This window comes from Arthrobacter sp. Hb9-2 (assembly GCF_059091165.1).
The window spans coordinates 55,212-108,016 of sequence record NZ_JBNHGJ010000010.1 but is presented as its reverse complement, the minus strand read 5'-3'; the positions used below and the strand labels follow the sequence as shown (position 1 = coordinate 108,016).

The window sequence follows — 52,805 nt, the reverse complement described above, 5'->3', positions numbered from 1 at the left end:
CCACTGAGGAGAAGCTGCGCTCCTGCGAGCGGTCTTTGTACGGTATGGCGTCTGCCACCACCACGTAGGGATTCATGGCCAGCAACCACGCCACCCGTTCGCTCCGCATAACCATCTGCTCCTGCAACGGCCCTGAGCAGGTGTACTCCGGTTCCACCGGCCCGCTATTTAGCGGCTCGTACGCGCGGTGCTGGGCCTGGTTCGCCAGGACCGTGCCCTGGGTAAGCCCCGCGCCCAGCCCAAAGGCAATCAGCGTGCCAACCGCCAGCCCGGCCACTGCCAGGTACGTGACCACGATGGAGAACAGCGGCCTGCCTGCGAGCGCCGAGATGCCCACACCGATGGCACACACAACCCCCACCTCAACAGCGAGCATGAGCAACGCCACCAGCACATGGCCGGGAGTCATTCCGCCCAGCGCCACTCCGATCACCAGGAACGGGGTGCTGGCCACCAGGAACGCGAGTGCTGCCGCCCATGCTGCGAAAAACTTGCCCCACAGGATTTGGCCGGGCTGAAGCAACGTCACCTGGAGGATGGCCAGCGTGCCGCCTGCGCGGTCACCGTTCACTGCGTTGGCGGAGAGCGCCGGGGCAACGAGCAACGCAAACAGCAGGACAAAGGCCAGGACCACCTCGAAGATCATGGACCCGGGCCCCGACTCGGGCGGCGGGACATAACCGGGGATTTCGCGCTGTGCGGCTTGGGATGCGTTCCAGCTGGCCCACGTCAGCCAGGTCACGAGCCCGGTGAGGACAAACCAGATGGCCAGCATGATGTACCAGCCCCGGGACCGCAGCCGCTGCTTGAGCTCCAGGACCACCACGTCCCTGACACCGGGCAGGTAGCCGCCCGTGGTTCCGTGGCTGGCCGTATGTTGCCGGTCTTCTGTCGCGTGGCTCATTGCCGTTCCCCCTCAAGGCTCATGTAAGTCTCTTCAAGGGCCCCGGAAGCGGGGGCGAAGGAACTTACCCCGACGCCGGCCAGCACCAGGTCGCGCAGCAGCCGTTCGGCGTCGTCGTCGGTTGCCAGCATCAAACTCACGGACGGACGCCGCCCGTCTTCGCGGCGGAACGCCAGCCCCAGTCCGGTGAGCCTGGCAGCAAGTGCGGCGATATCAGAGGCGGTGACTGCGTAACGGCGCCCGGCTGCGGCAGCCTCTTCGATGGTTTGACGCCGGACCGTACGGCCCTTGTTCACGAAAACCGCGCCATCGGCAATTTCGTCCAGTTCGCTCAGCACGTGGGAGGAGACCACCACGGCTTTGCCCTCTGCCGCGAGTTGCCGGAGCATGATTCGGAGCTCCACACGGGAACCCGGATCCAGCCCCGATGCGGGCTCATCGAGGAGCAGGACGGAGGGGTCATGGATCAGTGCCCGGGCAAGGCTGAGACGCTGCTGCTGCCCACGGGACAGCACCCGCGCCGGCTGGTCCGCAAGGTCGTCCAGCCGCACCCGTTCGAGCATCTCCGCGACCCTCTTCCCGATGCCTTGGGCCGGGAGCCGGTAGAAGCGGGCCATCTGGGTGAGAATTTCCCGCGCCGTCAGGGACTCCCATACGCCCAGGGTGTCCGGCATCCACCCCAATCGCCTGCGCACTTCCGCCCGGTCCCGGCGCGGATCGAGTCCGTCCACGCTGATGCTGCCGGCATCCGGTGCCAGCAACGACGCCAGCATCAGCAGCAGCGTTGTTTTCCCCGCCCCGTTCGGGCCGATCAGGGCGGTCACCTTCCCGGCCGGCGCATGGAAGTCCATGTGTTCGACGGCGCGCACCGCGCCGAAGCTGCGGCTCACAGCCCGTGCCGTTATGCCGTCGTCCGGTTCCGGCCCGTCCGCAGCCTCCGGTAATTCAGAAATCATTGCCATGTATCACGCACCTGTCCCCCACAGTCTTCTTATGCATTTTGACAGTCTGAGCGTACGCCTGCGGGGCTCCCCGGCCGGTCCTTCCCCGGGCTGAGATTCGGTCACAATTCAACGCCCGGCCTTGCACGGCGATAAACTGGAACCAGAAGTCGCGCCAACGATGGCGCTAGTTCCCAGCGTCAGGGCCAGCACAGCGTTACGGCTGTCTGGCCGGACTCCAATTGATCCAATGAAGGTACGCGCATGAGTACGCCCACTACCGAAGTGCACAACGCAACGCAGCCACAGGAGCTGCCCGTCGGCCGTGCCGTCACCAAACAGCTCATCGTGCAGAAGTTCGGTGGTTCCTCCGTGGCGGACGCAGACGGCATTAAGCGCGTGGCCAAGCGCGTGGTGGACGCCCAGGTGGCGGGCAATGAGGTGGTTGTTGTGGTCTCGGCCATGGGTGACACCACCGATGAACTCCTGGATCTCGCAGGCCAGGTAACGGACTCTGCCCCGGCCCGCGAGATGGACATGCTGCTCTCTGCCGGTGAGCGCATCTCGATGGCGCTCCTGGCCATGGCAATCAACAAACTGGGCGCCTCCGCCCAATCCTTCACGGGCTCCCAGGCCGGTATGATTACGGACGGCATCCACGGCAAAGCCAGGATCATCGACGTCGATCCCCACCGTATCCGCACTGCACTGGATAAGGGCAATATCGCCATCGTGGCGGGTTTCCAAGGCATGAGCCGGGCCACCAACGAGATCACCACCCTGGGCCGGGGCGGTTCGGACACCACGGCCGTAGCGCTGGCAGCAGCCCTCGAAGCCGACGTCTGCGAGATCTACACGGACGTGGACGGCATCTACACCGCCGATCCGCGCGTTGTCCCTTCAGCCCAGAAGATCGACACGATCTCCAGCGAGGAGATGCTGGAGCTCGCAGCCTCCGGCGCCAAGATCCTGCACCTTCGCTGCGTGGAGTACGCGCGCAGGTTCGGTGTGCCGCTGCACGTCCGCTCGTCATTCAGCCAGCACGAAGGCACCTGGGTCATTCCCAGCGCCGAAGACAAGATCACCACACAAGAGGGAGTTGCCTTGGAGCAGCCAATCATCTCCGGCGTCGCACACGACCGTTCCGAAGCCAAGGTCACCGTTGTTGGCGTTCCGGATATCCCCGGCAAAGCGGCCGCCATCTTCCAGGTCATCGCCGATGCCCATTCGAACATCGACATGATCGTGCAGAACGTTTCCACGCATGGCACCGGCCGGACGGATATCTCCTTCACACTGCCCATCGTGGAAGGTGCCGACGCCCTGACGGCCCTCCACGCAGCCCAGGACCAGATCGGCTTCGAAAGCATCGAGTACAACGAGCAGATCGGCAAGCTCTCCCTGATCGGCGCCGGCATGCGTTCCCACCCCGGGGTCTCCGCCACGTTCTTCAAGGCACTCTCGGATGCCGGGATCAACATCAACATGATCTCCACGTCAGAAATCCGCATCTCGGTTGTTACCCATGCGGACCTCCTGGATGAGGCCGTACGCGTCATCCACCGGGCCTTTGAATTGGACAGCGACAACGAAGCCACCGTCTACGGAGGCACCGGCCGCTGACCGGCGGTTCCGAAAACATAAAAATGCACTGGCCGGGGATTTCTTCCCTGACCAGTGCATTTTGTGTTTTCCGGGGGTGACCACGGCATTGCTTCCCGGCAAGGCCGACGTCAGGCCTCCTTCTCGAGGTCTTCGCGGCGTACGGCGTAGTGGTGGCCGGAGGTATCGGTCTCCACCACAAAGTGTGTGAGTTCCTCCTCCGAAGCCTGCTCGAACTCGTCATGCTTGTGCACCACCGGAAGGCTGGAGTCCAGGCGGGTGGCCGGCCCAAAGAAGAAGCGGAGCTTGTCGGTCGCGTTCATGAACCCGCTGAGTACATGCGGCACTGTTTTCCACCCCCTTTCTGCATACAGGGGAACGAAGAGCCAATCCCAAGAACGGCAGCTGCTCCTCGCGGAGTCAGTGCCCTTATTTTACGCCCGGGCGCCATAAAAGGCTCCGGGTTCCAATCTCAGCGGAGGGACTTGTCGCCGGGGTTCCTGGGCACCACATAGGTGCTGCCGTCCGGCCGGGTGACCGTTTCCCACTGCTGGGTTTCAGCCTCGCGCTGGGCCAGGAGCCTGCGGTTTTCCGCTGTCATGTCGTGCATGAGGGAGGACCGGTTTGCAGGACCGAAGATGGCACGCAGCTTGCCGGTTGCCCGCATGAAGCGCTGCGAGGCGTTTTCCTTGCCCTCTGAGCTGGCCTTACCCATGAACTGGCTCCTTCCAGTGATCCCTTTTTCTTATCCACAGTGTACGCTAATAATTAGTGCCCTAACAATTGGAGGCCCCGATGACCACTGCATCCAGCACTTCCACCCCAGCGAGGACTGCAACCGCCGGCGTAGACGTCCCGGAGGACAACGATCTGCTGCTTGAGCACCAGCTCTGCTTCGCCCTGACCGTCGCGTCACGCAGCGTGGTGGGTGCGTACAAACCCGTGCTTGAGAAGCTGAACCTCACCCACCCGCAATACCTGGTTATGCTGTGCCTCTGGGAATCCAGCCCGCGCACCGTCCGCAACATCAGCGATGCCTTGGCACAGGAACCGGCCACCATCTCGCCCTTGCTGCGGCGGCTTGAAGCGTCAGGGCTCATTTCACGACGGCGGGTGGACGGCAACGAGCGCGCCCTCGCCGTCGGTCTCACTCCCGAAGGAGCGTCCCTTCGACAGGAGGCCCTCAATGTACCCGGAACCATGATGGAACGCCTGGGCCTGACCCGAAACCAGGTCAGTGAACTGCACGCGTCCATGATGGGACTCATTGCAGCCACCTCCCAAGGCCGGCACTCTTAGCCAGCCCTCAGGACCGCGGCAGTAGAATGGCATCATGACGGACTTGCCACAGCGCCGGCTCAATATGCATTCACGGGACACAGTGCATGTGATGCGCCCAGCGGGTTGTCCCCGCCCAAGGCGTCCTAAAGCCACCATGCACTTCCGCATCGCGGCGCTGTTGTTCGTGGCGGCACTGCTGCCCGCCTGCACCCCGGACGGGGGCGGGGAAAGTCCTACCGGTGACGCCTCAGCCTCGCCCTCGGCCTCCGTTTCCTCGACGGCATCGCCAGGTTCGCCTGCCCCTTCGGGCAGCGCCGACCCTGAGGCTGAGACTTCCGTGCCCGCGCCGGCCCCCGAGCCTGCTGCGCCGTCATCAGGCCCCGGGCAGGGCAACGCCGAACTGGCCATCGCCTTCAAGCCGTCCGCCGGCGAGTCCGAGGTCCACTACACCCTGGTCTGCGTCGACGGTAGGCCTGACGCAGAAAGCAACCATCCCGCTGCAGACGCTGCCTGCTCCGCCCTGAAGGAAAACGCGGCGCTGCTGAGCCCCTCTCCGAAACGGGCTGACCAGGTCTGCACGGAGCAGTACGGCGGGCCGCAGGAAGCTACCGTTACCGGCGTAGTGGACGGGATTTCTGTTGATGCTGCCTTTACCCGCACCAACGGTTGCGAAATCAGCGCCTGGGATGCTGCGAAGGATGTACTTGGTGCTACTGGTGGAGCGGCTTAACGTCCTGGCGGCCGACGAGTGGCGGGCCAGGGAAGAAGCCCACCAGCAGCGGATTAGCCGCTACGCGGACCCGTACCTTGCCCGCCGGTCAGCCGGAGAAAAGCATCCGGTGGAGGATTTCCTCTTTACCTACTACACCCAGAAACCGGGCCAGCTCCGCCGCTGGCACCCGGGCGCCGGCGTCGTTCTTCTGGGCCGGGAAGCAGCGGACCGCCGCGGGTGGAAACACTATCGGACGCTCGACGACGGCGAACTTGCCTTCCTCGGGCTGCCGCCGGGAAGCCCCGCGGTCACCATGGACCGGGACGCGTTTCTCGCCGACCGCAAGGATGCCGTCGCCTTCGCCGCGATCATCCTGCGCGGCACTGCCACCCGCCCTGCGCAGTTTGGCTGCTTCGGGCTCCATGAATGGGCAATGGTCTACCACCAGGACCGGTTCGACCTGCGCCACGAGTATCTGCAGCTGCGCCTCGGGTCGGCCGGGACGGACAAGGTGGTGGAGGACAACCGGATCCGCTGCAGCCACTTTGATGCCTTCCGTTTCTACACCCCTGACGCGATTCCGCTGAACGAACTGGCACCCAGCCGGGAAACCCAGCGGCACCTTGAACAGCCTGGCTGCCTGCACGCCAACATGGACCTGTATAAATGGGCGTACAAGCTGCTGCCCGCCCTGCCCAGTGAGCTGGTGATGGACTGCTTTGAGCTGTCGTGGCGGATCCGGGCCATGGACATGCAGGCTTCCCCCTACGACCTGGTGGAGTGGGGCTACCCCGCCATCCCCATCGAAACCCCGCAGGGCAAGGCTGCCTATGTGGAGCACCAGCGGTCCTTTGCAGCCGAGGCAGCAGGACTCCGGGAAAAGCTGGCCCTGGAACTGGCCGCCTTGTCCGGGGGCGGACAGCCATGATCGACCTGACCATCCGGCTGCGGGAAAGCCCCGACGCCGGCGAGCACGAATTCCACTTGGTGGCCGACGGCGGGCGTCCTTCCACTGAAAGCACAGTGCCGGACCCTGAGGCTGCGCTGGCCGCGGTGGAACGCTACGGCGAGGATATCTTCTTTCCCAAACCGGGCCCTCCGAAGCTGTGCACGCAGCAATATGGTGGACCGCAGGTCGCCGTGGTGACAGGGACGTTTCACGGCCGCTCAGTTGAAGCGGTCTTCACGCGGACGGACGGATGCGAAATCTCGCGCTGGAAGACAATGGCTTCTTTGCTGGGTAACGTCAGTGGAGCTTCCGGCGCCATCTAAGGCAACGCCGTCTGCCCGAGGAAAAAGCCGGAAAAGCAGGATCCCCGGTCGGTACAACCGCCGGGGATCCTGTTCGGTAAGCGTCAGGCTGCTAGACCCCGGGAACCGCGTCCGCGAGAGCTACCTGCGGAGCTCCGGAAGGAGCAGCGGAGGCGCCGCCCACCTGGACGTTGATCCAGGTCCTGATGCCGTTGTCGCCCAGGCTGAGGCGCGAAGCGTAAGTCCCTTCGGACAGGCCTGTCCAAGCCAGCGTGGCCGAGGTGGCCGTGCCGTTCGGAGCCACAATCGGGTTCGGTTCGACCGTGAGGTTGCCGGCGTCCCCCGCAAACGTGACCGCCTGAACGGACGCGCTGGCTGCTCCATTGTCAGGAGTGGAGTACAGGTTGGCCACGATGTAGTACGTGCCCGCTCGCGGCGACTCCACATCCAGGAACTCGCTGGCCGAAGCCGTCGCCACCTGTGTTGCCGTCACCCCGCCCGAAGCATTAGGTGCGTAGACCACCATGTCCCAGTCGACGTCGTTCGATTGCGCCTGGACACCCAAGCGGGCGAATGAAGCCCCGGCGGGCACCGTTACCTCAAGCAGCGCGTTGTGCGCATCATTTGTCCGGGCGTACGCCCCGGGAGTTTTCGTGATGGCTGTCTGGCTTACCGGCGCCAGGCCTTCCACCCCAACCTTGATGGGGTTGTCCGAACCGGACACCAGTTCCATGGTGCCGCTGCCGCTGCCCGTGGCTGAGCTGAAGGAGAACGACGGGGCAATCTGGGCATCAACAGGGCGAATGGCGATGGGAGAGCTCACAGTGCGCGGGCCCTTCCAGGTCAGGGTGCCGGTGCTGAACTTGCCCACCGGAGCGCTCACGTTCCTGATGGTCAGGGTAACCTCGCGGGTCTGGCCTGCCTTCGCGAAGTTCAGCGCCTTCGGCTCCACTTGGACGCTGAAGCCCGGCATGTTGACTTCCGGCCGGTACATCCCGGGAACCAGGGCAGTGAGTTGGCGCTTGACCTGCACTTCCCCCACCAGGCTGCCGAGCGCGATGGACGGCAGGTTCAGGTCACGGGCGGCAATGGTGCCGGCCTGTGGAACCCCCGTCTCTACACCTTGACCGTTGAGGAAGCCGAGCCAGTCCTTGACGCCCGAGTTGTAGACCAGGCCTGGATCCAGGAAGCGGGTTGAGTCGATATGGCCCGCGCCGCCCTGGAAGGGATCTGTGTTGGGTGAACCGTCAGCGTTGACCAGCGGGTAGGCAGTGGTCATCATTGCCGACTTGACCATGGCAGGCGTCCACTTGGGCTGTTTGCTGAGCACCAGCGCCCCAAAACCGGCGATGTGCGGTGCGGCCATGGACGTGCCGGACATAAAGCCGAACTGCTCGCCGTCGTTGCCGATGGTGGAAACGCCCGCGAGGACGTTCACACCGGGTGCAGCGATATCCGGCTTCAGCAGGTCGCCACCGGAAGCAAGACTTGGCCCGCGGGAGGAGAAGCCGGCGATCTGGGGCGTCGGGGAAGCGGGTTCTCCGGTCAAGTCCCCCTTGACCAGGCTGACTGTCAAAGCGGGGTTGGCTTCAATCTTGGACTTCAGTTCCAAGCTCTTCGGAGCGTTGACGTGCACCGTGGGGAGCACGTGATTGTCCGCATCTTCGGAGCTGCTGGTGAGGTTCACCAGGATCATCCCGACGCCGCCCTTGTCCTGGACCTCCTGGCTCTTGGCCGTCCTGTCCACAACGCCGCGGTCGCAGACCACCACCTTGCCAGCCACCTTGGCAGCATCGAGGGAACCGGGGCCGCAGAGGTTCGGATTGGCAGCACCTGCTGCTGCCGCAGCTGAGGCGACGACCACCGGTTTGTCTGCAACTTCCGATTTCATGATCGAAGCTCCGCGGTACAGCGAGCCGTCGGAGACCTTGACGGTGCCAAGCAGGTCACTCGGGAAGGTGGACGCTGCAACCGTGGTCAGCCAGGGTGAGGCGTGGTTGACCGTTGAGACGGTGGGGCCGGAGTTGCCGGCGGACGCGGAAACAAAAACCCCTGCGGCGGCAGCGTTGAGGAACGCCAGTGCCACCGGATCAGTAGTGCTGTTGTTGTTGCCCGAAATCGAGTAGTTCAGGACGTCCACGCCGTCCTTGATGGCGGCATCCACTGCTTCGACCGAAGCGGAGGAGTAGCAGCCTCCGGTATCGGGGTTGGTGTCCTCCCAGCAGATCTTGTAGACGGAGACCTTTGCGGCGGGAGCAACGCCGGAGCTTTTGCCGAACCCCAAGCCGTCAATCACCTGCTCTACGTTCGCGTTGCCTGCGGCGGTAGTGGCAGTGTGGGTGCCGTGGCTTCCGACATCGACCGGTGAGATGAGTTCTTCCGGGGCCCGGTTTCCGGGCGGTACGGACTGCAGGAAGGCATCGGCAAAGTACCTGGCGCCAATGACCTTGGAGTTGCACTGGGAGCCGTCGAATGAGGCGCCCGTCCCCTGCCCCTTTTGGCATTCGCCTTCGAAGGTGGTGCCGTCGGCCTTGAGCATGGCGATCCGGTCCTCGGCGGTCCGGTACGGCACGCCCACCTGCGCGGGACCACTCAGCGGCTGGACTGGCTCGCCCTGCAGGAATGGGTTGTCCGGGGCGTACCCGGAATCGATGACCCCTACGACAACGCCTTTGCCGGCGTTGGCTTCCCCGCCGAACTGCTTTGCCCAGACTCCGTCGGGGCCAGTCAGCTTGAGGAAGTCAGTGGTGGTGTAGTCCGGGGCATTCTCCACATCCGGCGCCACGGCCAGAACCCGGTTGTCCCTGGACAACTCCATGGCCTGATCTGCGTTCAGCTCGGCACTGAAACCGTTGAGGGCAGCCGTGAACTGCTTTACCGGAGTAACCCCCTTGCTGGCAGCGACCTCACGCTGCTGCTTGCGCAGATGGGCGTCGTAGGCCTTGTAGTTGGCACTTCCGGGTTCCAGCTTCCGGCCGCTCTGCGGCTTGGTGGCCCCAAGTCCCGGCGTTTCACCCTCGTAGGCCGCAGCTGCCGCACCCGCGAGGACAACGATGTAGCGTCCGTCCTTGAACTCCGCGGGCGTGGTCTTCTTTGCAGCTATTGCCATATCCTGTCCGGCCGGCACCGCGGTAGCGGGACTTACGGCCATCGAGGTGAGGAGTAGAGGCAGACCCACGGCCAGCGCCGCAGCCTTCCGGAATCCCCCGCCCCGTAAGGGACTCTTTCCAGTAGATCTCACGTGCAACCCTTTCACGAGGTACCGGCCCCGCCACGACTGCGGGCCGAAAATGACTGGCCGTCAGCGAAATTACAGATCTTGTCATTTCGTGAGACCAGTCGATTCAAAGAGTACAGACTGATAGCTCAATATGACATAGGACACAATGAGAATCTTTCGCCAGTTCCACGCCTGCGCCGGGCAGGGCACGGTGGCATGGAAAAGGGCACCCCGCAGGGCGCCCTGGCAAGTTCAGAGTGAGTGCGGGCAGACGCTGCTACCGGGGTGTGCGCACCACGTCGCTGATCCACTGCCGGGTCTTTTCATCCAAGGGCCCCGCGACCCGGTTTTCCCGCGCGAACCGGTCGGCTTTGATCTTCTGGAGCACCATTCGCCCCAGTCCGGCAAACACTGCCGCAGCAACCATGGGCAACAGCACGGATCTCGATTTCGCAGCCATTCAGCAATCCTAGTGACACCTTTGGCTCAACTCCAGATCCCGCGGCGAACCGCCCGCCGCTGCTCCTCAAATCCAGGGTTCCGGCCGCCGCCGGTGACTGGAATTTGCCGAATACAGGCTGGGGCGCTCCGGCCGGTAGAATGGAGTGGCAAGCTCGCGGAGCGCCCGTCCACAAGGTTTAACAAGGTGTATCAACACCTCGGTACGGCGTGAGACGGCACCACTCCGCTGCGCCCTTACCCAAGCTCACGCACAGGAGTTACCGGATGCCCCGGATCGTTGTTGACGTTATGCCCAAGCCCGAGATTCTGGACCCGCAGGGGAAGGCTATCGTCGGCGCTCTCCCCCGGCTGGGCTTTACCAGCTTCAGTTCTGTCCGCCAGGGCAAGCGCTTCGAACTGACCGTCGACGGCGAGGTGACCGAGGAGATCCTGGCCCAGGCGCGCGACGCCGCAGAGACCCTGCTGTCCAATCCCGTGATCGAGGACGTCGTCAACGTCGAGGTCGTCGAGGCCTGAAATGACTGAACTTCCCCTGATCGGCGAGGCCGTCGCCGCCAACGCTTCCGGTGCCGCCAGGCTCGCCGGCGCCCGGATCGGCGTCGTCACGTTCCCAGGCACTTTGGATGACCGCGACGCCGCCCGTGCGGTCCGCCTGGCCGGCGGCACCGCCGTCGAGCTTTGGCATGCCGATAAAGAGCTTGGCGACGTCGACGCCGTCGTGATTCCCGGCGGCTTCTCTTACGGCGACTACCTCCGTGCGGGCGCCATCGCCCGCTTCGCGCCGCTGATGTCCAAGATCATCGATGCCGCCAACAGCGACGCCAAGCTTCCCGTACTCGGCATCTGCAATGGCTTCCAGATCCTCACCGAGTCGCACCTGCTGCCCGGTTCGATGATCAAGAACGACCACCTGAAGTTCATGTGCCGTGACCAGGTCCTGCGTGTCGAAAACAGCAACACCGCATGGACGCTGGACTACGAAGCCGGCCAGGAAATCACTGTGCCGCTCAAGAACCAGGACGGCCAGTACCTCGCGGATGACAAAACCCTTGACGCGCTCGAGGCAGAGGGCCGCGTGGTGTTCCGCTACGTGGGCTTCAACCCGAATGGCTCCCGCCGCGACATCGCCGGCATCTCCAACGCCGCCGGCAACGTAGTGGGCCTTATGCCGCACCCCGAGCACGCAGTGGAGCCCGGATTCGGTCCCGAGTCGCTCGACGGCGTCGGCGGGTCCGACACCGACGGGTTGGGCTTCTTCACCTCCGTTTTGACCAAGATTGTGGGAGGCGACAAGTGAGCATCGAAACCACCAAGAAGTTCAACATCGACACCGTTGAGCATGCCGCGAAGACTCCGGATACCGAACTCCCCTGGGCCGAACTGGGCCTCAAGCAGAACGAGTTCGACGAGATCGTGAAGGTCCTGGGCCGCCGACCCACGGGCGCCGAACTCGCCATGTACTCCGTTATGTGGAGCGAGCACTGCTCCTACAAGTCCTCCAAGAACCACCTGCGCCAGTTCGGCGAAAAGGTGACCCCGGAGATGAAGAAGGACATGCTGGTGGGCATCGGCGAAAACGCCGGCGTGACCAACCTGGGGGACGGCTGGGCCGTGACCTTCAAGATCGAGTCGCACAACTCGCCGTCGTTCGTTGAGCCCTACCAGGGCGCTGCGACCGGAATCGGCGGCATTGTCCGCGACATCATCTCCATGGGTGCCCGCCCCGTCGCTGTGATGGATCCGCTGCGCTTTGGCGCCATCGACCATCCTGACACGGCCCGCGTAATGCACGGTGCCGTTGCCGGCATCGGCGGCTACGGCAACTCCCTGGGCCTGCCGAACATCGGTGGCGAGATGGTCTTCGACTCCGTCTACCAGGGCAATCCGCTGGTCAACGCCCTGGCCGTGGGCGTGATGCGGCACGAGGACATCCGCCTCGCCAATGCCTCGGGCAAGGGCAACAAGGTGGTCCTGTTCGGCGCGCGCACCGGCGGCGACGGCATTGGCGGCGCCTCCGTGCTGGCCTCCGAGTCCTTCGACGACACCAAGCCGTCCAAGCGCCCCGCAGTCCAGGTAGGCGACCCCTTCGCCGAGAAGGTCCTGATCGAGTGCTGCCTGGAACTGTTCAAGGGTTCGCTGGTTGAGGGCATCCAGGACCTCGGCGCAGCCGGAATCTCCTGCGCCACCTCCGAACTCGCTTCCAACGGCGACGGCGGGATGGCCGTTGAGCTGACCTCCGTACTGCTCCGCGACCCCACGCTGACCCCGGGCGAGATCCTCATGTCCGAGTCGCAGGAACGCATGATGGCCGTTGTCACCCCGGAAAACGTGGAAGCGTTCGAAGCGGTCATGGACAAGTGGGCTGTGGAGTACGCCTGGCTGGGCGAGGTGACGGACAGCGGCCGCCTCATCATCACATGGGAAGGCGAGGTGATTGTCGACGTCGATCCCCGCACCGTGGCACACGACGGCCCGGTCTATGACCGTCCGTTCGCCCGTCCGGAGTGGCAGGACGCCGTGCAGGCAGACACCTTCACCGGTTCCGTCCAGGACGCCAGCCGGCCCTCCGCTCCGGCAGAACTGGCCAAGGCCGTCACCGAGCTGGTGGCATCGCCGAACATGTGCTCCAAGTCCTGGATCACCAACCAGTACGACCGCTACGTGGGCGGCAACACCTCCATGGCGTTCCCCGATGATGCCGGCGTTGTCCGCGTGGACGAGGAAACCGGACTGGGCGTGGCTCTGGCCACCGACGCCAACGGCCGCTACACCTACCTGGATCCGTACCACGGCGCACAGCTGGCGCTGGCTGAGGCGTACCGGAACGTTGCCACGTCCGGCGCCGTCCCCATGGCTGTCAGCGACTGCCTGAACTTCGGCTCCCCCGAGGACCCGGACGTTATGTGGCAGCTCGCCGAAGCGATCCGTGGCCTGTCCGACGCCTGCATGGTGCTGGGCATCCCGGTCACCGGCGGCAACGTCTCGCTGTACAACCAGACGGGCACCACGCCTATCCACCCCTCCCCTGTGGTGGCAGTGCTGGGCAAGCTCGACGACGTTGCCCGCCGCACACCGTCGGGCTGGCGCGAGGATGGCCAGGCAATCTACCTGCTGGGCACCACCGCGGCAGAGCTGGACGGCTCCGAGTGGGCCAACATGCGCGGCCACCTGGGCGGCCAGCCGCCCAAGGTTGACCTCGACGCCGAACGTGCCCTGGGTGAGATCCTGATCAACGCTTCGCGCGATGGCATGATCGATTCCGCGCACGACCTCTCTGAAGGTGGCCTCGCGGCGGCCCTCGTGGAATCCTCGCTGCGATATGGCGTCGGTGCCCGGATCGCGCTGCAGGATGTCCTGGACCGGGACGGCGTGGACCTCTTCACTGCGCTCTTCTCCGAATCCCAGGGCCGTGCCGTCGTTGGCGTCCCGCGCTCCGAGGAAGTGCGGTTCACGGACATGTGCACCGCCCGCGGCTTCGCCCACACCCGTATTGGCGTGGTGGACGCGGCCAGCGGCACCCTGGAGATCAACGGGGTGGAGAGCCTGTCCCTGGACGCCCTCCGGGAAGCCCATGAGGGAACCCTGCCGAAGTACTTCGGCTGACCCCAGCGCTGCCAAACACGAAAATCCGCGCCCCCTTCGGAAGGTGGCGCGGATTTCCGCTTTAATCGAGCTATGGCCAAGGTGGCAAGGTTCCTCAGCTTCCTGCTGCTGCCGATCCTGATCCTGGTTGCGGCGGCGCCTACACCACGATCGGCGCCGAACGCTGCCTACCCCCACAGCATGGCGGCCCTCGGGGACTCCATCACCCAGGCCTACGGCGCCTGCTGCGCGCATGGCGATGATCCGGCACGGTCCTGGTCCACCGGTGACGGCCCGAGCGATGGGGTTACTAGCCACTACGAACGCCTGCTCCAGCTGACGCCCGGAATCAGGGAGAAAAACTTCAACAACGCCGTGAGCGGGGCGAAAGCAGCAGATCTGCCCCGCCAAGCCGAGGCCGCAGCCGGACAAGGCGCCGCGTATGTCACCGTGCTGGTGGGCGCGAACGATCTTTGCACGCCGTCGTTGGACACGATGACCCCGGTTGACGACTTCCGGGCCTCCGTGACCCGCGCGCTTGCCACGCTGGACCAGATGCGTCCGCGGCCCCAGGTTTTTGTCAGCAGCATCCCTGACATGTACCAGTTGTGGAATGTCCTGCGCCTCGACCCGTCAGCACAATCAGCCTGGTCCGCCGGCCGCATTTGCCAATCCATGCTTGCTGCTCGGAACTCCGAGGACATGCGCCGGCAGGTGGTCCAGCGGGAGCAAGCATTCAACGAGGTCCTCGCAGACACCTGTGCCCGGTACGAAAGCTGCCGTACTGATGGCGGAGCCGTCTACGCCCACGGATTCAGCGCAGGCGACGTAAGTGTCCTGGACTACTTCCACCCGAGCCTCCAGGGCCAGGCAACGCTGGCGGACATCACGTGGCAGGCCGCCTGGCAACGGAACTAGCAGTCAGTCCTCGCTGTGGTGGTCCCGCTGCCGTGCGCTCAGCAGTTCGATTTCCGGCCGTCCGGCCACAAGGCGTTCGACGGCGTCGAGCACCTCCACGAGGTGGGCCCGGTCAGCTGCCACCAGGCCGGCGCCCACTTGCGAGCGCCGGTATTGGTCGTGATACCCCACCTCAGCCACAGACACGTCATACTTGCGCTTGATGTCAGCCAGCAGCGGCCTGATAACCGAGCGCTTCTCCTTCAGGCTCTGGACGTCGCCCAGGAGGATGTCGAATTCGATCCAGCCGATCCACATGGCATCAGCCTAACGAAATACGGCTGCGGGGCTAGATGGAAAGTTCGCCCATCCGGTCCCAGCCTTCGCCGTCGAGCTGGCGGCTGATGATGCGGGGTGTCTCGGCGAGGGCCTGGTGCATGTCAGCTATGGCCTGCTTGAAGTGCGGGCTGTTGACGTGCTCTCCGGCGGCGTCGTCCTTGAACGCTTCAACCAGGACGTATTCGTTCGGGTCCTCCAGGCTGCGGGACCAGTCGAACCAGAGGTTGCCCGGTTCCTGCCTTGTTGCCTGGGTGAAGTCCGCAACAAGATCAGGCCAACGCTCGGACCATTCAGGCTTGACCTTGAATTTAACGACGATAAAGATCACGGGAGTTGTCCTTCCACGGCGAGTTGGCGTGCCCCTTCAATGTACCGGGAAGTAACGTGGCGCTGCGCAGCGCGGGTCACCAGTCCGCCGGCCGCGTAAAACCAGTTGCCCGGCTTGCTGAAGGCCCGGATTCGAAGGAGAACCTCGGCGTTTCCGTTGATTTCCACCTCGAAGGACTCCTCTCCCCGCGCGGGATGCCCGGGCAGTGCTCCGTACCCGAATCCGGCAGACTGGGGCATTCCCCCAGGCAGCGGTTCACGGACCCATACCACCTCGCACGGCGCGTCCAGCCGCAAGGGCCCGACGCCGAACCCGCTTGCCACCCGGGCCCCGGGCACTGCACGCGGGGAATCAGTGCGGACGCGGAGGCCCGCACGCCGCTGCAACTCCCAGGACAGGATGCCGGCGGCCACCCGCTGGTAAACCCGCAGGCCGGTGCCGAGGCGGACCTCCTCCAGCACGGTCGCGTAACCCGCAGGCGCGGAACCGTGCTCCGTGCCGCCGATGCCGGGGTAGTTGAGGACATCGCCTGCCATGCGCTTTGCCTTCAAAGGTGTTCACCTCTGCTCCCTGCCAGGCGCGCCCAGCCGAGCTGCTCCTGCTGCTTCCTGCTGAGGCCAGCCACCACCAGGTCGTAGGAGTCCTCCACCATGTCCCGGACCATGCCATAGGGCAACGCCCCATCGAGGCGTACGCCGTTCCAGTGCGTTTTGTTCATGTGCCAAGCCCCGGTAATTTCCGGATGCGCTGCGCGGAGCTGAACGGCCAGGGTGGGCTCACATTTGAGGTTTACGTAAAAATCGCTGGCGTCCATCGAGGACAAGGCAAAGAGCTTGGCCTCGTGCCGGGCCCCGCCGGCAACCCTTGCCCGGACCTTGAATACGGCAGTTTCGGGCCCGAACGGGTAATCCTCGAAGGCGCCCGGGAATGAAAGGCAAATTTTCCGCAGCGCGTCGGGGTCCATAAAGCCAGCCTATAAAGCAGGCCACTGACGGTGCTAGTCTGCGAGGATGTCATACGATCAGGGGATACCTGTTCTGGACCTGAGCACGGCGCGGCAGCCCTACGGGTCCTTCAGTCCGGAATTCATTGAACAGCTGCGGTACGCCACCCATAACGTCGGCTTCTTCCAAGTCACCGGCTACGGTGCCGGCCCGGGCCAGGCCGAACATCTCCTGGACGTCATCCGGCGCTTCTTCAGCCTGCCCCTGGAGGAACGGATGAAGCTGGACAACCGCCTGTCGCCGCACTTCCGGGGATACACCCGGATGGGCACCGAGGTGACGCAGGGCAGGGCGGATGCCCGCGAACAAATTGACTACTCCCCCGAGCGTGAGCCGGTCAGGGACTATCCGGCCGACCAGCCGTACTGGCTGCTCCAGGGTCCGAACCTGTGGCCGGACGAGTCCTTCCCCGAGCTCAAGCCTGCGGCGATGGAGTGGGCCGAGCTGATGTCCACGGTTGGAATGGAGCTCCTTCGTGCCATCGCGGTTTCCCTGGAACTGCCCGAGGACTACTTCGACGAGCCCTTCCGCGGTTCACCTGCCTGGATGGGCAAACTGGTGCACTACGTCGGCGGCGTGGTCGAGGCAGCCGGCGACCAGGGAGTCGGCTCCCATGCGGACTACGGATTCGTCACGCTCCTCCTGCAGGACCAGGTAGGCGGGCTGGAGGTCCAGCCCCCCGGCGTCACGGAGTGGCTGCCTGTGGAGCCTATCCCGGGCGCCTTGGTAGTGAACCTCGGCGAGATGCTCGAAGTAGCAACGGAGGGATACCTGGCGGCCACCATCCACCGGGTCCAGGCGCCACCCCCGGGGGTGGACAGGTACTCCGTCCCGTTCTTCTGGTCTCCCCGGCTGGACGCGGTGATCGGCCCGGTCCCCCTGCCGCCCGAACTGAAGGCTGAAGCAAGGGGCATTTCAGACGACCCCGCGAACCCGCTCCTGGCCTCGTACGGGATGAATATGCTCAAGGGCAGGATGCGTGCCCACCCGGACGTCACGGAGCGGCACTATCCCGAGCTTCTGAACCGCTAGCTGCCGGCCCGTCAGAGGTTGTATTTCCAGGCCTGCTGCGCGGGACAGGTGTCCACCACTACATCCAGCCCGGCCGCCTTGGCCCGCTCCGCCGCGGCCTCGTCGATGACCCCAAGCTGGAGCCACACCGCCTTCGCCCCAACGGCGATTGCCTGGTCCACCACTTCCCCCACTTTCTGGGAGTTCACAAAGCAGTCCACCACGTCGATGGGGTGTTTCTCAGCGGGAATGTCACCAAGGCTCCGGTAGCCGGCCTCCCCATGTACCGGCTCGCCCCGAAGGTTGACGGGAATGATCTCCATCCCCAGCCGGTCCCGGATAAAAAGCGAAGTGTCGTACGCGGCGCGCCACTCATTGGTGGTGAGGCCCACAATGGCCCACCGCCCTTTGGTCCGCATCAGGCGTTCGACAACGGCAGGATCATTCTTGTGCCCCATGTGCCTAGCCTACGTGGCCGGGAGGGCACGCCGGCTAACGTACTTCCCCGTGGCGCCTACCGGCTGAACTTCTGCAGCCATTTCCCACCGGGCACTGCATGTGCAGCTGCCCCGGCGGCGTCCGCAGCCTGTCTGAGGACTTCCGGCACGGAGTCCGCCCGTACCACTGGCACCGCTCCAGCCATATGGTTGGGCTCGTCCTGGGCACCTGCCCCTCCCTGGCCAACTGCCTGCTCCGGGAGCACACCGGCAGGGACCGCGTATTCCTCCTCGTCAGGCCCCTTGGCGTCGCTCTTCCCGGAGCCGGTGGCAGTGTTCTGCCCGCCGCCCCTGTCAGCCTCCCCGTTTACCTGTTTCCCCTGCCCGAACCGGTCCGGTGCCGCGGCTTCCGGCCTGCCGGGTGGGACAGGCGGATCCTCCGCGACGGGAGCGGTCGTGCGGGTGCCCCCGGCAGTAGTGTCTTCTTCGGCGACGCCAGGTTCCCGCTCCCCGTGCGCCGCTGCATCGGAGTTGGGTCCATCCATGGGGTCCGACAGCACTACGGCGTCCCGCGTGGGAAGGCTCCAGGCGGGCGTCCAGTCTTCCAGCATGTGCTGGATCGAGAGACTGCCGGTTGCACCGGGGATGGCGGAACTGGCCGCTACCCCGCCCACGCCAAGTCCCATGCCTGCTATGAGGGCAAGGCCGACGACGGTCGGCCGGTGTGCCCGGAGCCCCCGGCGCCTGGCGAGTTCATCCGGCCCGCTATCCGAAGTCCCGGCCGCATCGCCCGCGCCGCCAGTGGACCCGTCGCCGCATTCCGCCAGCAGAGCCGCAAGTTTTCCGGACGGGGCCGGTGCGGGCAATGACGCCAGCGACCCCACCGCAAGAAGCGCGGCGCGAAGCTCGGGGTCATTGCCGTGTCCGGCGTCGAGGAGCAACTCCTCCACAATTGTGGGCAGGAAATCCACGTGCGTCATGGCCTCAGGTACTCCTTCACAGCCGAAAGTTCCCGAAGTTTCCCCAGTCCCCGCCGCTGAAGCTGCTTTACGGCGCCGGCGCTCTTGCCCATGGCTTCAGCTGTCTGCTCCACGGTGAGTCCGGCAACGAGGCGAAGGGCCAGGGCCTCGCGCTGGTCCTGCGGCAACCCGTCCAGCAGGCCTATGACCTCAAGGGGTGAAATACGTTTGAGGGCGTCCGTCTCCGCGGAGCAATCTTCACGCTGGTCCAGTTCAGGCTCGAAGGGCAACCTGGCGGGGGTGCGGCTTTGGCGCCGGTGATCGTCCACCATCCGGGCGTGCGCGACGGAGAAGATAAAAGTCCGGAGGCCCGCGGCGCCACCATGGATGGTGTCGAGCCGTGGCAGGACGGAGAGGAACACTTCCTGCATGGCCGCCTCCGGGTCCTCGACTCCCCGGGCGGCGAGATAGCCCAGGACTTGTGATGCATAGGTCCGGTAGACAAGGCTGAAGACGGACGCACCGGCGGCTTGGTCCCGCAGGGTTCCGTCTGTGAGTGCATCTGTCACGGACGTCGTGCTTTCAGTCAAAAAGGGGTTCCGGACGGAAGAGGCCGAATCCAATGAGGAATGCCTTTTCCCCGCATCACTTTACCCCTCAGTAACTACTGCCCCGAGCCAGCCACGCAAAGCGCTGCGGCCAGTTGCCGCAACTGCCTTTGGCACCGGGAAGTGAAAGAGCCGGCCTGGAACGTGATGGGGGACACGTTCCAGGCCGGCGCTACATAGGGGTAATCGTCAGGGCCGCCCAAAGGGTTACGCGGTTTCAAAAGTTTTTTTGCAGAACTTTCGGAGCTGGTGGCGAGGAGTCGGAGACGCGGAATCAGCGCGGCGCAACGGCCAGTTGGCGCGGTCCCCTGGCATGGGTGAAGGCGTACACTTTGACTGGAATCCGCGGCCCGCAATCGGGCTTGGCTTCAACGGTTGCGGCCCTGTGGACAGCCGCAGGAACGGGCCGGGCAACAGCGCCGGACGAGGAAAGATCGGTGACCAGCCCGGTCCCGGCGCACTCGCGTACTGCTGCGATCCCGGCGGCCACTGCGCGCTTGTCCTCAAACGCCTGGGAAACAGCCATGATTGTGCCGTCGGCTGCCAGCAGGCGGAACCTGAACAGCGAGTCCGCGTCGACAAACACTTCGAACTTTCCGGCCATAGCGAATCCTTCCGTCTACGGGGATCCTGCTGGCGACGTCTTTGGCCGGGTCGTCCGGACGCATCGCTGCGTTCTCTCCGAGGGGTTTGTGTGGAACCGTGTGGTGATCAGTTCACCTGGTGTTAAAGAGTCTGCGGCCGCCGCCGGACACCTCACAAGACCGGCCGGGTTAACCCTGTGTAAATTGCAGCCCACGCCCCTTCCGCGGCGAAAGCCAACGGCGGGCCACCCTTTATGGGTGGCCCGCCGCCGTCGTAATTGCTGACGCGTCAGTCGTTGATGAGGTCGTTCACCACAATGGTCTGGTCCCGGTCCGGTCCGACACCGATGGCGGAGAAGCGCGTCCCGGACAGTTTCTCCAGGGCCAGCACATAGTTGCGTGCGTTCTCCGGCAGGTCCGCCAGGGTCCGCGCACCCGTGATGTCCTCTGTCCAGCCCTCGAAGTATTCGAAGATTGGCACTGCGTGGTGGAACTCGGTCTGCGTCATGGGCATTTCGTCGTGGCGCACGCCATCGACGTCATAGGCAACGCACACGGGGATCTGCTCGATGCCGGTGAGCACGTCCAGCTTGGTGACGAAGTAGTCCGTGAAGCCGTTGACGCGTGAGGCGTGGCGGGCCAGGACGGCGTCGTACCATCCGCAGCGGCGCGGCCGGCCGGTGTTGACGCCGAATTCACCGCCGGTTTTCTGCAGGTAGACGCCCATCTCGTCGAAAAGCTCCGTGGGAAACGGGCCGGCGCCAACGCGTGTGGTGTACGCCTTGATAATGCCGATGGAGCGGGAGATGCGGGTTGGCCCGATGCCCGACCCCACGGAGGCTCCGCCGGCCGTGGGGTTGGAGGAGGTGACGAACGGGTAGGTTCCGTGGTCCACGTCCAGGAAAGTCGCCTGGCCGCCTTCCATCAGGACCACCTTGCCCTCGTCCAGGGCAGAGTTGAGGACCAGGGTGCTGTCGATGACCAGCGGGCGGAGCCGGTCGGCGAAGGACAGGAAGTACTCCACGATCTCATCCACGAGCACGCCGCGGCGGTTGTAGACCTTGACCAGGAGTTCATTCTTCTGGCGCAGCGAACCTTCCACCTTCTGGCGGAGGATTGACTCGTCAAACACGTCCTGGACCCGGATGCCCAGGCGGGCCACCTTGTCCATGTAGGCGGGGCCGATGCCACGGCCCGTGGTCCCGATGGCGCGGCTGCCAAGGAAGCGCTCCGTCACTTTGTCCAGCACCTGGTGGTAGGGAGCAACAAGGTGTGCGTTCGCAGAGACGCGAAGCTTTGAAGTGTCGGCGCCGCGGGCCTGGAGGCCTTCGATCTCCTGGAACAGCGCCTCGAGGTTAACAACGCAGCCGTTGCCGATGATGGGTACCGCGTTGGGGCTGAGGATGCCTGCCGGAAGCAGCTTGAGTTCGTATTTTTCACCGCCTACGACGACGGTGTGCCCGGCGTTGTTGCCGCCGTTGGGCTTGACGACGTAGTCAACGCGGCCGCCCAGCAGGTCGGTCGCCTTGCCTTTTCCTTCGTCGCCCCACTGGGCTCCTACGATCACAATTGCTGGCATGGGATCCTCCCCCATTCGTTCGGGCTGCCCGTGCCATGCCACAACGTGGCGGCCTGGTGCAGCGCCGTTCATGAGAATGCCCCGAATAAACCGGCCTTCGCTGGTCCGCGGGCGGCACAGCGACGCAAGAGTTCCGGGGCTCTTACCACCCAAGTTTAGCCGATGAGGGACTTTGTCCACTCGTTGGGCCGCCGCGGTCCTTCTTGCAGGGTAAAGGACTCCTGCGCGGCAAAGGACCGCGGCGGGCTGTCAGCGGTGACGCTACTCGTCGTCAGCTTCCTCGCCGGGGCGGGAGGTCTGGGTGGCGAGGCTGTCCCAGAAGGAGGTGTCGGCGTCGGCAATTGATCCATCAGCGATTGCTGCGGCGGTTGCGGTGAGGGTGGTGACCGTTTGCTTGATCAGGTATCCGTTGCTTCGGAGCCCCAGGGCGTAGCCGTCCAGATAGTGGTCGGACATGCCACGCATCTCAAACAGCAGCGTAGCGATCCCGTATTCCACGGCAATGCCGTTGCGGCTGATCGTTTCGGCGCTGCCGCCGACGTACTTGCCGAGGTGGCCCCAACCGGTGGAGTCGACGTTATCGAAGACGACGGCGCCCAACTGCTTGGACTTTTCAACAACTGCGGGATCGGCGTTCGGCGTGGTGGGGTACAGGATGGACCCGGAAACCAGCTTGCCGTCGCGTTCGCTGCGGGTGCCTTGGTGGTGCAGATCGATCATGTAATCGATCCGGTACTTGCGCATCACGTTATTGTGCAGCGCCTGCGTTTCCGGCTGGACCTTGGCTACGTGGTCGCGGTTGAGGTCCACTTCTTCGGCGTTGTACCGCGTCATGTTGCGGTCACCCTTGGCCAGGTAGTCGTCCAGCGGGAAGTTCACGTCCCCCATGGCGCCGTCCGCATTAAGCATGGGAACGATCAGGATGTTCGCGCCGCCGAGAATGTCTGCGGACTTGCCGGTGCCCAGGTGCTTGACGAATTCCAGCGCGCCCTCGGTGGTGAGCTGCTCGTTGCCGTGCTGCTGCGTCAGGTAAAGGATGGTGGGCTTGGCCGGGTCCGACATGTACTTGACCAGGTGTATGTCCCGGCCCTTCACGGTCTGGCCGATGACCTCCAGCTCCATGGCGCCCTGGCGGGCGTCCTGGTCCTTGAGGAAGGAGACCATCTGCTCGTAGGTGGCAAGCTTCGATGTGGTGATTTGGCCGTTGCCGTCATAGTTGGGGCCTTCGCCCACGGCCATCGCCGGTGCCGGCGCGGCTACTGCTGCCAGTGCCAGGGCTCCGGAAACTGCCAGGGTCCTGAAGGTTGCCAGGGTTTTTCTCACGGTGCGGTACCTCTTTCGAGTGCATTAGGTGCGTCCAGCCCGCCATGTCCCCCATCGCGAGCTGTGACAAAAGACAACCAACCTCGACAAAGGCTGTCAATGAGGTGACACCAATCTGCAGCCAGTTATTACGTTCTGAAAGCTCCGGCTCTCGTGTCCCCGCCGACACAATCCGAAAGCGGATTTGCTCCCGGGCGTACCGGTGCATTTAAGTGAGAGTGCCCATCCGGAGCGGCCGAGAGACCTGGATCGATGACGCCGCAGCAACCCCACAGAGTGCAGGTACGTCCTGCCTGCGAAGGTGCTACTGCCAGGACCGATGGAAAGGAAATCCAGCATGTCCCTGAACACAGACCACATCCGCGTCACCCACGCCGGATCGTTGCCGCGTACCCCTGAGCTGATCGCCGCCAACGCCGCCCGCGAAGAGAACCCTTCCGATGTCGGGGGCTTCAACGAACTCCTTACCGCTTCCGTGGTGGACCTGGTCCAGCGCCAGCAGGGCCTCGGCATCGACATCCCCAACGACGGCGAATACGGGCACGCGATGTCCGCCGCTGTGGACTATGGCGCATGGTGGTCCTATTCCTTCGCACGCATGGGCGGGCTGGAACTGGACAACGACGCCAAGTGGGCGGTTGAACCGAAGGAATCCACCCCGGGCAACGTACAGCTCACCGGCTTCATCCATCGCCGCGACCGCACCCACTTTGCAGAGGCCTACAACGATCCCACCAGCGGCATCTTCACCGGTGGCCCCAAGCCCTTCCCCAAGGTCACTGGACCGCTCGTCTACACGGGCCAGGACGCCGTCGCCTCCGACATTGCAAACCTGAAAGCAGGCCTGGCCGCCGCCGGTCTGAAGGAAGGGTTTGTTGCCGCACTCTCCCCCGGGAGCGCCTCACGCATCACCAACGAGTACTACGCCACGGAGGAGGAATACATCTACGCCTGCGCCGACGCGCTCCGTGAAGAGTACAAGGCCATCATCGACGCCGGCCTGATCCTCCAGATCGACGATCCCTCCATCGCCGAGAACTGGGACCAGATCAGCCCCGAGCCGAGTGTGGCCGACTACCTGAAGTTCACCCAAATCCGCGTGGAAGCCCTGAACTACGCCCTCCGCGGCCTTCCCGAGGAGCAGGTCCGGTTCCACCTCTGCTGGGGCTCCTGGCACGGCCCGCACACCACCGACCTTCCCCTTGCGGACCTGGTGGACACGATGCTGCAGATCAACGCCGGGGGCTACTCCTTCGAGGCTGCCAACGTCCGCCACGAGCACGAGTGGCGGGTTTGGGAGGAGACCAAGCTCCCCGAGGGCAAGGTCATCATCCCGGGTATCGTCTCGCACGCCACCAATGTGGTGGAGCACCCGGACCTGGTGGCAGACAGGATCGTACGGTTCGCAGACGTTGTGGGCCGGGAGAACGTCATCGCCTCCACCGACTGCGGCCTGGGCGGCAGGGTCCACCCGCAGATCGCCTTCACGAAGCTGGAAGCCTTGGGCGAGGGTGCGAGCCGGGCCACCAAGCGGCTCTGGTAGCCCGGAACAGAAAACGCAAACCGCCGGTTCCGTGCCCCGCTTGGATTGGGTGCGCGGGACCGGCGTTTCGTTTCGCAGGGCTTGCTAAACTGGTAAAGGCCGACCAGGAATCGGTCCGCCCCATTTCAACCACTTCGGATCTGCTGCGCCATTGTGCGCCCATTTTCGCGGTGGCAGCAACACCAATCCCCGCAGGAGACCCAGCACTACATGACAGCCCTGGCACCCGAATCTTTCCATGATCAGCTTCTGAACCGCCGCTACGAACCGAATGTTGCAGCCGTCAACGAACTGTGCGATTCCCTGCAGGGGACCAAGCCGGGCACCATCGTGCCCTACGTGGACCCCATGCACGACGTCGACGAGTGCCGCATCATCAGCCTGTACTCGAACATCGGCGAGGCCGACCCGTCCGGATTCATCACCGCCGGCGACCACGACGCCGCCACCCGGATGCTGGGGATCCAGTGGAAGCTGGGGCTGCGGCCGGAGTTCGTTATGCCGTGGAACGTCCATCCCTGGCACGTCGCCGGGGAGGCCAACGGGAAGTTCACGCCGGACCAGATTTCCGCGGGCCTCAAGCCGCTGCTGAAGTTCCTGGCATTGGTTCCGCGTGCCTCGGTGATCGTGGCCCACGGCACGGAGGCCAACCGCCTGGCGAACCTGCTGCTGAAGACGGAGGTGCCGCTGCTCTGGCGTCGCGGACTGAAGACCTACAAGGTGCGCTCCCTCAGCGGCCGCGCGTTCGCCGGCTCGCCCGCCCGCCAGGAGGAGTACCTCGAGGACATGCGCGTGGCCTACGCCGACGCGATGGCGCGGACGGGCCTGCAGAAAGCCAGCTAATCCCCTCAAACCTGTGAGTTTTGTCCAGATATGCAGGCCAAAACAGCGTTTTGAGCTGCGTATCTGGACAAAAACTCCTGCACGTACGACGACGGCCGGTCACCTTTCCAAAGAAGGTGACCGGCCGTCGTCGTTCTTTACCGCAATGCGTATTACTCGCCTTCGATGGCTGCTTTCGCCGTGGGGTCCGAGTCGTTCAGGAACTTCTCGATCCGTTCCGGCTCCTCCGCCTCGCCAATCGCCGCAGCAGCCCGCCCCAGCGAGTACAGCGCCCGCAGGAAGCCGCGGTTGGGCTCATGCTCCCACGGGATCGGGCCGACGCCGCGCCAGCCGTTGCGCCGCAGCGAGTCCAGCCCACGGTGGTAGCCCACGCGTGAGTAAGCGTAGGAATCGATGGTGCGTCCCTCGGCCCAGGCCTCTTCAGCCAGGACGGCCCACAACAACGAGGAAGTGGGGTGCTTCTCCACCAGGTCCAGGGCTTCCTGGCCGGCTTCCAGCTGCTGGTAGACCTCCGTCTCGGCAGGCAGGAGCGTGGGTTCCGGGCCCATCAGGTTCTTGCGGAACTCGTCCGACATCTAGAAGGTCTTTCCGGCCGAACCGAGCTGCTTGGTCGCCTCCACCACGCGGGCTGCCAGGCCGGCTTCGGCCGAAGCACCCCAGACGCGGGGATCGTAGGTCTTCTTGTTGCCCACTTCGCCGTCGACCTTCAGGACACCGTCATAGTTGCGGAACATGTGGTCCGCCACCGGACGCGTGTAGGCGTACTGGGTGTCGGTGTCGATGTTCATCTTGATGGTGCCGTAGGAAACGGCGTCGGCGATTTCCTCGTCGGAGGAGCCGGAACCGCCGTGGAACACGAGGTCGAACGGGCTGTCCTTGCCGATCTTGGCGCCCACCTGTGCCTGGATGTCCTTGAGGATCTCCGGGCGGAGCTTAACGCCGCCGGGCTTGTAGACGCCGTGGACGTTGCCGAAGGTCAGTGCCGTGATGTAGCGGCCGTTCTCGCCGGCGCCCAATGCCTCAATGGTGGCCAGGGCATCCTCGACCGTGGTGTAGAGCTTTTCATTGATCTCGTTCTCGACGCCGTCTTCTTCGCCGCCCACGGTGCCGATCTCGACCTCAAGGATCATCTTCGCGGCAGCGGTGCGCTCGAGCAGCTCGCGGGCGATGCGCAGGTTTTCCTGCAGGGTCTCGGCGGAGCCGTCCCACATGTGGGAGTTGAACAGCGGGTTGCGGCCGGCCTTGACCTCGGCCTCGGAAGCTGCGAGCAGGGGCAGCACAAAACCGTCCAGCTTGTCCTTGGGGCAGTGGTCAGTGTGCAGCGCGATGTTGACGTTGTAGTTCTTGGCAACTTCGCGGGCGAAAGCGGCGAAGCCCAGGGAACCGGCAACCATGTCCTTGGTGGAGGCGCCGGACCAGTAGGCCGCACCGCCGGTGGAGACCTGGACGATGCCGTCGGACTCAGCTTCGGCGAAGCCGCGGAGGGCTGCGTTCAGCGTCTGCGAGGACGTGACGTTCACGGCCGGGAATGCGAAGCCGCCCGCCTTTGCGCGGTCGATCATCTCGGAGTAGATCTCTGGGGTTGCAATGGGCATGCTGACTCCTATGCTGAGGTTCGTCTGTGGGCTGGTAACCCTGGAGTACCGCTTACGGCTAGCACCATCCTAGTCATTACCGCGCTGGGAGTGCTGTGGGTTACGCCCGGACCCTGGCCCTGCCCCGCTACACGTGCTGGTTGAACACGTGCCGGCGTACCCAGGCGTGCATGGCAATTGCGGCCGCCGAGGCCGCGTTGATGGACCTGGTGGAACCGAACTGCTCGATGGACAAGGTGGCGAGGGCGGCCTCGTGGACCTCAGGGGTCAGCCCGGGCCCTTCCTGGCCAAACACCAGCACGCAGTCCTTGGGCAGTTCATAGGTCTCCAAAGGAACGGAGTCCGGGAAGATGTCGATCCCGATGATCGCCAGCCCCTCCCCCTGCGCCCAGGCCACGAAATCCTCCACGGTGGGATGGTGGCGGACGTGCTGGTAACGGTCGGTGACCATGGCGCCCCGGCGGTTCCACCGCCGTCGTCCGATGATGTGCACCTCCTTGGCGAGGAAGGCATTCGCGGTGCGCACCACCGTGCCGATGTTGAGGTCGTGCTGCCAGTTTTCGATGGCGACGTGGAAGTTGTGCCGCCGTGAGTCCAGCTCCGCCACGATCGCGTCATGCTTCCAGTAGCGGTACTTGTCCAGCACATTGCGGCGGTCGCCGTCCGCCAGGAGGTCAGGGTCCCAATGGTCGCCTTCCGGCAGCTCGCCTTCCCAAGGTCCGACGCCGACTTCCGGCTTTTCGCCCGGCGCCTCCGGGTGTTCCGGTCCAGGTGCTGCAGGCGGTTCGGACGTCATACCGGGCGTTTGCTTCACCCCTCAACACTAGACTGGACCTTTCGGGCTTTCATCACCGGCGGAGGTAGGCATGGCAGAAGCGGACAAGGTTAAAGGGTCACCATCGGTATACCGCAGCGGGCAGGACATCGAGTGCTGGCTGACGGACATGGACGGCGTCCTGGTCCACGAAAACCAGGCGGTGCCCGGCGCCGCCGAGCTTATCCAGCGCTGGGTGGACACATCCAAGCGCTTCCTGGTGCTCACCAACAACTCCATCTTCACGCCACGCGACCTCGCCGCGCGGCTGCGCGCCTCCGGGCTGGAGGTTCCCGAGGAGAACATCTGGACCTCAGCCCTTGCCACCGCGCAGTTCCTCAAGAACCAGGTGGAGGGTTCTGGGTCCGGGAACCGCGCCTACACCATCGGCGAGGCAGGATTGACGACGGCGCTGCACGAGGCCGGCTTTATCCTCACCGACCAGGACCCGGACTTTGTGGTGCTGGGCGAGACCCGCACGTATTCCTTTGAGGCCATCACCATGGCCATCCGCCTGATCCTGGCCGGGGCACGGTTCATCGCAACGAACCCTGACGCCACGGGCCCGTCCAAGGACGGGCCCATGCCTGCTACCGGCGCCATCGCGGCATTGATCAGCAAGGCCACCGGCCGCGAGCCGTACATCGTGGGCAAGCCCAACCCGATGATGTTCCGCTCCGCCATGAACCAGATCGACGCGCACTCCGAAACCACCGCCATGATCGGGGACCGGATGGACACGGACATCATCGCCGGTATGGAAGCCGGGCTGCACACCGTCCTGGTCCTGAGCGGCATCACCAAGCGCGAAGAGATCGGTTCGTATCCTTTCCGGCCCAACCAGGTGTTGGATTCCGTTGCTGACCTGAAGAACCAGATCTAGGACCGCCCTAAAAGACCGTCACCCGCGATCCGCCCCGGGGCAGCGGGAAGTTCTCGTCAAGGAGCTCTTCAAGGATGGGGCGGTAGATGTTCGGGTTCCACCCGGGGCTGGCGTGGGCGGGTACGGCCCCTTCCGTCTGTAGCTCGCTGGGGACCATGTTGTTCTTGAAGGCAACCGCCCAAGCTCCCACGGCTGTCTGGTAGCGCACGGTGCGGTCCCGGGGGTTGCCGATGTAGGCCATTTTGGCGTCGCCTATTTTGTCGGTGAACCGGGTGCCGTCAAAGTGGTAAATGTAGGCAGACTCCGACTGGACGAGCAGGCTGGACGGTGCGATGGGCGAGAGCTGTTCGAGTGTCTGGTCAAGGATCTGGCGCCACGTCCGTTCGTCTTTGTGAATGACGCGCTCCCCCAGTTCGTACCCGCCGCGGAAGGTGGACGGGAACCGGAAACCCCTTTCGTACAGGAACACCACGCCGTCGAACCAGCTTTGGTCCAGGACGTCGTGCTTGCTGTACGGGCTCGAGTCCAACACGATGAATTCCACCCCCACCCCATGGAGCTCCAGCAGCCGGGCGGCCACCTGGGTGGCCACCATTCCACCGAAGCTGTGCCCGTAGAAAAACAACTTGGTCAGCTTTTGGGCGCGGACGTGCTCGATGACGGCGATGACGATCTCATCGATGTCCAGGCCTAGGTTGGAATAGCCGACGGCGGCGAGCCTGGCGCGCTTGTTCAGCGTGCCCCGGAGGGAGTTCAGGATCCACTGCCCCTCCTCCCAGCTGGTTTTATAGCCGGGGAACAGGAACCAGCTGGCGTCGGGGTAGTACACATCAGCGAAGTCGTCGGGAACAGGGAGGATACGGTTTACCTGGCGGGCGGACTGCACCTGGCGGGTGACCAGCATGTCTGCAGCGAGCAGGCCTGACATGCCTGCCCCGGCAAGGAATCCCCGGCGTGAAAACTGTTTGAGGGCAGCGGCCTCCTGCAGCAGCCGGGCTCCAGAAGCGCCGCGCCTGTCCTGCGGATTTACTTCCCCCTCATATGGCACACCACTACCGTAGGCACACTGGAAGTCACCGTCGCAAGAAGCCGCCGGTAACCTTTCAGTGACGTCGTATCAGCTGGCGGCCTGTCCTTCGGCTGCCGGAATGGGGGCCGCGGTGTCCTGCTGGCGGCGCAGCATCTCGTGCCCGATGTCGTCGTACCTGGCCAGCAGGTCCAATCCCGGGAAAGCTGCCGGGTTGTCCAGGAGAGTGAAGAGGGTGTCGCTGGCAAGCAGCAGCTCCTCATCCGTGTACTCCTGCAGCGCGCGCCCGCACAGCACCTCAAACTCCGTGAGATCCAACGGCAGGATTCCGGCGTCGCCAGGAGCGGCAGCCGGGTAGCCAACGGCGCCATTGTCCAAAACGGCACCGGCGGAGAAGCCGTCAAGAAGGGTCAGGGCCTGTTCGGGCGCAGCAGCCCATTCCACCCCGGCGGGCGAGAGATCAAGGGACACCCCTGCGCCGTAAGTCCCTGGCAGGATGCTGGTGTCAATGGCGTTGAGGTCACTGCGAAGGCCCGCGAGCGCTAAAGACTCCACCATGGCTGCGCGGGAAAGCTCTACGCGGATGTGCGAGCGGATCCCTGTTTTCCTGATCCGGCGGATGATCTGGACCAGGCCCGGCCGGGAGTCCTGGTTCAAACTCCCACGGACATCGATGCAGACAATGTCGGCAGGGACATCGAGGTTAACGAAGGCGTTTAGTGCGCGGTCCATAGGTACTCCAAAAGAGGGTGTCTATGGCCGACGGCTCAACCTCGGTAAGCGTAACCTCCAGCACGAGTAAGGCACAAGCCGTTGGTCACGCGGTTTGGCCGGTTTGCCGCTGCCCGGGCTCCTGGTAGTGCGTGCGCGTACCCGAACCCCCGACCGAGTCCACCAACGATTTGGCGATATCCCGCAGCTTGGTGTTGCTGTTACTGGAGGCCTCGGTGAGGATGCTGACCGCCGCCTCCTGGCTGCACCTGTTCTGTGCCATCACAATGCCAACGGCGATGTCGATGATGGTCCGGGATTCCAGGGTTGCCCGAAGATTTGCAGCGCTGTCCGTGTGAAGCGAGAACCTCACCGCGAGCCTCAGTGCCTGCGAAATTTCCCGTGTGTAGCCACGGGCCTTTGCAGTGGCACGGTCATCAAATTTATGGGGGACTTCGGAATACAGGTTCAGGGCAGCTCTCGCCTCGCCCTGCAGGTTGAAGGGCAGCGACAGGACTGACCGCAGTCCGTGCGATGCCACCGCTGACGCGTAGTCCGGTCCCCAGCGGTCCTCCTCGAAGAGGTCCGGAACGTGGACTTCGCGTTCCTCCTCCGCCGCAGTCAGGCAGGGGCCCTGGGACAAGGAGTACTGGATCTCATCCACTTCCCGCGCAGAGTCGCTGCTCCAGCCAATCGTTGCCGCCTTGCGGTCCCGGAGCAGGGTGATGCCACAGAGTGCGTCATCGCCGTCGCCAGCCATCTGATGGGCGGAGAACCGGGCCAGTTCGTTCAGGAAGTCCTCGAAGTCGGCACTTTCCAGAATGAGGTTCTGGATCTGGTCGGTCGCGCTTAAGGACTGTTGAGGGGGGAGCATCGTGCACGTTCTCCGTACAGGGGAGTTAAGGGGATAACGCAAATGATAGGCCAGCCCTGCCTCCCGCTCCAACATCAGGGCACGGGCACGGTGTGTGCCCGGGCCCCAACAACGGCGGGTCTAGGAAAGCCCGAGCTCATCCTTGCCGAAGGCGAACAGGTAGGGGACGCCGGTCTCCGCTTCGATCTTTTCCTTGGCCCCGGTGTCCCGGTCCACGATGACGGCGACTGCCACAACGTTGCCGCCGGCTTTGCGGACCCCTTCCACGGCGGTCAGCGCCGAGCCGCCCGTGGTGGAGGTGTCCTCCAGGACAAGCACCTTGCGGCCTTCCACGGACGGGCCTTCCACCTGCCGGCCCATGCCGTAGGACTTCTGGGCCTTGCGGACCACAAACGCGTCAACGGCCCGGCCGGCGTCTGCGGCAGCGTGCATCACCGCGGTACCAACAGGGTCGGCCCCCATGGTGAGTCCGCCTGCGCACTCGAAGTCGATCCCGGCGTCGTCCGCCAGGGCCAGCATGACCTGTCCCACCAGCTTGGAGGCCTCGTGGTGCAGCGTAATGCGGCGGAGATCAATGTAGTAATCGGCTTCCGCTCCGCTGGACAGGATGACCTTGCCGCGGACAACGGCGAGTTCCTTGATCAGTTCGAGCAGGCGGGCGCGGGCGGCTGCAGCGTCTACTGCAGTCTCACTGGGGGAAGTCATGGACTCCAGTTTAGTGGGGGCCGGCCGGTGTGGATGCTTGAGGCCGATTGACAGGGCTGGCTAGGCTGGACCACATGCGCGAACTCCAGGCCAGGATCATTGAAGAAATGGGCGTTCAGCCCCGGATCGACCCCGCCGGGGAGGTGCGCAAGCGCGTCACCTTCCTGAAGGACTACCTGAAAGCCACCCACACCAAGGGCTTCGTCCTGGGCATTTCAGGTGGCCTGGACTCGTCCCTGGCCGGAAAACTGGCCCAACTGGCAGTCGAGGAGCTCGAGGCCGAAGGTGTGGACGCGAACTTCGTGGCCGTGCGCCTGCCCTATGGCGTCCAGCATGACGAAGAAGACGCCCAGGCTGCCCTGGACTTCATCCAGCCCAAAACCGAGTGGACGTTCAACATCTCGGCGGCGGTGGATGGCTTCGAGGATGAATTCGAGAAGACCGTGGGCTCGGAAATCTCCGACTTCCACAAGGGCAACACCAAGGCACGCACCCGCATGATCGCCCAGTATGCCCTGGCCGGGGAACACAACTACCTTGTCCTCGGCACCGACCACGGCGCGGAGTCCGTCACCGGCTTCTTCACCAAATACGGCGACGGCGGCGCAGACATCCTTCCGCTGTTTGGGCTGAACAAGCGGCAGAACCGCGCCTTGCTGGCCGAACTCGGCGCTCCCGCCCGCGTCTGGGAAAAGGTACCCACCGCCGACCTGCTGGACGACAAGCCGGGCCGCACCGATGAGGACGAGCTGGGCCTGACCTACGACCAGATCGACGATTACCTGGAAGGCCGGGACGTCCCTGAATCCGTTGCCGCGCTGATCGAAGAGAAGTACCTGCGGACCCGGCACAAGCGCACCGTCCCCGTCACCATTTTTGATACCTGGTGGAAGCACCAGGGGCCCGAAGAGCCACGCGTAGGGCTCTAGGAATTCAGCTGTGTAGGAATTCAGCGCGGCCGGCGCCCCTTCCCGTCCCCGCTGAGCTGCTGGGTGATCCGGTGCGCCTCGGCCATCAGGAGCCCGCCCAGCTCCTCCTGCCGCTCGGGCTTGAAGCGCGGTTCGATCCCGGTGAGGGAAAGGGCCCAGGCGGGCCTGCCTGAGGCATCAAACACCGCGGCGCCCATTCCCCAGCTGCCTTCGAGGACCAGCCCCGGATTCACCGAGTAGCCCAGCAGCCTGGTCTGCGCGAGGTTGGCCCGGACGAGTTCCTCCGTGTGCGCAGTGGCGAAAGCACCTGCGTGTCCAGCCCACCCCTTCAGCAACTCCTCCTGCTCGGCCTCGGGCAGGAACGCCATGATTGCGGTGCCCGCAGAGGCCACACCGAGGGGGAACCGGACGCCCTCGTGCAGCACAAAGGACCGGACCGGGAAGCTCCCCTCCTCACGCAGCAGGCATACCGTCTCGGAACCGCGGCGGATGGAGAAGAAGGCACTCTCACCGGTGGCCTCGGCCAGCCTTCGGAGGCTGGGCCGGGCAAGGTCCTCCAGCGGAAACCGCGCGGCAGCCACCGACCCCATGAGGAGCATTTCCGGGCCCAGCACCCAGTTCCCGCTGCCGGCGTCGTGATCCAGCAATCCCTCCGACGCGAGGGAGGAGAGGAGCCGGTGGACGGTGGGCCTGGTGAGGCCCGATTCCCTCACCAGCGCGGACAGCGGCAGCCCCTCTGCACTGCGGCCAACAAGCCGCAGCAGTCCGGCGATGCGGCTGACCACCTGGGCGCCCTGTACTGGCAAATTAGTCACTTAACCCTCCGGTCTTCCACATTATGGACTCCTGCAATGCTACCGTCCACACTGTAAAACCAGCAGTGTAAGCCCGATTTTCCGGGCTTGACAGGCCTTTCGCAGCGCCCGTAGTGTCCTTTCCCAAGCCCCGCGTCCACAAAATGGACCCCATCGCGGGATTCTCAATGAGGAGGCGCCATGTCCAAACTTCAGCCAGCAGCCGCAGTCGCCCTGGAGGGCGCACTGCAGGACGGCATCACCCTTGCCGTGGGCGGATTCGGCCTGAGCGGAATTCCCGCGGACCTGATCGAGGCCGTCCGCGATTCCGGCGTGAAGGACCTGACAGTGGTCTCGAACAACATGGGAGTGGACGGGAAGGGCCTCGGCATCCTGATCGAAGCGGGCCAGGTCCGCAAAGTCATCGCCAGCTACGTGGGCGAAAACAAGCTCTTCGCCGAGCAGTACCTGGCCGGCAACCTGGAAGTGGAGTTCACGCCGCAGGGAACCCTGGCCGAGCGTCTCCGCGCCGGCGGCGCCGGCATCCCCGCCTTCTACACCAAAACCGGTGTGGGCACCCTGGTTGCCGAGGGCAAGCCACACGAGGTGTTCGACGGCGAAACGTACGTCCGCGAGCGCGCCATTCGGGCCGACGTCGCGCTTGTCCACGCCCACACCGCAGACACGGACGGAAACCTGATCTATCGCTACACCGCCCGGAACTTCAACCCTGTGGTTGCAACCGCCGGCCTCCTGACCATCGCGGAGGCCGAGGTGATTGTGGAACCGGGCCAACTGGATCCCAACCACATCGTCACGCCCGGCGTGTACGTCCAGCGCCTGGTGCAGGCCAGGGACCGCGTCAAGGACATCGAGCAGCGCACCGTGCGCCCCGCAGCACGCCGCACTGCCGAGACTGTTCCGGCCTAACCCCCACTACCCATTCAAGGAGACCCCCATGGCCTGGACCAGGGATGAAATGGCTGCCATCGCAGCCGAAGAACTGAACGACGGCGATTACGTTAACCTCGGCATCGGGATCCCCACACTGGTGGCCAACAACCTGCCCGACGGCGTCCGGGTTGTGCTGCAGAGCGAAAACGGACTGCTCGGCATGGGACCGTTCCCCTACGAGGGCGAGGAGGACGCCGATCTCATCAACGCCGGCAAACAAACCGTCACGGTGCTGCCGGGCGGGAGCATCTTCGATTCCGCCACCTCCTTCGGCATGATCCGGGGCGGCCACGTCAAAGTAGCCATCCTCGGGGCCATGCAGGTCTCCGGCAACGGTGACCTCGCCAACTGGACCATCCCCGGCAAGATGGTCAAGGGCATGGGCGGCGCCATGGACCTCGTGGCCGGAACGCCCCGCGTGGTGGTTCTCACCGAGCACAATGCCAAGGACGGCAGCGCCAAGATCGTGAGCGAGTGCACTCTGCCCCTGACGGGCCTTGCGGTGGTGGACCGGATCGTCAGCGACCTCGCGGTCTTTGACCTCTACAGGACGGACGACGGCGGGCGGCAGCTCACGCTGACCCGCCTCGCCCCGGGCGTCACCGTGGAGGAGATCCGGGAAAAGACGGAAGCCGGATTTACCGTCGCCCTGGATACGCCAGCACCGGCAACCAACGCCCTGGAAGGAGCCACAGCATGAGCCTGCAGGAACAGTTCGGCAAGGATGTCCTGCTGACAGGCTGGGGACACAGCCGCTTCGGAAAACTGACGGAGGAAACCCTTGAGTCCCTCATCGTCCAGGTTGCCACCGAGGCCATCGCGAACGCCGGGATCGAGCCCGGCCAGATCGACGAAATCTATCTCGGCCAGTTCAACTCGGGCATGATGCCGCTGGCCTTCCCGTCGTCGCTGGCGCTGCAGGTCTCTGCAGATCTGGCGAACGTTTCCGCCACCAGGGTGGAAAATGCCTGCGCCTCCGGTTCCGCTGCGTTCCAGCAGGGCACCAAGTCCCTGCTGGCGGGCACGGCGAAAACGGTGCTGGTGATCGGCGCCGAAAAGATGACCCATGCCGGAGCCGACGTTGTAGGCGCGGGGCTGCTGGGCGCAGACTATGACATGGCGGGCAAGGCCTCCACCACCGGCTTCACCGGGCTCTTTGCCGAGGTGGCGAAGCACTACGGGAAGCGGTACGGCGACCGCACCCTGGGTGACGTCCTGGGCAGCATTGCGGCGAAGAATCACCGCAACGGCGTGGACAACCCCTACGCGCAGCTGCGCAAGGACCTGGGCGAGGACTTCTGCCGAACGGTCTCGGACAAGAACCCCATGGTGGCCGAGCCGCTGCGCCGCACCGACTGCTCCCCCGTGTCCGACGGCGCCGCCGCCGTCGTGCTGTCCAGCTCCCCGACCGGCGGTGCCACTGCACCTGTGCGGCTGGCAGGCTTCGGCCACGCCAACGACTTTTTCCCCGCCTCGCGCCGGGACCCGGTTGCCTTCAACGCCACCCGGGTGTCCTGGCAGCGCGCACTGGAAATGGCCGGCGTCGGGCTGGAGGGCCTGGACTTCGCGGAAGTGCACGACTGCTTCACCATCGCCGAACTGCTGATGTACGAGGCGATGGGCCTGACAGAACCGGGCCAGGGTGCCCGTGCCATCGAGGAGGGCTGGGTGTACAAGGACGGCAAGTTGCCCGTCAACGTTTCGGGCGGCCTCAAGGCCAAGGGCCATCCCGTGGGAGCCACCGGGGTATCACAGCACGTCATCACAGCCATGCAGCTGACCGGGACCGCAGGCGGCATGCAGCTCGCCAACCCCCGCCGCGCCGCGGTCCAGAACATGGGCGGCGTGGGCATCGCCAACTACGTCAGCGTCCTCGAGGCTGTGTAGCGGATCGAAGTCAATCCCGGGCGCGAAGCAAAGCGGCGATGTCCGCGAAGCCCAGCCGTTCGGCGTTCTGCAGTGCTGTCCTTCCCTGCGGATCCCTGATGTTGGGGTCGGCGCCTGCTGCCAGGAGAAGCCGGACCACTTCCTGCTGCCTGGGCCCGCCGTTGTTCAGCAGGATGGCCTCCTGCATGGCAGTCCAGCCCAGGTTGTTGACATGGTTCACCGGCACTCCTGCATCGATCAGGATCTGCACCGTCTCCACGTGGCCGTGTTCGCTGGCCGGAATAAGGGCTGTCCCGCCGTACCGGTTGGTGCTCGCGACGTCGGCCCCGGCGGCCAAAGTCAGCCGGAGCACCTCATTGAATCCTTCGGCCCCCGCGTAGAGGAAAGCCGAATCCTGGATGGCGTCCTTGGCGTTGACATTGCCCCCACGGGCAATCAGTTGGCTGACCAGCGGCGCGTTGTTGGCCTTGGCTGCGGCTATCAACTCCTGGTCAACCTGCGCCTGCGCTTCAGCGGGGAGCGCAGGCGGCGTGGTGGCTGGTGCAGCCGGGGCGGGGGACGCCGGGGACGCGGGGGATGCCGGGGACCCTGCGGACGGTAGGGCGTCCGCAGGGTCCAGGACCGACGGCGGAGGGGACCCCGACTGCTGCGGCTCCCCCGGACCCGCCTGGCACGCGGTCAGGATAAGCGCCACAAACAGGGCCCCGAACCACCTCATGCGCTTAGCCTACTGAGCGGAACCGGCGGTAGCGATGGCGTCCGCACCGGCTGCAGCACAGGCCTCATCCAGCGCGCCATCGGGAGCGCCGCCGACGCCGATGCCGGCCACCGAAACCCCGTTCACCTTCAGCGGGACGCCGCCCGCCAGGAAAAGGGTGCCGGGGAGGTCGGCGATGCTGGGTCCGGTTCCGTTGATTCGCTTTGCCAGTTCACTGGTGGGGGTTCCAAAGGCGGCGGCGGTGTAGGCCTTCTGCTGTGCGGCTTCAATGGTGTGCTCGGCCGCGTTGTCGCCCCGAAGCAGCGCCTGGACAGTCCCGAAGCGGTCCACCAGGGCCACCGTCACAAAGGGAAGTTTGTCAGCCTGGCATTTGGCCAGCGCCGCTTGCACCGCCTTGGCCGAGGCGCCGACCGAGATACGGTTCTGCTGCACCACGTTCTCCGGTACGGGCTGGATGTCGGCAGCAGGGACGGCAGTGGGAGCGGAACCGGCGCCAGCATTGGCGGCAACCGTTACCCCGGCGGTGAGGGCCAGGGCGCTGGCTGCTGCGGCGGCAAGAACTTTCGTGGACTTCTTCATGCTGATTCCTTTGCTCGGAGCCCCACATTCGGAGCGGGGTTCGTTTCATCCCCAATCCTTCCGGGACTCCTGCTGCCTGCCATCGGGCCTTTGGCTGTAGCGTCCTGCTCCAATAGGCCAGCCGTATCAGCCAAAAGGTTGAGAGACGGTGCACGTGCCGGGGCAATAGCATGGTGGGTAGCATTCCCCACCGGAACCGGAATTCCCATGCCTCCCCACGCCAGCGCCGCCCCGGCCGCATCCTTCCCCGACTCGATCGCTCCCGGCGGGACCGGCGCGGACGGGACCAGGGCGTCCACCAGCACCGCAGCCCGCTTCCGCAGCATTGATGCCGCCGTTCATGGTGGCTTCGCCGTCCTGCTGGTGGCGTCCCTTGTCCGGTACGTGATGCGGCACAGCCCCGCAGACAACGTCCTGGTCCTGGGGCTGGCTGCGGCGGCCTGCCTGCTGTACTTTGCCGTTGCCGTCCTTTCATCGCGCGGGAAACCGGGAGCGCCCTGGGTATTCACCCTGGTTGCAGTGTGGGCCGTCCTGGTCATTGCGGCGCCGAGCTTTGCCTGGTGCTCGTTTGCGCTTTTCTTCCTGTGCCGCAGTGCACTGAGCGGTGCAGCCGCGTACGCAGCGGCAGGAGCCACCGCTGTTGCCACCGCGGCAGGGCTGTTCCGGCTGAGCAGCGGCACTGACCTTGCCATGCTCCTCGGCCCGCTCGCCGTGGGACTGATGCTGACCTTGATCTACGACAGGATCCAGCACGACGCCGAGGAACAGCGCCGCCTGCACGCGGAAGTCTCCCTCGCCCAAGGGCAACTGGCGGCCAGCGAGCGCCGGGCAGGAACCATCGCCGAACGGGAGCGTGTCTCCCGGGAAATCCACGACACCGTCACCCAGGGGCTGGCCAGCAGCCTGCTCCTGCTGGAGGCAGCCGGCAGGGCGTGGCCCAGTCCTTCAGCCCACGCCGACCTCGGCCAGGCCACTGCGTTGCTCCGGGGCAACCTGTCCGAGACCCGGAGCCTGGTCCATGAACTTGCCTCTCCCGGACTGGACGCGTCGCCCTTGCCTGAGGCCCTGCTTTTCGCGGCCAGGCAGTACGTTCCGGACGCCAGGATCCTGGTCACGGGTGAACGGCGGCCGGTGCCGCCGGATGTGCGCCACGCCCTCCTCCGGGTAGTCCAAAGCGCTGCCTCAAACATCAAGCTCCATGCGGGCGCCGCCACCGCCACCGTAACTCTTGGCTACCTTCCCGACGCCGTCACCCTGGACGTCCACGACGACGGCGCCGGCTTCGATCCTGCGGCGGCAGCACCGCCGTCGGACGCCGGAGGCTACGGACTGCGGGCCATGCGGCAGCGGGTGGAGCAGCTGGGCGGCGTTTTCTCGGTGGAAAGCGCACCCGGCGAAGGGACCATCGTCGCTGCCCAGCTGCCCGCGCCGGCGGAGCCTGCAAGCATGGAGGACCCTGCATGAGCGCCATCACGGTGCTGCTGGTGGACGACCACCTGGTGGTGAGGAGCGGGCTGCGGGCCCTGCTGGGCACCCAACCTGATATCGCCGTCGTCGCCGAGGCAGCCTCCGGGGAGGAAGCGCTGGAACGCCTGGAACAGGACGCCGTCGCGGTGGTGGTGATGGACCTGGCCATGGGCGCGGGCATGGACGGGATCGAGGCCATCCAGCGGATCCGCGAGCGCAACACAGGGCAGGCCATCCTGGTGTTCACCACCTACGACTCCGATGCGGACATCGTGCGGGCAGTGGACGCCGGCGCGATGGGCTACCTGCTGAAGGACGCCGCACCTGATGAGATTTTCGCTGCCATCCGCGGGGCAGTCCAAGGCAAGAGCGTCATGAGCGCCCCGGTGGCATCGCGGCTTTTCCAGCAGTTGCGCAACCCCGACGAAATCCTCACTCCGCGCGAGGCCGAACTGCTCAGCCTCCTCACGCAAGGCCTCAGCAACCGGGAACTCGGACAGCGCCTCTTCATCTCGGAGGCCACGGTCAAGACCCACCTCGCCCACATCTACGCCAAGCTGGGAGTGGAAACCAGGGCCGCTGCCATTGCCACCGCAATCCGCCGCGAGGGCATGCGCTGACGACACTTTATTGTCGTTACCCTTGCATGGTTGGCGTTGGCCCCGTACGTTGGGGACTGCGGGGGACGTTCTCCGCGCACCTCGGGCCGGTGGCCCGGGGAGAGAATCAGAGTCACACGAAGGAATGCAGCCATGGCAACAGGCACAGTTAAATGGTTCAACGCCGAAAAGGGTTTTGGCTTCATTGCCCCCGATGACGGGTCCGCTGACGTTTTCGCCCATTACTCAGCAATCGCCAGCAGCGGATACCGCTCACTCGATGAGAACCAGAAGGTTGAATTCGATGTGACCCAGGGTCCCAAGGGCCCGCAGGCAGAGAACATCCGCCCGCTCTAAGGCTTCGGCTTCCCTCCCGCACCTGCAGGAGGAATGTCGCCACAGCAGCGGCCTCTCCAACGTCAGTTGGAGGGGCCGCTGTTTTTGTGTCCCCTGCTTCTGCTTGGTCAAGGACATCGGTGAACGTCGCGCAGGGCTTGGTGACCTGGCTCCCGTCCCCGTTCCCTGGCCCCTCTCCCTATCCCTGGGCGGGTGCTGGGATACTTGGACTATGACCGGACAGCACCCGGACAACGTTCCGGGCAACGACCCAACGAAGGATCCGTGGGAAGAGTTCGACAGGCTTCCGCCTGCCGCGCCGGACCGCGTTCCCGGACAGCCCGGCGGAGAGCCACAGGGTTTCGGTTTCCGGACCGGCGTCCGCAGTGCGCGCGTTGCCGTCGGATTTGCCGTCTACACCCTGGTGCTCGGGACAGTGCTCGCGCTCGCAGGCTGCGTCGTTTTTGTTGCCGAGGAACAATGGTTGCTTGTGGCGCTGATGATCCTTATCGAGGCAGTCTTCATCTTCGCCTTCACGCGCCTGGTCGCCCAGGCCCGCGCCCGCTCGCCCCGCACCCGACCACTGCGTAACCGATACCCCGGGAAACCGGCTTGACCTTGACGCTGCGTCAACCCCTACGCTCGAAGCATGGAAGCAACCGAAGCGGAGGCCGCCGTCGACTGGTCCATCCAGGATGTCGCCAGGATGGCAGGCACAACAAGCCGGACCCTCCGGCACTATGACGACATCGGGCTGCTGAAGCCCACCCGCGTTGGGCGTAACGGCTACCGCTACTACAACGGGGCAGCGCTCCTGCAGCTGCAGCGGATCCTCCTGCTCCGGGGACTCGGGCTGGGGCTGCCGGCCATCGCTGAGGTCTTCCAGCACGAGACAGACGCGGTCAAAGCGCTGAGCCGCCACCTGGACTGGCTGCGGCAGGAGCAGGCGCGGCTGGCCCGCCAGGTTCTGTCCGTACAGCAAACAATCGAAACAGTGAAAGGAGGAGGCGAACTCATGGCCGAAAAGATGTTTGACGGCTTCGACCACACCCAGTACAAGGACGAGGTGGAGGAGCGCTGGGGCAAGGAGGCCTACGCCAAAAGCGACGCATGGTGGCGGGGCATGGGAACAGAGCAGAAACAGGAGTGGAAGTCCCGCGCCGAAAAGCTGGGCAGCGACTGGATTGCAGCGTCGGGATCAGGACTCGCCGCCGACAGCTCCGAAGCGCAGGACCTGGCGCGGCGCCACGTTGACTGGTTGACGTCCATCCCCGGCACTCCGGCATCGGAAAGCGGAGGGGACGTAAAGGGTTATGTCGTGGGGCTGGCGGAGATGTACGTGGCCGACGCCAGGTTCGCGGCCAACTACGGTGGCGAGGCGGGCGCCGGTTTCGTCCGGGACGCGCTGCGGGCCTACGCCGAAAGGAACCTCTAGGCAGTACCCGCGGGGACAACGGCGCGAGCCGGGATGTCCGGCCGGGGACAGCTCCCGGCAATCAGCCCAGCCGCTTCCGCAATGCCACTGCAGCTCCCGCCAGTGCTGCCGCGCCCGCTACCGCCCGCTGCGCCGTCCGCCGTCGGCCGTGCCATCCGCCCGTGGTGGACGCCTTCCCGATGGATTGCGACGCCTGGTGAAGGTTCCCTGTAGTCACAGTGGCTGACCGCCGCCGCGAGAGCTGGCGGCGGTCCACCTGGCTTGCCGTGGCCGCTTCCACTGCGCCCGGCGTGAACTTGTGCTGCAGGACCAGGAGCCGGCCCGCCACTCCTCCTGCCACGGTTTCCCGGCGCGGGTGGGCAGCGAGTTTCACCACGGCTTTCGCCACCCGCTGCGGGGTGTAGACGGGGGGCAATGCCATGGGGCGGCGGCCCGTGAAGTTGGCTGCGTTCTGGTAGAACGGCGTGTCAATGGTGGCCGGGAGGACCGTGCACACGTTAACGCCGGTAACGCCTTCGCGGGCCAATTCCGAGCGCAGGCTGATGCTGAGGGCCCGCACCGCGGCCTTGGAAATGGAGTACGCGGCGGAGTAGGGCAGCGGTATTTGCGCCACGATGGACGAAACATTGATCAGGGTGCCAGAGCCCTGGGCTGTCTGGCGGGTCAGCGCCGCCCGGGCGCCATTTACGTAGCCGGCGATGTTGACATCCAGTACCCGCTGGAACTCCTTTGGAGGAATCTCGGTCAGCAGGCCGAACGCACCGACCGCTGCGTTGTTGACCCACACATCCAGCCGCCCGAACTCCTCCACGGCACGGGATGCCAGTGCCTCCACCTTGCCCGGGTCGGTGACGTCGGTGGGGACGGCGATTGCCTTCGCGCCGCGTTTCCTGCATTGTGCAGCAACGGCTTCGAGTGGTTCCATTCCCCGGGCAGCCAGGACCAGCCGGGCCCCCTTGGCGGCGAAGCGCAGTGCGGTGGCCCTCCCGATCCCGCTGGACGCGCCCGTAATCACCACTACTGAGTTCTTGACGCGCATTCCGCCTCCCCTTTCGAGCGAACATCCGGGTTAAACACTAAGTAGGCTTAGTGTTTGATGCTACCCATGCCGGGCCGGCGGGACAACGGTCCGGCGCGACAACGGTCCGGCGCGACGACGGCCCGGCCCCGGCTTGGGTGAAGAAGGTGGAACTTAGAGGAAGGCGGATTTTCCGGTGACCGCCCTGCCCACGATGAGAGAGTTGATCTCGTAGGTGCCCTCGTAGGTGTAAAGGATTTCGGCGTCACCGAAGAGCTTGCCCATTTCATAGTCGCTGCTGATGCCATTGCCGCCCAGGAGTGAACGGCCCATAGCCACCGAGGCACGTGCCAAACGCGTGATGGTGGCTTTGGCCATGGCCGCCTGCGCCATCTCAAGCTTCCCGCCTTCCTGGATGCGGGCCAACTGCACCATCAGCGCCAAGGATGCGGAAGCGTTGCCCAGGATGTCCGCCAGCTGCTGCTGGACCAGCTGGAATCGGGCCAGCTCCTTGCCGAACTGCCGCCTGTCCAAGGTGTAGGCGCGGGCGACGTCGAAGGCCGCCAGCTGGATGCCGGCACCTTGCCAGCCAACCCAGGCGCGGGAGTCCCGGAGCAGTTCGTTGGTTCGGGAGAAACTGGTGGCCCCGGGCAGAAGATTGGCGGCAGGAATCCTTACGTCCTCGAGCACAATGTCCGCGTTCTGCATGATTCGCAGACCGATCTTGTTCGAGATCTTGGTGGCGGTATAGCCGGCACGGTCTGTCTCAACGATGAAACCCTTGATTTCCCCGTCCGCCTCGTCCCGCGCCCATACCAGAGCGAAATCGGCGATGGTCCCCGCCCCGATCCAGCGCTTGGCCCCGTTGAGTACCCAGCTGCCGCCGTCGAGCCTCGCTGAGGTTTCCAGCCCGCCGGCGATGTCCGAGCCGTGCTCCGGCTCCGTCAGCGCGAAGGCTCCGAGGTGGCGGAAAGTTCTCAGGCCCGGCAGCCACCGGGCCTTTTGCTCCTCGGACCCCAGTTGGCTGATCATCCCGAGAATCAACTCGTTATGGATCCCGGCCAGCGCAGACAGGGACACATCCGCCCGGGCAAGTTCTACGTACATCAGGCCCTTGAAGAGGGCGGAGCTGCCATCCAGCTGCAGGGCGCCGAGGCCGTACCTTCCCATGTCCGCCAGCAGGCCAAAGGGGAACTCCTCGCGGTTCCAGTATTCAATGGAGGGCTGCCGGACGGAGGATTGCAGGAAGCTGCGGATGGTGAAGTACCTGTCACGCTCAGCGGCCGCCAGGAGGTCCACGATGTACATGAGGTCCGCATCCGGATACGGCGGTGCTCCTGCATTATGTGCCGGGGGGTACATCGGCGATCCCCCTTGCTCCCAAACCGCTGTACGAACCATTGGATGTCCTAGTATATTGCACAGGTCCACCACTCACGTGAGGTACATCACTCTGCGAAAGGCTGGCTGTGGGCAGTCCGCTATCCCGTGATCCCATTGCAGATGCCCGCCGCAACTGGGAGGAGCGCGGCTGGGCGGACGTCGCTGCGCCGATGGCTGCCATCACGGCGATCATGCGGACCCAGCAGATCCTGCTGGCCAGGATCGAACTCACCCTCAAGCCATTCGGGCTGACGTTCGCCCGCTATGAGCTGCTCGCGCTGCTGAGCTTCGCACGGAACGGATCCCTTCCCATGAAGAAGGCGAGCACGCTCCTCCAGGTCCACCCGACCTCCATCACCAACGCGGTGGACCGGCTCCAGGACGCCGGGCTGGTGCGCCGCTCCCCGCACCCTACGGATGGCCGCACCACGCTGGTGGAGCTCACCGCAGAGGGCCGCACCCTGGTGAAGCGTTCGACGGCGGCACTGAACGCAGGTGTTTTCAGCGACCCCGGATTCGGGCCGGATGATGTGGATCAGCTGATCCGGATCCTACGTGACTTCCGCCGGAATGCAGGCGACTTCACTGATTCCTGAACAGGGCACGGAGCCGTTCCTGGACGAACTTCCCCGCAGCCGGATCAGCGTGCGGCCTTCTTACGCTTGATGCGCCTGACCACGAGCAGCACCACGGCGACGCCCACGGCGGCATAGACGGCGTAGTTCAGGAACCGGGAGTACTCCTCGACAATTCTGTACTGCGTGCCCACCAGGTAGCCCAGCCCCAGGAGCGCCCCGTTCCACAGTCCGCTGCCTGCCAGGGTGTAAAGGCTGAACGTTCCAAGGTGCATTGCGGAAGCCCCGGCAGGAAGGGAGATCAGGCTCCGCACTCCCGGAAGCAACCTGCCAAAAAAGATGGACGACCGTCCATGACGGCGGAACCAGCCCGCTGCGTGCTCGAAGTCCTCCCGGTCCACCAGGGGCAGCCGGGATAAGCCGCGGATGGATCGCTCAAGCCCAAGCTTGGCGCCCAGCCAGTACAGGAAAAGTGCACCCAGGTAGGCTCCCAGCGTGCTGGTGACAAAAACGAGGACCAGGTTCAGGGCCCCTTGCCGTGCGAGGTAGCCGGCAAGTGGCAAAATCACTTCGCTGGGGATGGGCGGCACCACGGTTTCAGCAAGGGTGAAGAGCCCCACCCCCCACTCGCCCAACTGCTCGATGCCGCGGGCGGCTATGCCCACCAGTCCGGTAAGGTTCTCGGTTGAGCCGCCTTCGTCCGCCGCCGTTCCCCACATACAACTCCCCCGTCCGCGTCCACGTTTGGTCTCCCCTGTCTACCTTACGCACCTGCGCACAGGCTGGGACCCTGGTTCAGGCGGGCTTGGCCCTGACATGCATCCGTTCCCCCTGCGTGCCGAAAAGGCTGAGGAATTCCACGGGTTTACCGTCCGCGCGGCCGAACCAGTGCGGCACGCGGGTATCAAACTCCGCCGCTTCCCCAGCGCGGAGTACGAGGTCCTGGGTGCCGAGAATCATTCGAAGATTTCCGTTAAGGACGTACAGCCACTCGTAGCCCTCATGCACCTTCGGGCTGGGCTCCTCCAGCGGCCCCGCAGGCAGGATGTGCTTATAGGCCTGGATGCCGCCCGGCTTCCTGGTGAGCGGAATGATCGTCATTCCCCTTGCCTTGATGGGACGCAGGTGGACGCGCGGATCCCCGGTGGCAGGCGCACCGACCAGTTCATCGAGCGGCACCTGGTGGGCTTTGGCCAGCGGCAGGAGAAGCTCGAGGTTTGGCCGGCGCTGGCCGGACTCCAGCCGGGACAGCGTGCTGACCGAGATTCCGGTGGCCTCCGCCAGTGCTGACAAGGTGATGTCCCTCGTGAGACGGAGTGCACGCAGCCTCGGGCCAACAGCCGCCAAGACGTCATCCAGTTGTTCATCCATGGCCCTATTTTGCCACTTCGGCAAAAGCCTTTGCCAATCGAAGGAGAGCCACCAGATCATTGGACCTATGACGAAATCCAGAGAATCAATGGCCGATGTCCTGATTATCGGCGGCGGCGCAGCCGGGCTGAGCGCCGCACAGATGCTGGGGCGCAGCCGCCGCTCCGTCGTGGTGGTGGACAGCGGTGAACCACGCAACGCCCCCGCCGAGGGAGTCCATGGCTTCCTGTCCCGAGACGGCATCAAGCCTGCCGACCTCCTCGCCATGGGCCGGGAGGAGGCCGGGAGCTACGGTGCGGCGGTCGTCCGTGGCAGGGTGCTTGCCGCCCGCGGCGACGTGGACCAGGGCTTCGAAGTAACGCTCGACGACGGGACACAGCTTCGCGGCCGTCGGCTCCTGGTCACCACGGGCCTGGTCGACGAACTGCCGGGCGTTCCCGGGCTCCGGGAACGCTGGGGCAAGGACGTGCTGCACTGCCCGTTCTGCCACGGCTGGGAGGTGCAGGACCAGGCAATTGGCATCCTGGGGAACGGACCGTGGTCCGTGCACCAGGCCCTGCTCTTCCGGCAGTGGAGCAGCGACATCACGCTGTTCCTCAACAACAAGGTGGTCCCGTCCGAAATCGAAGCGGAACAACTGGCAGCCCGCGGGATTAAAGTGGCAGCCGGCGCGGTGGAATCGGTCCGGGTGGAGGAGGACCGCCTGCGGGGTGTTGCCCTGGCCGGAGGACCGGAAGTTGCGGTGGAGGCCCTGGTGGTGGGTCCACGGGTCCAGGCACGGCTGGAAGCTTTCGCCGGCCTCGGGCTGGCTCCGTCCGAGCACCCCACCGGAATGGGAACATACCTCGCGACCGATGCAGATGGCGCCACGTCCGTACCGGGCGTGTGGGCGGCGGGAAACGTGACGGATCTGAAGGCGCAGGTGCTCGCCTCCGCGGCAGCTGCCGCCTGGACCGCCGTCGTCATCAATAACCATCTGATGGCCGAGGAGATGGCCGCGGACCTGGCCGCTTACCGGGAGTCGATGTCGCTCAGCGGTGCTTGAATTCGGGCTGGCGTTTTTCCGTGAACGCCGCCATGCCTTCCTTCTGGTCCTCAGTGGCGAAAAGGGAATGGAACAGCCTGCGTTCGAACAGGACGCCTTGGGCCAGCCCGGTTTCGAAGGCGGCGTTCACGGCCTCTTTCGCCACCATGGCCGCCGGCTTGGACTTGGCGGCGATCACCTCGGCAGCTTTCATTGCCTCGTCCACAACATCCTCAGCGGGCACCACGCGGGACACCAGGCCGCAACGGTCAGCTTCCTCTGCCCCGATGAACCTTCCGGTGAGGATCAGGTCCATTGCTTTGGCCTTGCCCACGGCGCGGGTCAGGCGCTGGGATCCGCCCATCCCAGGCAGTACGCCCAGGTTGATCTCCGGCTGGCCGAACTTCGCGTTGTCCCCGGCGATGATGAGATCGCACATCATCGCCAGCTCACAGCCCCCGCCCAGGGCAAATCCCGAGACTGCGGCAATCGTGGGTATGCGGAGCCTGGTGAAGTCCTCCCAGCCGCGGAACCAGTCGGCGGCGTACATGTCCATGTAACCTTGGGCCGCCATTTCCTTGATGTCAGCCCCTGCGGCGAAGGCCTTGCCCGAGCCGGTGATGACCACCGCCCCCACACCAGGATCAGCATCCATGGCACGGACGGCGGACACGAGCTCCTCCATGGTGGCTTTGTTCAGCGCATTCAACGCCTGCGGCCGGTTCAACGTCACCAGGCCCACCCGGCCTCGCTGTTCCACGAGGATGTTCGTGTATTCCGTCATTCGGGGCTCCCATCGTCCTGCGCTGCCTGATGTGCTTGTGATGCCGGTGATTCCGGGGCTGGAACGCCGGCCGCCGGGTTTCCGGCAGCCGCCGATCCGGATGCCGCCACGGCAGCCGGATTGTCCTCGGCGTTCGACCTGTCCCGAATGTCCGTGATGATCGCGGAGAAATCCCGGCCTGCACCGCCTTCCGCGGCAAACGTATCGTAGATTTCGGCAGCCAGCGGTCCAACCCGGGCTGCAACTCCTGTGCTGTGCAGTGCGTTGACGGCGAGGTTGAGGTCCTTGGCCATCAGGGCACCGGCGAAGCCGGGCTGGTAATCGCGGTTGGCCGGGCTGGTGGGGACGGGACCGGGAACGGGGCAGTTCGTGGTGAGGGCCCAACATTGTCCGGACGCTGCCGAGGCCACGTCGAACAGCGCCTGGTGGCTCAGGCCCAGCTTCTCCCCCAGCACAAAGGCCTCGCTTACGGCAATCATTGAGGCGCCCAGGATCAGGTTGTTGCAGATTTTGGCAGCCTGTCCAGCACCATGGGCACCGCAGTGGACCACGCGTTTGCCCATCACGTCCAGCAGCGGCAGCACCGCCTCGAAGTCCGCGTTATCCCCGCCGACCATAAACGTGAGGGTGCCGGCTTCGGCGCCCACCACTCCGCCGGAGACCGGGGCATCCACCGAGCGGTGTCCGGCTTCATTGGCCAGCCTCGCTGCTTCCCGGGCTTCGTCCACGTTGATGGTGGAACAGTCCAGGAACATCGTTCCGGCGGCAGCCACCGCCAGCAGGCCAGGGCCGCCAGCCCTGCCCAGGTAGGCATCAAGCACATGCCGGCCGCTCGGGAACATGGTGAGGACCACGTCCGCACCGGATACTGCCTCGCCAGCACTGGCCGCGACCGGAACACCATGTGTACGGGCTGCTTCAAGGGCTGCGGGCACGACGTCGAAACCGGCTACCGTGTACCCCGCTTTGACCAGGTTCACCGCCATGGGTCCGCCCATGTGGCCGAGGCCCAAGAACGCAACGGTGTACATCTCAGGCATGGTCCGTCTCCTTTAGCTGCAGGTCAAGTTCCTTGCTGCCCAAGGGCTCAAAGAAGCGCCCCACCTGCTGGGGCAGCACCTCCGCCAGGGTGGGCGGCCGCCAGCGGGGCGTGCGGTCCTTGTCCACCACCTGCGCCCGGATGCCCTCCCGGAAGTCCGGCGTTTCCAGGAACCGCAAACCTACCCGGTACTCCTGCGCCAGGGCCTCATCGAGGCTTAGGCCCTTCACGCGGCGGAGGGAGGCCAGCGTGACCTTCACGGCCGTGGGCGACTTTGCTTCGATGGTGTCTGCGGCAATCCGGGCGGCTTCGCCGGCGTCGCCGTCAAAGCTCCGGAGGCGCCGGACAATTTCCTCGGCGTCATCGGAGGCGTAACACGTGTCAATCCAGTCACGCTGCTCCTCAAGGGCCGAGGGCGGCGGCGCCTCGCTGTAACGCGCGACGGCGGCTTCCGCAGTTTCGGTTTCCAGTGCCGCCAGCAGGTCCTTGAGCCTGTCTGACGGAACATAGTGGTCGGCGAGTCCAAGGTGCAGGGCATCCGTCCCGCTCAGGTGGGTGCCGGTCAGCGCCGCATGGGTTCCCGACTCCCCCGGTGCCCGGGCCAGCAGAAGGGTCCCGCCGACGTCGGGCGCAAAACCGATGGTGGTCTCCGGCATGCCCATCCGGGTACGGTCAGTCACCACCCGGACCGATCCGTGCGCGGAAATCCCCACGCCGCCGCCGAGCACCAGGCCATCCATCAAAGCCACATATGGCTTGGGGTAGCGGGCGATCAGGGAATTGAGCCGGTACTCCACCTGCCAAAAGTCCGCCGTCAGGCCGCCGCCGGCCAGCATGTCCTCGTAGATGGCCACAATGTCGCCCCCGGCGCACAGCCCACGGTCACCGGCGCCCCGCACCAGGACCGTGGCAACGCCGTCGTCGTCCGCCCATGCGGTGAGCTGCCCGAGCAGCGCATCCACCATTCCCGCGGTCAACGCGTTGACGGCTTGGGGCCGGTTGAGGGTCATGATCCCCAACCGGTCGCGGCGCTCAAAGTGCACCTCGGCCTGGTTGTCCGCAGCCGGCTTCAGGCTGTCCGTCATCAGCTTCCTTCCGGCATCACGAAGCTGGCCCCGTGCCGTATGCCTGAGGGCCACCGTGTGGTGACTGTCTTGGTCTTGGTGTAGAAACGGAAGGCGTCTGCGCCGTGCTGGTTCAGGTCGCCGAACCCGGACGCCTTCCAGCCCCCGAACGTGTAATACGCGATCGGCACCGGGATGGGGACGTTGATGCCCACCATGCCCACATCCACCCGGGCGGCGAAATCCCGGGCTGCGTCGCCGTCGCGCGTGAAGATGGCCACGCCGTTGCCGAACTCATTGCTGCTGCACAGCTGCAGCGCCTCGTCGTAGTCGGACGCCCGCACCACGCTGAGGACGGGACCGAAGATCTCTTGCCGATAAATGCCCATGTTTGGCCTCACGTGGTCAAAAAGCGTTGGCCCCACCCAGAAACCGTTCTCGTAGCCTTCCACCGTGATTCCCCGGCCGTCCGCCAGGAGCGTGGCGCCCTCGTCCAGTCCCGCCTGGATAAGGCCTTCGATCCGTTCCTTGGCCGAGGCGGCCACCACCGGGCCGAAGTCCGAGTCCCGGTCGAGGCTGTGGCCCACTTTCAGGCCCTTCACCCGGTCCTGGAGTTTGGCGACAAGCCGGTCAGCGGTTTCCTGCCCCACCGGAACAGCCACCGAAACGGCCATGCAGCGCTCCCCGGCCGAGCCGTATCCCGCACCGATGAGGGCGTCGGCAGCCTGGTCCAGGTCTGCGTCCGGCATCACCACCATGTGGTTCTTTGCTCCGCCGAAGCACTGCGCCCGCTTGCCGTGGGCGGCCGCCGTGGCATAGATGTACTGGGCAACAGGGGTGGAGCCCACAAACCCGATGGCCTTGACCCGGGGATCCTCCAGGAGGGCGTCCACCGCCTCCTTGTCGCCGTTGACCACGTTGAACACGCCGTCCGGCACGCCAGCTTCGGAGTACAGCTCGGCCAGGCGCAGCGGCACGGAAGGATCCCGTTCGGAGGGCTTGAGGATGAACGCGTTGCCCGCGGCCAGGGCCGGCCCGGACTTCCAGAGCGGAATCATGGCGGGAAAGTTGAACGGCGTAATCCCGGCCACCACACCAAGGGGCTGGCGCAGCGAATGGATGTCTATCCCAGGTCCTGCCTCGGTGGAGAACTCCCCCTTGAGCAGGTGCGGTGCGCCGGCGGCGAACTCCACCACTTCCAGGCCGCGTTGGATGTCTCCCCGGGCGTCGGCGAGGGTTTTTCCGTGTTCCGAGGACAGCAGCCGCGCCAGTTCGTCCATGTCCCGGTTGACCAGGTCCACGAACCGGAGCAGTATCCGGCCGCGGCGCTGGGCGTTCATGGCCGCCCATTCCTCCTGGGCCTTTGCGGCGACAGCAACGGCATTGGATACCTCGTCCCGGCCGGCCAGCGGAACATGGGCCTGCACAGTTCCTGTGCAGGGGTCAAAGACGTCGCCGAAGCGGCCGGACCTGCCGGCTGCATGCTGGCCGCCGACGTAGTGGGAAAGCTCGCGCACCATGGCCGGAAGCTCCTTCGCGTGTGACGCAGGTCATTTCTGGTTGCGAATATACTCGGACTTCCTACTAAACTCCACCGGACCGGGATCACCCCGAATGCGCCTGCCGGGAGCTTGCCCGGGGCCTTACCGGTGCTTTACCTGGGCTTTACCCGTGGTGGCGCGGCCACGGTAAGTTAGGAACTGTGAAGATTGCTACCTGGAATGTGAATTCGCTCAGAGCCCGTGCCGACCGCGTGGAAGCCTGGCTGCAGCGCAGCGACTGTGACGTCCTGGCCATCCAGGAAACCAAGTGCAAGGACGAAAACTTCCCGTGGGAACTCTTTGAGCGGATGGGCTACGAAGTGGCCCACTTCGGCGTGAACCAGTGGAACGGCGTAGCCATCGCGTCCCGCGTGGGGCTTGAAGATGTTGAGCGGACGTTCCTTGACCAGCCCGCGTTTGGCAAGGCCGGCACGGAGCCAGTGCAGGAAGCCCGTGCCATGGCTGCCACCTGCGCCGGCGTCCGGATCTGGAGCCTTTACGTCCCCAATGGCCGCTCCCTGGACGACGAACACATGCCGTACAAGCTCAAGTGGCTGGAGAGCCTCAAGACGCATGCGCAGGGACTCGTCGCCCAAAACCCCCAGGCACAGGTGGCACTGATGGGTGACTGGAACATCGCGCCGTTCGACGACGACGTGTGGGACATCGACCTGTTCGTCAACAACAGGTACACCCACGTCAGCCCGCCCGAGCGCGAGGCGTTCCATGCTTTCGAATCCGCAGGCTTCACGGATGTGGTCCGCCCGTACACGCCCGGCCCCGGCGTCTACACCTACTGGGATTACACCCAGCTGCGCTTTCCCAAGAAGGAAGGCATGCGGATCGACTTCGTGCTGGCCTCCCCCGCCCTGGCTGCACGGGTGACCGGCGCGTCGATCGACCGCGAAGAGCGCAAGGGCAAGGGCGCGTCGGACCACGCACCCGTGCTGGTGGAACTGGCAGACTAATGACATTGTCCTGGACCCATTCAAGGAGGCCGTGATGACGGGAAACCTCTACCGGGGCCAGGCAGGCCTGCCATTCTCCTCGACGCTCCGCGTCTACGAACCCCTGGACGCCTTTCCCGAGGAGCAGCGGAAAGCGATCGCCGCGGCGGGCGCGCAGACTGCCTCGCGCGCCGCCGTCGAAAACGCGGAATTGCTGGCCTCGCTGGGGCGGATCACCCGATCCGGCGGCGACCCGTTCCCCACCGGACGAACCGACCTGGTGCGTGTCACCACTGCCCCGGCTGCCGGCGGAGGCACGTCCGACGACGGTGCTGACGCAGA

At 65.1% G+C, this 52,805-nt stretch carries 60 protein-coding genes and 1 riboswitch (2 of these 61 cut by a window edge); of the genes, 26 read left to right on the top strand and 34 right to left on the bottom strand.

Annotated elements, in window-relative coordinates:
• Positions 1-904, bottom strand: partial view of an ABC transporter permease gene (locus AC5RV1_RS08320; RefSeq protein WP_493994163.1) — the 5' portion only. Its footprint begins 230 nt before the window's first position; 904 of the gene's 1,134 nt are visible here — the first part of the coding sequence; it begins with the start codon at positions 902-904; its stop codon lies beyond the left edge, outside the window.
• Positions 901-1,866 carry an ABC transporter ATP-binding protein gene (locus tag AC5RV1_RS08315; protein WP_493994162.1) on the bottom strand — a complete coding sequence of 322 codons (966 nt, stop codon included), beginning with the start codon at positions 1,864-1,866 and terminating at the stop codon, positions 901-903. Before AC5RV1_RS08315 ends, AC5RV1_RS08320 begins: the two co-directional genes overlap by 4 nt.
• A gap of 243 nt (positions 1,867-2,109) precedes the next feature.
• Here AC5RV1_RS08315 and AC5RV1_RS08310 point away from each other — a divergent pair, with 243 nt between their 5' ends.
• A complete protein-coding gene (locus AC5RV1_RS08310; RefSeq protein ID WP_163166552.1) occupies positions 2,110-3,468 on the top strand; it encodes an aspartate kinase in 1,359 nt (452 codons plus the stop codon).
• A gap of 110 nt (positions 3,469-3,578) precedes the next feature.
• On the opposite strand, the gene AC5RV1_RS08305 is transcribed toward AC5RV1_RS08310, so the two are convergent.
• Both AC5RV1_RS08305 and AC5RV1_RS08300 read right to left on the bottom strand, forming a co-directional pair.
• The gene (locus tag AC5RV1_RS08305; RefSeq protein ID WP_305479902.1) at positions 3,579-3,770 is read right to left on the bottom strand and encodes a hypothetical protein; all 192 of its coding nucleotides are present in this window, start codon (positions 3,768-3,770) and stop codon (positions 3,579-3,581) included.
• A 149-nt stretch (positions 3,771-3,919) separates the two neighbouring features.
• The gene (locus AC5RV1_RS08300) at positions 3,920-4,162 is read right to left on the bottom strand and encodes a hypothetical protein (protein ID WP_493994161.1); all 243 of its coding nucleotides are present in this window, start codon (positions 4,160-4,162) and stop codon (positions 3,920-3,922) included.
• An 80-nt stretch (positions 4,163-4,242) separates the two neighbouring features.
• On the opposite strand from AC5RV1_RS08300, the gene AC5RV1_RS08295 reads away from it, so the two are divergent.
• Genes AC5RV1_RS08295 through AC5RV1_RS08280 form a run of 4 tightly spaced genes read left to right on the top strand, consistent with a single transcriptional unit; the run spans position 4,243 to position 6,712 of the window.
• The gene (locus AC5RV1_RS08295) at positions 4,243-4,746 is read left to right on the top strand and encodes a MarR family winged helix-turn-helix transcriptional regulator (protein WP_493946244.1); all 504 of its coding nucleotides are present in this window, start codon (positions 4,243-4,245) and stop codon (positions 4,744-4,746) included.
• Between the two features lie 34 nt (positions 4,747-4,780).
• Positions 4,781-5,458, top strand: coding sequence for an SSI family serine proteinase inhibitor (locus tag AC5RV1_RS08290; RefSeq protein ID WP_493994160.1), 678 nt, complete (start codon positions 4,781-4,783; stop codon positions 5,456-5,458).
• The gene (locus tag AC5RV1_RS08285) at positions 5,427-6,368 is read left to right on the top strand and encodes a 3-methyladenine DNA glycosylase (RefSeq protein ID WP_493994159.1); all 942 of its coding nucleotides are present in this window, start codon (positions 5,427-5,429) and stop codon (positions 6,366-6,368) included. The genes AC5RV1_RS08290 and AC5RV1_RS08285 overlap by 32 nt, the downstream gene beginning before the upstream one ends.
• On the top strand, positions 6,365-6,712 hold the full coding sequence (locus tag AC5RV1_RS08280) for a serine protease inhibitor (protein WP_493946241.1): 348 nt from the start codon (positions 6,365-6,367) through the stop codon (positions 6,710-6,712). Before AC5RV1_RS08285 ends, AC5RV1_RS08280 begins: the two co-directional genes overlap by 4 nt.
• A 91-nt stretch (positions 6,713-6,803) precedes the next feature.
• On the opposite strand, the gene AC5RV1_RS08275 is transcribed toward AC5RV1_RS08280, so the two are convergent.
• Positions 6,804-9,932 carry a S8 family serine peptidase gene (locus AC5RV1_RS08275; RefSeq protein WP_493994158.1) on the bottom strand — a complete coding sequence of 1,043 codons (3,129 nt, stop codon included), beginning with the start codon at positions 9,930-9,932 and terminating at the stop codon, positions 6,804-6,806.
• Positions 9,933-10,188: 256 nt separating this feature from the next.
• Positions 10,189-10,371 carry a hypothetical protein gene (locus AC5RV1_RS08270; protein ID WP_493994157.1) on the bottom strand — a complete coding sequence of 61 codons (183 nt, stop codon included), beginning with the start codon at positions 10,369-10,371 and terminating at the stop codon, positions 10,189-10,191.
• Positions 10,372-10,637: 266 nt separating this feature from the next.
• Here AC5RV1_RS08270 and purS point away from each other — a divergent pair, with 266 nt between their 5' ends.
• The 4 genes from purS to AC5RV1_RS08250 all read left to right on the top strand — a co-directional run bounded on the left by purS (position 10,638) and on the right by AC5RV1_RS08250 (position 14,873).
• The gene (purS, locus tag AC5RV1_RS08265) at positions 10,638-10,889 is read left to right on the top strand and encodes a phosphoribosylformylglycinamidine synthase subunit PurS (protein ID WP_015935902.1); all 252 of its coding nucleotides are present in this window, start codon (positions 10,638-10,640) and stop codon (positions 10,887-10,889) included.
• A 1-nt stretch (position 10,890) separates the two neighbouring features.
• Positions 10,891-11,670, top strand: coding sequence for a phosphoribosylformylglycinamidine synthase subunit PurQ (gene purQ / locus AC5RV1_RS08260; RefSeq protein WP_493946238.1), 780 nt, complete (start codon positions 10,891-10,893; stop codon positions 11,668-11,670).
• Entirely contained in the window at positions 11,667-13,976 is a 2,310-nt protein-coding gene (gene purL, locus AC5RV1_RS08255; RefSeq protein ID WP_493994156.1) for a phosphoribosylformylglycinamidine synthase subunit PurL, read from the top strand. The genes purQ and purL overlap by 4 nt, the downstream gene beginning before the upstream one ends.
• Before the next feature lie 72 nt (positions 13,977-14,048).
• Positions 14,049-14,873, top strand: coding sequence for a GDSL-type esterase/lipase family protein (locus AC5RV1_RS08250; RefSeq protein ID WP_493994155.1), 825 nt, complete (start codon positions 14,049-14,051; stop codon positions 14,871-14,873).
• A 3-nt stretch (positions 14,874-14,876) separates the two neighbouring features.
• On the opposite strand, the gene AC5RV1_RS08245 is transcribed toward AC5RV1_RS08250, so the two are convergent.
• The 4 genes from AC5RV1_RS08245 to AC5RV1_RS08230 are packed head-to-tail and all read right to left on the bottom strand — an operon-like array spanning position 14,877 to position 16,483.
• A complete protein-coding gene (locus AC5RV1_RS08245; RefSeq protein ID WP_461173818.1) occupies positions 14,877-15,170 on the bottom strand; it encodes a DUF503 domain-containing protein in 294 nt (97 codons plus the stop codon).
• A 31-nt stretch (positions 15,171-15,201) separates the two neighbouring features.
• Positions 15,202-15,519, bottom strand: a complete 318-nt coding sequence (locus AC5RV1_RS08240; protein ID WP_493946235.1) for a putative quinol monooxygenase — start codon at positions 15,517-15,519, stop codon at positions 15,202-15,204.
• Positions 15,516-16,055, bottom strand: coding sequence for a DUF1990 domain-containing protein (locus AC5RV1_RS08235; RefSeq protein ID WP_493946234.1), 540 nt, complete (start codon positions 16,053-16,055; stop codon positions 15,516-15,518). The genes AC5RV1_RS08240 and AC5RV1_RS08235 overlap by 4 nt, the downstream gene beginning before the upstream one ends.
• Before the next feature lie 11 nt (positions 16,056-16,066).
• Positions 16,067-16,483 (bottom strand): MmcQ/YjbR family DNA-binding protein, encoded by a 417-nt coding sequence (locus AC5RV1_RS08230; protein ID WP_493946233.1) that lies wholly within the window; start codon positions 16,481-16,483, stop codon positions 16,067-16,069.
• A 46-nt stretch (positions 16,484-16,529) separates the two neighbouring features.
• Between AC5RV1_RS08230 and AC5RV1_RS08225 the strand changes: the two genes are divergently transcribed.
• Positions 16,530-17,555: an isopenicillin N synthase family dioxygenase gene (locus AC5RV1_RS08225; RefSeq protein WP_493994154.1), complete on the top strand. Its 1,026-nt coding sequence runs from the start codon at positions 16,530-16,532 to the stop codon at positions 17,553-17,555.
• An 11-nt stretch (positions 17,556-17,566) separates the two neighbouring features.
• Here AC5RV1_RS08225 and AC5RV1_RS08220 read toward each other — a convergent pair whose 3' ends face one another.
• From AC5RV1_RS08220 to AC5RV1_RS08195, 6 genes are all read right to left on the bottom strand, one after another.
• Positions 17,567-17,992, bottom strand: a complete 426-nt coding sequence (locus AC5RV1_RS08220) for a CoA-binding protein (RefSeq protein WP_493994153.1) — start codon at positions 17,990-17,992, stop codon at positions 17,567-17,569.
• A 56-nt stretch (positions 17,993-18,048) separates the two neighbouring features.
• Entirely contained in the window at positions 18,049-18,951 is a 903-nt protein-coding gene (locus AC5RV1_RS08215; protein WP_493994152.1) for a hypothetical protein, read from the bottom strand.
• The gene (locus tag AC5RV1_RS08210; protein ID WP_493946401.1) at positions 18,948-19,499 is read right to left on the bottom strand and encodes an RNA polymerase sigma factor; all 552 of its coding nucleotides are present in this window, start codon (positions 19,497-19,499) and stop codon (positions 18,948-18,950) included. Before AC5RV1_RS08210 ends, AC5RV1_RS08215 begins: the two co-directional genes overlap by 4 nt.
• A gap of 313 nt (positions 19,500-19,812) precedes the next feature.
• A complete protein-coding gene (locus AC5RV1_RS08205; protein WP_493994151.1) occupies positions 19,813-20,142 on the bottom strand; it encodes a YegP family protein in 330 nt (109 codons plus the stop codon).
• A gap of 269 nt (positions 20,143-20,411) precedes the next feature.
• Positions 20,412-21,701 (bottom strand): adenylosuccinate synthase, encoded by a 1,290-nt coding sequence (locus AC5RV1_RS08200; RefSeq protein ID WP_163166586.1) that lies wholly within the window; start codon positions 21,699-21,701, stop codon positions 20,412-20,414.
• Between the two features lie 261 nt (positions 21,702-21,962).
• Positions 21,963-23,024 (bottom strand): M14 family zinc carboxypeptidase, encoded by a 1,062-nt coding sequence (locus AC5RV1_RS08195; protein ID WP_163166588.1) that lies wholly within the window; start codon positions 23,022-23,024, stop codon positions 21,963-21,965.
• A 219-nt stretch (positions 23,025-23,243) separates the two neighbouring features.
• Positions 23,244-23,350, top strand: a riboswitch (SAM riboswitch).
• An 11-nt stretch (positions 23,351-23,361) separates the two neighbouring features.
• Between AC5RV1_RS08195 and AC5RV1_RS08190 the strand changes: the two genes are divergently transcribed.
• On the top strand, positions 23,362-24,567 hold the full coding sequence (locus AC5RV1_RS08190) for a cobalamin-independent methionine synthase II family protein (protein WP_493994150.1): 1,206 nt from the start codon (positions 23,362-23,364) through the stop codon (positions 24,565-24,567).
• 210 nt (positions 24,568-24,777) lie between these two features.
• On the top strand, positions 24,778-25,410 hold the full coding sequence (locus AC5RV1_RS08185) for a uracil-DNA glycosylase family protein (protein WP_493946227.1): 633 nt from the start codon (positions 24,778-24,780) through the stop codon (positions 25,408-25,410).
• 152 nt (positions 25,411-25,562) lie between these two features.
• Here AC5RV1_RS08185 and AC5RV1_RS08180 read toward each other — a convergent pair whose 3' ends face one another.
• The 3 genes from AC5RV1_RS08180 to AC5RV1_RS08170 form a co-directional block, all read right to left on the bottom strand.
• Positions 25,563-25,985, bottom strand: a complete 423-nt coding sequence (locus tag AC5RV1_RS08180) for a DUF3151 domain-containing protein (protein ID WP_493946226.1) — start codon at positions 25,983-25,985, stop codon at positions 25,563-25,565.
• Positions 25,986-27,005 carry a class II fructose-bisphosphate aldolase gene (fbaA, locus tag AC5RV1_RS08175; protein WP_493994149.1) on the bottom strand — a complete coding sequence of 340 codons (1,020 nt, stop codon included), beginning with the start codon at positions 27,003-27,005 and terminating at the stop codon, positions 25,986-25,988.
• A 127-nt stretch (positions 27,006-27,132) separates the two neighbouring features.
• Positions 27,133-27,801 carry a TrmH family RNA methyltransferase gene (locus tag AC5RV1_RS08170; protein WP_493946225.1) on the bottom strand — a complete coding sequence of 223 codons (669 nt, stop codon included), beginning with the start codon at positions 27,799-27,801 and terminating at the stop codon, positions 27,133-27,135.
• Between the two features lie 70 nt (positions 27,802-27,871).
• Here AC5RV1_RS08170 and AC5RV1_RS08165 point away from each other — a divergent pair, with 70 nt between their 5' ends.
• Positions 27,872-28,702, top strand: coding sequence for an HAD-IIA family hydrolase (locus AC5RV1_RS08165; RefSeq protein ID WP_104043233.1), 831 nt, complete (start codon positions 27,872-27,874; stop codon positions 28,700-28,702).
• A gap of 7 nt (positions 28,703-28,709) precedes the next feature.
• Here the strand turns inward: AC5RV1_RS08165 and AC5RV1_RS08160 are convergent, their stop codons facing one another.
• The 4 genes from AC5RV1_RS08160 to pyrE all read right to left on the bottom strand — a co-directional run bounded on the left by AC5RV1_RS08160 (position 28,710) and on the right by pyrE (position 32,019).
• The gene (locus tag AC5RV1_RS08160) at positions 28,710-29,750 is read right to left on the bottom strand and encodes an alpha/beta fold hydrolase (RefSeq protein ID WP_493994148.1); all 1,041 of its coding nucleotides are present in this window, start codon (positions 29,748-29,750) and stop codon (positions 28,710-28,712) included.
• Between the two features lie 69 nt (positions 29,751-29,819).
• Positions 29,820-30,461 (bottom strand): hypothetical protein, encoded by a 642-nt coding sequence (locus AC5RV1_RS08155; protein WP_493946222.1) that lies wholly within the window; start codon positions 30,459-30,461, stop codon positions 29,820-29,822.
• Between the two features lie 85 nt (positions 30,462-30,546).
• Entirely contained in the window at positions 30,547-31,314 is a 768-nt protein-coding gene (locus AC5RV1_RS08150; protein WP_493946221.1) for a GAF and ANTAR domain-containing protein, read from the bottom strand.
• 120 nt (positions 31,315-31,434) lie between these two features.
• A complete protein-coding gene (gene pyrE / locus AC5RV1_RS08145; RefSeq protein WP_493946220.1) occupies positions 31,435-32,019 on the bottom strand; it encodes an orotate phosphoribosyltransferase in 585 nt (194 codons plus the stop codon).
• 74 nt (positions 32,020-32,093) lie between these two features.
• Here pyrE and nadE point away from each other — a divergent pair, with 74 nt between their 5' ends.
• Entirely contained in the window at positions 32,094-32,948 is an 855-nt protein-coding gene (nadE, locus tag AC5RV1_RS08140) for an NAD(+) synthase (RefSeq protein ID WP_493946219.1), read from the top strand.
• A gap of 20 nt (positions 32,949-32,968) precedes the next feature.
• Here nadE and AC5RV1_RS08135 read toward each other — a convergent pair whose 3' ends face one another.
• Positions 32,969-33,763, bottom strand: coding sequence for an IclR family transcriptional regulator (locus tag AC5RV1_RS08135; protein WP_493994147.1), 795 nt, complete (start codon positions 33,761-33,763; stop codon positions 32,969-32,971).
• Between the two features lie 180 nt (positions 33,764-33,943).
• Between AC5RV1_RS08135 and AC5RV1_RS08130 the strand changes: the two genes are divergently transcribed.
• The 3 genes from AC5RV1_RS08130 to AC5RV1_RS08120 are packed head-to-tail and all read left to right on the top strand — an operon-like array spanning position 33,944 to position 36,583.
• The gene (locus AC5RV1_RS08130) at positions 33,944-34,672 is read left to right on the top strand and encodes a CoA transferase subunit A (protein WP_493994146.1); all 729 of its coding nucleotides are present in this window, start codon (positions 33,944-33,946) and stop codon (positions 34,670-34,672) included.
• 28 nt (positions 34,673-34,700) lie between these two features.
• Complete coding sequence (locus tag AC5RV1_RS08125; protein ID WP_493994145.1) at positions 34,701-35,396, top strand: CoA transferase subunit B; 696 nt, start codon at positions 34,701-34,703, stop codon at positions 35,394-35,396.
• Positions 35,393-36,583, top strand: coding sequence for an acetyl-CoA acetyltransferase (locus AC5RV1_RS08120; RefSeq protein ID WP_493994144.1), 1,191 nt, complete (start codon positions 35,393-35,395; stop codon positions 36,581-36,583). Before AC5RV1_RS08125 ends, AC5RV1_RS08120 begins: the two co-directional genes overlap by 4 nt.
• 10 nt (positions 36,584-36,593) lie before the next feature.
• Here AC5RV1_RS08120 and AC5RV1_RS08115 read toward each other — a convergent pair whose 3' ends face one another.
• Positions 36,594-37,301 (bottom strand): ankyrin repeat domain-containing protein, encoded by a 708-nt coding sequence (locus AC5RV1_RS08115; protein WP_493946214.1) that lies wholly within the window; start codon positions 37,299-37,301, stop codon positions 36,594-36,596.
• Positions 37,302-37,310: 9 nt separating this feature from the next.
• Entirely contained in the window at positions 37,311-37,880 is a 570-nt protein-coding gene (locus AC5RV1_RS08110; protein ID WP_493946213.1) for a GlcG/HbpS family heme-binding protein, read from the bottom strand.
• Positions 37,881-38,087: 207 nt separating this feature from the next.
• Between AC5RV1_RS08110 and AC5RV1_RS08105 the strand changes: the two genes are divergently transcribed.
• The 5 genes from AC5RV1_RS08105 to AC5RV1_RS08085 all read left to right on the top strand — a co-directional run bounded on the left by AC5RV1_RS08105 (position 38,088) and on the right by AC5RV1_RS08085 (position 41,717).
• Complete coding sequence (locus tag AC5RV1_RS08105; RefSeq protein WP_493994143.1) at positions 38,088-39,344, top strand: sensor histidine kinase; 1,257 nt, start codon at positions 38,088-38,090, stop codon at positions 39,342-39,344.
• On the top strand, positions 39,341-39,967 hold the full coding sequence (locus AC5RV1_RS08100) for a response regulator (RefSeq protein WP_493994142.1): 627 nt from the start codon (positions 39,341-39,343) through the stop codon (positions 39,965-39,967). Before AC5RV1_RS08105 ends, AC5RV1_RS08100 begins: the two co-directional genes overlap by 4 nt.
• 132 nt (positions 39,968-40,099) lie before the next feature.
• A complete protein-coding gene (locus AC5RV1_RS08095) occupies positions 40,100-40,303 on the top strand; it encodes a cold-shock protein (RefSeq protein ID WP_013599688.1) in 204 nt (67 codons plus the stop codon).
• Positions 40,304-40,514: 211 nt separating this feature from the next.
• A complete protein-coding gene (locus tag AC5RV1_RS08090; protein ID WP_493946210.1) occupies positions 40,515-40,898 on the top strand; it encodes a hypothetical protein in 384 nt (127 codons plus the stop codon).
• Between the two features lie 33 nt (positions 40,899-40,931).
• Positions 40,932-41,717, top strand: coding sequence for a MerR family transcriptional regulator (locus tag AC5RV1_RS08085; protein WP_493994141.1), 786 nt, complete (start codon positions 40,932-40,934; stop codon positions 41,715-41,717).
• Between the two features lie 61 nt (positions 41,718-41,778).
• Here the strand turns inward: AC5RV1_RS08085 and AC5RV1_RS08080 are convergent, their stop codons facing one another.
• Positions 41,779-42,756, bottom strand: a complete 978-nt coding sequence (locus tag AC5RV1_RS08080; protein WP_493994140.1) for an SDR family oxidoreductase — start codon at positions 42,754-42,756, stop codon at positions 41,779-41,781.
• Between the two features lie 153 nt (positions 42,757-42,909).
• On the bottom strand, positions 42,910-44,097 hold the full coding sequence (locus tag AC5RV1_RS08075) for an acyl-CoA dehydrogenase family protein (RefSeq protein ID WP_493946207.1): 1,188 nt from the start codon (positions 44,095-44,097) through the stop codon (positions 42,910-42,912).
• 107 nt (positions 44,098-44,204) lie between these two features.
• On the opposite strand from AC5RV1_RS08075, the gene AC5RV1_RS08070 reads away from it, so the two are divergent.
• Entirely contained in the window at positions 44,205-44,714 is a 510-nt protein-coding gene (locus AC5RV1_RS08070) for a MarR family winged helix-turn-helix transcriptional regulator (protein ID WP_493994139.1), read from the top strand.
• 44 nt (positions 44,715-44,758) lie between these two features.
• Here the strand turns inward: AC5RV1_RS08070 and AC5RV1_RS08065 are convergent, their stop codons facing one another.
• Both AC5RV1_RS08065 and AC5RV1_RS08060 read right to left on the bottom strand, forming a co-directional pair.
• The gene (locus AC5RV1_RS08065; protein ID WP_493946205.1) at positions 44,759-45,412 is read right to left on the bottom strand and encodes a DedA family protein; all 654 of its coding nucleotides are present in this window, start codon (positions 45,410-45,412) and stop codon (positions 44,759-44,761) included.
• A gap of 76 nt (positions 45,413-45,488) precedes the next feature.
• Positions 45,489-46,064 carry a helix-turn-helix domain-containing protein gene (locus AC5RV1_RS08060; RefSeq protein WP_493994138.1) on the bottom strand — a complete coding sequence of 192 codons (576 nt, stop codon included), beginning with the start codon at positions 46,062-46,064 and terminating at the stop codon, positions 45,489-45,491.
• 67 nt (positions 46,065-46,131) lie between these two features.
• Between AC5RV1_RS08060 and AC5RV1_RS08055 the strand changes: the two genes are divergently transcribed.
• The gene (locus tag AC5RV1_RS08055) at positions 46,132-47,109 is read left to right on the top strand and encodes an NAD(P)/FAD-dependent oxidoreductase (protein WP_493994137.1); all 978 of its coding nucleotides are present in this window, start codon (positions 46,132-46,134) and stop codon (positions 47,107-47,109) included.
• Here the strand turns inward: AC5RV1_RS08055 and AC5RV1_RS08050 are convergent.
• From AC5RV1_RS08050 to AC5RV1_RS08035, 4 genes are read right to left on the bottom strand one after another with little or no spacing between them, the layout of a single operon-like run.
• A complete protein-coding gene (locus tag AC5RV1_RS08050; RefSeq protein WP_493994136.1) occupies positions 47,096-47,872 on the bottom strand; it encodes an enoyl-CoA hydratase in 777 nt (258 codons plus the stop codon). The genes AC5RV1_RS08055 and AC5RV1_RS08050 overlap by 14 nt on opposite strands.
• Positions 47,869-48,912, bottom strand: a complete 1,044-nt coding sequence (gene mmsB, locus AC5RV1_RS08045; RefSeq protein WP_493994135.1) for a 3-hydroxyisobutyrate dehydrogenase — start codon at positions 48,910-48,912, stop codon at positions 47,869-47,871. The genes AC5RV1_RS08050 and mmsB overlap by 4 nt, the downstream gene beginning before the upstream one ends.
• Positions 48,905-49,996 (bottom strand): enoyl-CoA hydratase/isomerase family protein, encoded by a 1,092-nt coding sequence (locus AC5RV1_RS08040; RefSeq protein ID WP_493994134.1) that lies wholly within the window; start codon positions 49,994-49,996, stop codon positions 48,905-48,907. Before AC5RV1_RS08040 ends, mmsB begins: the two co-directional genes overlap by 8 nt.
• On the bottom strand, positions 49,996-51,495 hold the full coding sequence (locus tag AC5RV1_RS08035; protein ID WP_493994133.1) for a CoA-acylating methylmalonate-semialdehyde dehydrogenase: 1,500 nt from the start codon (positions 51,493-51,495) through the stop codon (positions 49,996-49,998). Before AC5RV1_RS08035 ends, AC5RV1_RS08040 begins: the two co-directional genes overlap by 1 nt.
• A gap of 182 nt (positions 51,496-51,677) precedes the next feature.
• On the opposite strand from AC5RV1_RS08035, the gene AC5RV1_RS08030 reads away from it, so the two are divergent.
• Positions 51,678-52,484, top strand: coding sequence for an exodeoxyribonuclease III (locus tag AC5RV1_RS08030; protein WP_493994132.1), 807 nt, complete (start codon positions 51,678-51,680; stop codon positions 52,482-52,484).
• Positions 52,485-52,518: 34 nt separating this feature from the next.
• Positions 52,519-52,805, top strand: partial view of a DUF8083 family protein gene (locus AC5RV1_RS08025; RefSeq protein WP_256249461.1) — the start only. 598 nt of this gene lie beyond the right edge of the window; the window shows 287 of its 885 coding nt (coding positions 1-287); it begins with the start codon at positions 52,519-52,521; the stop codon falls past the right edge of the window.

What these genes read in the sequence shown, in the direction of transcription:
- AC5RV1_RS08040 (WP_493994134.1), bottom strand. Translation starts at nt 49,996, where the DNA reads ATGACGGACAGCCTGAAGCCGGCTGCGGACAACCAGGCCGAGGTGCAC.
- AC5RV1_RS08105 (WP_493994143.1), top strand. Translation starts at nt 38,088, where the DNA reads ATGCCTCCCCACGCCAGCGCCGCCCCGGCCGCATCCTTCCCCGACTCG.
- AC5RV1_RS08310 (WP_163166552.1), top strand. Translation starts at nt 2,110, where the DNA reads ATGAGTACGCCCACTACCGAAGTGCACAACGCAACGCAGCCACAGGAG.
- AC5RV1_RS08290 (WP_493994160.1), top strand. Translation starts at nt 4,781, where the DNA reads ATGACGGACTTGCCACAGCGCCGGCTCAATATGCATTCACGGGACACA.
- AC5RV1_RS08305 (WP_305479902.1), bottom strand. Translation starts at nt 3,770, where the DNA reads ATGAACGCGACCGACAAGCTCCGCTTCTTCTTTGGGCCGGCCACCCGC.
- AC5RV1_RS08300 (WP_493994161.1), bottom strand. Translation starts at nt 4,162, where the DNA reads ATGGGTAAGGCCAGCTCAGAGGGCAAGGAAAACGCCTCGCAGCGCTTC.
- AC5RV1_RS08055 (WP_493994137.1), top strand. Translation starts at nt 46,132, where the DNA reads ATGACGAAATCCAGAGAATCAATGGCCGATGTCCTGATTATCGGCGGC.
- AC5RV1_RS08245 (WP_461173818.1), bottom strand. Translation starts at nt 15,170, where the DNA reads ATGTGGATCGGCTGGATCGAATTCGACATCCTCCTGGGCGACGTCCAG.
- AC5RV1_RS08155 (WP_493946222.1), bottom strand. Translation starts at nt 30,461, where the DNA reads ATGGACCGCGCACTAAACGCCTTCGTTAACCTCGATGTCCCTGCCGAC.
- AC5RV1_RS08130 (WP_493994146.1), top strand. Translation starts at nt 33,944, where the DNA reads ATGTCCAAACTTCAGCCAGCAGCCGCAGTCGCCCTGGAGGGCGCACTG.
- AC5RV1_RS08185 (WP_493946227.1), top strand. Translation starts at nt 24,778, where the DNA reads ATGACAGCCCTGGCACCCGAATCTTTCCATGATCAGCTTCTGAACCGC.
- AC5RV1_RS08285 (WP_493994159.1), top strand. Translation starts at nt 5,427, where the DNA reads ATGTACTTGGTGCTACTGGTGGAGCGGCTTAACGTCCTGGCGGCCGAC.
- AC5RV1_RS08035 (WP_493994133.1), bottom strand. Translation starts at nt 51,495, where the DNA reads ATGGTGCGCGAGCTTTCCCACTACGTCGGCGGCCAGCATGCAGCCGGC.
- AC5RV1_RS08150 (WP_493946221.1), bottom strand. Translation starts at nt 31,314, where the DNA reads ATGCTCCCCCCTCAACAGTCCTTAAGCGCGACCGACCAGATCCAGAAC.
- AC5RV1_RS08220 (WP_493994153.1), bottom strand. Translation starts at nt 17,992, where the DNA reads ATGGGGCACAAGAATGATCCTGCCGTTGTCGAACGCCTGATGCGGACC.
- AC5RV1_RS08110 (WP_493946213.1), bottom strand. Translation starts at nt 37,880, where the DNA reads ATGAAGAAGTCCACGAAAGTTCTTGCCGCCGCAGCAGCCAGCGCCCTG.
- AC5RV1_RS08095 (WP_013599688.1), top strand. Translation starts at nt 40,100, where the DNA reads ATGGCAACAGGCACAGTTAAATGGTTCAACGCCGAAAAGGGTTTTGGC.
- AC5RV1_RS08270 (WP_493994157.1), bottom strand. Translation starts at nt 10,371, where the DNA reads ATGGCTGCGAAATCGAGATCCGTGCTGTTGCCCATGGTTGCTGCGGCA.
- AC5RV1_RS08065 (WP_493946205.1), bottom strand. Translation starts at nt 45,412, where the DNA reads ATGTGGGGAACGGCGGCGGACGAAGGCGGCTCAACCGAGAACCTTACC.
- AC5RV1_RS08315 (WP_493994162.1), bottom strand. Translation starts at nt 1,866, where the DNA reads ATGGCAATGATTTCTGAATTACCGGAGGCTGCGGACGGGCCGGAACCG.
- AC5RV1_RS08235 (WP_493946234.1), bottom strand. Translation starts at nt 16,055, where the DNA reads ATGGCAGGCGATGTCCTCAACTACCCCGGCATCGGCGGCACGGAGCAC.
- AC5RV1_RS08170 (WP_493946225.1), bottom strand. Translation starts at nt 27,801, where the DNA reads ATGACGTCCGAACCGCCTGCAGCACCTGGACCGGAACACCCGGAGGCG.
- AC5RV1_RS08295 (WP_493946244.1), top strand. Translation starts at nt 4,243, where the DNA reads ATGACCACTGCATCCAGCACTTCCACCCCAGCGAGGACTGCAACCGCC.
- AC5RV1_RS08125 (WP_493994145.1), top strand. Translation starts at nt 34,701, where the DNA reads ATGGCCTGGACCAGGGATGAAATGGCTGCCATCGCAGCCGAAGAACTG.
- AC5RV1_RS08060 (WP_493994138.1), bottom strand. Translation starts at nt 46,064, where the DNA reads ATGGATGAACAACTGGATGACGTCTTGGCGGCTGTTGGCCCGAGGCTG.
- AC5RV1_RS08090 (WP_493946210.1), top strand. Translation starts at nt 40,515, where the DNA reads ATGACCGGACAGCACCCGGACAACGTTCCGGGCAACGACCCAACGAAG.
- AC5RV1_RS08225 (WP_493994154.1), top strand. Translation starts at nt 16,530, where the DNA reads ATGTCATACGATCAGGGGATACCTGTTCTGGACCTGAGCACGGCGCGG.
- AC5RV1_RS08100 (WP_493994142.1), top strand. Translation starts at nt 39,341, where the DNA reads ATGAGCGCCATCACGGTGCTGCTGGTGGACGACCACCTGGTGGTGAGG.
- AC5RV1_RS08190 (WP_493994150.1), top strand. Translation starts at nt 23,362, where the DNA reads ATGTCCCTGAACACAGACCACATCCGCGTCACCCACGCCGGATCGTTG.
- AC5RV1_RS08085 (WP_493994141.1), top strand. Translation starts at nt 40,932, where the DNA reads ATGGAAGCAACCGAAGCGGAGGCCGCCGTCGACTGGTCCATCCAGGAT.
- AC5RV1_RS08230 (WP_493946233.1), bottom strand. Translation starts at nt 16,483, where the DNA reads ATGGACCCCGACGCGCTGCGGAAAATTTGCCTTTCATTCCCGGGCGCC.
- AC5RV1_RS08180 (WP_493946226.1), bottom strand. Translation starts at nt 25,985, where the DNA reads ATGTCGGACGAGTTCCGCAAGAACCTGATGGGCCCGGAACCCACGCTC.
- AC5RV1_RS08075 (WP_493946207.1), bottom strand. Translation starts at nt 44,097, where the DNA reads ATGTACCCCCCGGCACATAATGCAGGAGCACCGCCGTATCCGGATGCG.
- AC5RV1_RS08205 (WP_493994151.1), bottom strand. Translation starts at nt 20,142, where the DNA reads ATGGCCGGAAAGTTCGAAGTGTTTGTCGACGCGGACTCGCTGTTCAGG.
- AC5RV1_RS08120 (WP_493994144.1), top strand. Translation starts at nt 35,393, where the DNA reads ATGAGCCTGCAGGAACAGTTCGGCAAGGATGTCCTGCTGACAGGCTGG.
- AC5RV1_RS08050 (WP_493994136.1), bottom strand. Translation starts at nt 47,872, where the DNA reads ATGACGGAATACACGAACATCCTCGTGGAACAGCGAGGCCGGGTGGGC.
- AC5RV1_RS08080 (WP_493994140.1), bottom strand. Translation starts at nt 42,756, where the DNA reads ATGCGCGTCAAGAACTCAGTAGTGGTGATTACGGGCGCGTCCAGCGGG.
- fbaA (WP_493994149.1), bottom strand. Translation starts at nt 27,005, where the DNA reads ATGCCCATTGCAACCCCAGAGATCTACTCCGAGATGATCGACCGCGCA.
- AC5RV1_RS08215 (WP_493994152.1), bottom strand. Translation starts at nt 18,951, where the DNA reads ATGACGCACGTGGATTTCCTGCCCACAATTGTGGAGGAGTTGCTCCTC.
- AC5RV1_RS08115 (WP_493946214.1), bottom strand. Translation starts at nt 37,301, where the DNA reads ATGAGGTGGTTCGGGGCCCTGTTTGTGGCGCTTATCCTGACCGCGTGC.
- pyrE (WP_493946220.1), bottom strand. Translation starts at nt 32,019, where the DNA reads ATGACTTCCCCCAGTGAGACTGCAGTAGACGCTGCAGCCGCCCGCGCC.
- AC5RV1_RS08250 (WP_493994155.1), top strand. Translation starts at nt 14,049, where the DNA reads ATGGCCAAGGTGGCAAGGTTCCTCAGCTTCCTGCTGCTGCCGATCCTG.
- AC5RV1_RS08200 (WP_163166586.1), bottom strand. Translation starts at nt 21,701, where the DNA reads ATGCCAGCAATTGTGATCGTAGGAGCCCAGTGGGGCGACGAAGGAAAA.
- purS (WP_015935902.1), top strand. Translation starts at nt 10,638, where the DNA reads ATGCCCCGGATCGTTGTTGACGTTATGCCCAAGCCCGAGATTCTGGAC.
- AC5RV1_RS08165 (WP_104043233.1), top strand. Translation starts at nt 27,872, where the DNA reads ATGGCAGAAGCGGACAAGGTTAAAGGGTCACCATCGGTATACCGCAGC.
- purQ (WP_493946238.1), top strand. Translation starts at nt 10,891, where the DNA reads ATGACTGAACTTCCCCTGATCGGCGAGGCCGTCGCCGCCAACGCTTCC.
- nadE (WP_493946219.1), top strand. Translation starts at nt 32,094, where the DNA reads ATGCGCGAACTCCAGGCCAGGATCATTGAAGAAATGGGCGTTCAGCCC.
- AC5RV1_RS08280 (WP_493946241.1), top strand. Translation starts at nt 6,365, where the DNA reads ATGATCGACCTGACCATCCGGCTGCGGGAAAGCCCCGACGCCGGCGAG.
- mmsB (WP_493994135.1), bottom strand. Translation starts at nt 48,912, where the DNA reads ATGCCTGAGATGTACACCGTTGCGTTCTTGGGCCTCGGCCACATGGGC.